This is a genomic window from Lawsonibacter celer (assembly GCF_014281125.1).
Lineage (GTDB): Bacteria > Bacillota > Clostridia > Oscillospirales > Oscillospiraceae > Lawsonibacter_B > Lawsonibacter_B celer.
In genome coordinates this window covers 113,307-156,520 of the sequence record NZ_JACOEA010000006.1, presented here as the reverse complement: position 1 = coordinate 156,520, position 43,214 = coordinate 113,307, and the positions used below count along the sequence as shown (strand labels likewise).

The following is a 43,214-nucleotide window of genomic DNA, read 5'->3' as shown; positions in this document are numbered from 1 at the left end:
GATTTTTCATCCCTTCAAACGTAAATTAGATCTCCGGAGTATGCTTACAGCCGGTCCAGAGCCTTAGCCACCTTGATGAGCTGAATGTTTAGGTCCCTGACCTCTTCATCCATTTCCTTCTGGGTGCGGTCCACGAAGCCGTGCCCGCCGGTCTTGAAGCCCAGGTGTCCCTCCTGGATATGCTTCATCAGCAGGGGCTGCGCCTCATGGGTATCCTCGATGTAGGGGAAGAGGTAGGAGTGGATGTTATAGGTCAGGTCCAGGCCGCCCATGTCCATAACCTCAAAGGGGGCGGAAATACCTACACGCATGCCGAAGCCGTACTTAATCGCCTCATCCACGTCCCGGGGGTCGGCGATGCCGTTCTCCACAATGGAAATGGCCTCTCGGAACAGGGCGTGCTGCAGGCGGTTGGCCAGAAAGCCGGGCACATCTTTTTTCACCAGCACGGGGTGCTTGCCGCCGTCGTTGAGGATCTGGAACGTCTTGTCCACGGTGGCGTCGGAAACCTCCTTGGTGCGGATAACCTCCACCAGCGGGATGAGGTAGGGGGGGTTCCAGTAGTGGGTGCCGATGATGCGCTCCTTATGCTGGCACTTGGAGGCGATCTCGGTGATGCTGATGGCCGAAGTGTTGGAGGCCAGAACGGTATTCTCCCCGCAGATAGCGTCCAGCCGGCAGAAATAATCCTGTTTGACCTCCAACTTCTCAATGACGCACTCAAAGACGATATCGGCGTCAGCCACGGCGTTGAGGTCCTCGCTGTAGGACACCCGGGACATAATGGCGCCGATGTCGGAGGGGGCGACCACATCATATTCAGCCAGGAAGTTGAGGCTCTCCTCCATCCGCTTGGCAGAGTCGTTGCGCTCCTTGTCGTTGCCCACATAAATCACCGTGACGGAGTATCCCTTGGTGGCAAACAGCTGGGCGATGCCCACCCCCATCTTGCCGCCGCCAATGACGCCGATTTTCCAATTACTCATCATCATAACCGCCTTTCCTTCGCCTCTTTTTGAGGAGGCAAAATTGCATTATTTGACCAAAATTTTTTCGCAAGTATAGTTGTAAAACAGTGAAAAACGTCATATAATAACTTAATATCAATGTGTGAAGGGGGAGTTTTATGGAGCATTCGCTTCGCCAGCTTCAGCGCAGAGCCAGAGAACTGCGGGAAGCGGACCGGGCCAAAAGGCTTCCCTCGGAGGTGCTGGCCCTGCTGCAGGACCTGGAAACGCTCAAAGAACCCGAGATCGACTTCAAGGAGATCGTAGACAGCATCGACGAGAGCATCTTTATCGCGGACAAGGACGGCTATGTGCTCTATGTCAATCCGTCCTATTCCAAAAATACAGATGTGCCGGAGTGCGATGTGCTGCACCGCAACGTCCGGGACATTATCGCCGACGGGGTCTTTACCGGCGGCGCTACCGTCCCGGTGCTCCAGAGCAGGAAGAAGGTCTACCGCCTATCCACCACCTACCGCTCCGACCCGCCGCGGATGGGCTACACGGTGGGTGTGCCCATTTTCGATGAGGTCGGGGACCTGAAGCAAGTGGTGGTGAGCTCCCGGCCCATCCGGACCCTGGCCCAGCTGGATGGATACTCCCAGTTCCTGTCGGAGGCCAAAAGCTACGCTGAGGACAAGGTGAAGATTATCCCCGACGCGGATTTCGGCGCCCAGCGACGCCTGCTCTGGAACTCCAGGGAGATGAAGCAGGTGCATGAGTTGATCATCCGGGCGGCCCCCACCAACGCCACCGTACTCCTTACCGGGGAGTCCGGCGTGGGCAAGGAGGTGGTAGCCGACGAGCTCTACCGGCTCAGCGACCGGGCGGACAAGGCCTTTGTCAAGGTCAACTGCGCCGCTATCCCGGCTTCCCTGCTGGAAAGTGAGCTGTTCGGCTATGAAAAGGGGGCTTTCTCCGGTGCCGACACCAAGGGGAAAAAGGGCCTTTTAGAGATTGCCAACCAGGGAACCCTGCTGCTGGACGAGATCGGCGAAATGTCCATGGACCTGCAGGCCAAGCTGCTGCGGGTCCTGCAGGACAAGCGCATCCGCCGGGTGGGCGGGACCACTGATATCCCCTTGGACATCCGTTATATTGCCGCCACCAACCGCAATTTGAAGCAGTGTGTGGCCGAGGGGACTTTCCGGCAGGACCTGTATTACAGGCTCCGAGTCATCCCGGTCAACATCCCGCCTCTGCGGGAGCGGCGAGCCGACATCGTCCCCCTGTGCCAGCACTTTATCCAGTGTAACAATGAGCGCTACCGTACCGACTGCCGGCTGACCGAGAGCCAACTGGCCCTGCTGGAGGATTACTCCTGGCCCGGCAACGTGCGGGAGCTGGAAAACGTCATGGAGTATTTCATCATCTGCCATACTGGCACTGAGAAAGCGGACGACCATATGCTCCGCAGCCTGCTGGATGCCGACACCGAGGGGAGTACTCAGCTTGGGGATACGGGTATGTACAGTGCTCTGGAAAACCTGGAAAAGCACCTAATTGAAGACGCCCTGAGCAAGTCTAGGAGCCTCCAGGAGGCCGGGCGGCTGCTCAAGGTCAGCGCCCCTACCCTCTCCCGGAAGATCAAGCAGTACAACATCAGCTATCCCCGGAGCAAATAGCTCCTTCAGCCGTTTTCCGACACATTTTCCACCAGACAGGCCATGCCTTGGCCGCCACCGATACACAGGGTGGCGATGCCATAGCGGGCCTGTCTGCGCTTCATCTCATAGATAAGGGTGGTCAGGATACGGGTGCCGCTGTTGCCCAGGGCATGGCCCAGTGCCACGGCGCCGCCGTTGACGTTGACCCGCTCGTACATAGGGGTGCCCATGCCCATGCCCAGCTCCTTTAGGCAGCCCAGGGACTGGGCTGCAAATGCCTCATTGAGCTCGAACAGGTCGATGTCCTCCAGCTTCATACCGGTCTTTTTCAGCACCTTCTCAATGGCGTAGACCGGTCCCAGCCCCATCAGTGCCGGGTCGCAGCCGGCGCTGGACATGGCCCTGATGCGCACCAGGGGCTGGATGCCCAACTCCTTAGCCTTGCGGGCGGACATTACGATCACGGCGGAGGCGCCGTCGTTCATCCCCGAGGCGTTGCCGGCGGTGACGGTGCCGCCTTCTTTCTTAAAGGCGGGCTTCAGCTTGGCCAGGGACTCCATGGTGGTGTCCGGCTTGGGGTGTTCATCGGTATCAAAGAGGAAGGACCCCTTCCGGTCCTTGACCTCAAAGGGGAGTATCTCGTCCTTGAAGCGGCCCTCCTCCATGGCCTTCTTGGCCTTGCGCTGGCTGTCCAGGGCGAAGGCGTCCTGCTCCTGACGGGTGATGTGGTATTTCTCCGCCACATTTTCGGCGGTAAGCCCCATGTTCAGTCCGGGATAGAGGGCCTTGGGCTGAACAATGGTCACGCCGTGGGCGAAGGTGTCGTAAAGGGGCTTGTCGCCGGCCCGCAGAGGGGCATACCGGGCGGAGGGGTCTAGATAATAGGTCATCCGGGACATGGTCTCCACGCCGCCGGCGCAGATGATGTCGGCCTCCCCGGACATGACCTCGCACATGGCGCTCATCACCGCCTGCATGGCAGAGGCACACTGACGGTCCACGGAATATGCGGGGACCGCCTCGGGCACGCCGGCCAGGAGCGCGGCGCAGCGGGCCACGTTGGGGGTGTAGCCGTACACGTCTCCCAGAATCACCTGATCCAGCTGGTCTGCGGAGATCCCGGAGCGTCGCACAGCTTCCTTGATAACCGCAGCGGCCAGGTCCTGTGCCTCCACTGTCTTCAGGCTGCCCAGATAGGCGCCCACTGCGGTGCGCACAGCGCTGGTAATAACAATATCTTCCATTGTATTGGTAACCTTCTTTGCTGTTTTTGCGAAGGGCTTTCCGAACCTATTCGGAAAGCCCTTCGCTTTTATAAAGAGAAGAGAGGAGCTCTTAGAATATCGCGGGGAAAATCATCAACCCGGCGCAGGTGAAGACCAGCCAGAACACACATACGAAGGCCATGAATCCCCACACGTCCTTGAGCTTGGTATTGGTCATAGCCAGAGCGGGGATGATGTACAGGGGCTGGATCAGATTGGTAACCTGGTCGCCGTAGACAAAGCCGTTGATAACCGTGACCATATTGGCATTCAGAGTCCGGGCGGCATCCAGCAGCAGGGGGCCCTGAATAATGAACTGACCGCCCTGAGAGGGGATGAACAGGTTGACCACGGCGGCGGACAGATAGGCCACCACAGGCAGGGTAGTAGCGGTGGAGATCTTGACCAGGCCAGCCACCACCATGGCAGCCAGGCCGGAGGAGGACATGATGCCGGAGATGCCTCCATAGAAGGGGAACTGGAACATAACCTCGGTGGCCAGAGGCATAGCCGCCTTGTGGGCGCCGATGAAGGAGGAGGGGCTGCTGTACAGGAAGCAGTTGCAGGTCAGGAAGAAGGTGATGATAAAGTTCAGGCTCAGGGCGCCCAGAAAGCCCTTGGTGGCGAACTCATGGACGATGACAATAATACCGCAGATGCCAATAAGCCACATGATGATGCGGCTGCCGTTCAGCTTGCCGGCGAAGGTGGAGCGGTCAATCTTCATCCACTCAGCTTCCTTTTCCATAGCGGCATCATCGGCGGCGAAGGAGATGCCGGCGGAGACTGGAGGACGGGTAAGTACGGCCAGCACCATGGTGAGGATGGCTAGCGTCAGGAACATGGCGATGTTGGCAGGATTATACACGGTCTCAGCCTGGGAGAGGGTACGGCCGAAGAACTCGAACACGTTGTTGCCCTCGGTGGCCAGTTGGCCGTAGACGGCGCAGGTGGGACTCAGAGTCTGGCCCAAGCAGGAGGTGCAGTAGCCGGCCACGATCATCATGGGGAAGTGGATACCTTTAATGCGCTTGCACATGGCTACGGCCAGCACAGTGCAGGACATGGTGCAGAAAGCCCAGTTGATAAAGGAGGCCACATAGCCCCAGACCATCAATACGCACATGGCCACGGCAGGGCTGTTAATGTAACTGGCCAGCTTGTTCATGGCAAAGGTGACCTGGCGGGAGTTTGCGGTGGCGGCGCAGACCACCACCATCAGGGACATCTGCATGGCAAAGGCCAACTGGGTCCACATACCGTCGAACCACTGCATCGCCAGCTCCACGGGGCCAGTCTTGGTAAAGATCAGGGCGGCGAGGTAAACGATGATCGTCAGGATCAGACAGAATACCATGGATTCGGGGATAATTTTGTCGGCGGCAAATTGGAACTTCTGGCTAAACCGCCAGAGGAAGTTTCCTTTTTCTTCCTTAACTCCAGACATGGAATATTCCTCCCATTATTTTTCTATGTTGCTCTCGGTGTATAAACAGTAAGGTTATTTCAGGCTGAGGATCTCCCGGGCCTCTTCAGGGGTGGCGGCCTGGCAGCCGTACTCCTCGATCACCCGCTTGGCGCGCAGGACAAACTGCTCGTTGCTGTCCGCCAGCACGCCCTTTGTATACATCACGTTATCCTCCATGCCCACGCGGATGCCGCCGCCCAGGGCCACGGCGCCGTAGAGCATCTCCAGGGCGGTGTGCCCCACGCCAAAGCAGCTCCAGGTGGAACCGGGGCACAGCTGCTCCATAGTCTCCTTCATAAAAATCAGATTCTTCATCGAGCCGGGGATGCCATTGGCGCAGCCCATACAGAACTGAAAGTGGAGGGGGGCCTTCAACACACCCTTCTTCAGATAATAGGCGGCGTTGGCGATCATACCGGGGTCAAAAGCTTCAATCTCAGGTTTGATACCGTTGTCCTGCATAATGCCGCCCAGTTTCTCCAGGAAAGCGGGGGGATTGAGGAACAGGCCGGTATTCAGCCAGTTCATGGAGCCGCAGTCATAGGAGGCCAGTTCAGGTTTGAGCTCAATGATGTGCTCATAGCGGGCCTCTTCCCGAGGGAAGCTGGCGGCGCCGGAGGTGGTCATATTGATGATGATGTCGCAGTCGGGGTGGTTGGTCCGCAGCAGTTTCATGGTCTCACGGAACTTGTTGATGTCCATGGTGCCGTTGCCCTCATCGTCCCGCATATGGAGGTGGGCCATGGCGGCGCCGGCCTTCCAGCAGGCGTACACATCCTCGGCAATCTCCGCCGGAGTCATGGGGACATTGGGATTGTCCCTCTTCTTGGGCCACGCGCCGGTGGTGGCCACGGTGATAATCCGCTTGTTCTTCAGATTGAACATAAGCATTCTCTCCTTTCCTTTGTGTGCAATCCAAGCACTGCACCTGTTGAATTGCTGTTGCAAAATTAGTGCCAATGGGAATTCCCCCATCTCTCCACCGCACAAATTTCGTATTTATTTCAATTGTTTTTATTATAAACCAAAATAAAAATCAAAAAATTCGAACAATAATTTTTGTTTTGGAAACAGCCGGCTCCTTAGTCACTACCGTTTGATTTCCTCAATTTCGTTTCAGATGTAAAACATCTCGTTTTACATCTGAAAAATTGCACAAGGCTGTCACCAGTGCCGACAAGTATCCTTACACGCAGCCCATACCATTTACACGGTAGGCCAAGCAGCCATCCGCAAGACTGCTGGATAGAGCGGTGGGCGAGACATAAAAAACTTTCCCTTGTTTTAGCCCACAAGGGCTAAAACAAGGGAAAGCAGAGTATTGTTCATTTTGAGCCTGGTAAAAGTCCAGCAATATCAAAGGAATTCAGAGGGTCAGCACATTATCCGGCCATTGATAGCCCCGCAGGCACTCCAGCGCGTCCTCCAAACTTCCGTTTTTCTCAGACTGTATGCAATACGCCTCCTCAAGCAGCAGGCTGTTCCTCTGCCTGAGGCGCTTACCTATGCATCGGTGGATTTCCCCACAAATTTGTGGGCCTCGTTGACGGCCCGCTCCACGGCGTTGAGGATGTTCTGGTAGCCCGTGCAGCGGCACAGATGGCCGGAGATGAGCTTGCGCAGCTCCTCCCGGGTGTACTGCTGGCCCGAACCCACAATCTCCACCGCGGACATGATAATGCCCGGTGTGCAGAAGCCGCACTGGACGGCGGCCTCCTCCACGAAGGCCCTCTGAATGGGGTTGAGCTCCCCGTTCTCGTTCTGAAGCCCCTCCACGGTGAGGATCGTCTTTCCCTGGGCCCAAACGGCCAGGTAGATGCACGAGTCAATGGCTGTTCCGTCCACCAGAACGGTGCAGGCGCCGCACTCCCCCACCTCGCAGCCCTTCTTTACGCTGGTGAGCCCCAGCCGCTCCCGCAGGGTGTCCGCCAGGGACTCCCGGGGATCGACGCCCACCTCAACGGGCTTGCCGTTAACGGTGCAGGACAAAATCTCCATCATATTGCCGCGCCTCCTCTTCTTGCCGCCTCGGCCAGGGCGCGGCCGGACAGCTCCTCTACCAGCTGGATGCGGAATTCCTTGGACGCCCGCCAGCTGGTGCGGGGATTCACATCCTCCAAGGCAGCCTTCCCGATGGCGGTGACCGCCTGCTCCACCGGCAGGCCGCGGACGGCGGCCTCGGCCGAGGTGGCGCGCATGGGCACCGGTCCAGCCACGCCGAAGGCCAGGGCCGCGTCCTCCACCACCTTTTTGTCCCCGCTGAGCTTTACCAGGCAGCTCACCCCCAGGGTGGCGATGTCCATGGCGCTGCGCTGGGCGTATTTGATGTAGTGGCCGGCATATCCCTCGTAGTTGTCCCGGGGAATGACGATCTTCACCAGCAGCTCATAGGGGGCCAGGTCCACCTTCCCCACCCCCTTGTACCACTGGGAAATGGGCACCTCCCGCTCTCCCCGGGGGCCACGCACCCGCAGCACCGCATCCAGGGCCATGAGGGTGGAAGCCGAGTCGGCAGAGGTGATGCCGTTGCACACGTTGCCGCCGATGGTGCCCGCGGCCCGAAGCTGGGGCCCGCCCGCCTGGTCTGTGGCCTCCCCCAGCACGGGGATGTTGCCGCGGATGATCTTGCTGAAGGTCACGCCGCGGAAGGTGGTCAGGGGCCCGATCTCAATGTCCCCGTTGGGGGCCTGGGTCACGCCGGAGAGCTCCTCCCCCAGCTCATGGATGGACACCAGCCGGCACCCGGCCAGCTTGCCCTCCCGGATCTTGATCAGCACGTCGGTGCCGCCGGCGATCACCAGGGCGGAGGGGTCCGCCTCCAGGGCCCGGATGGCGTCGGCCACGCTGACGGCCTGATAAATGGACGCAATATCGTACATCAGATCAGCCCTCCTTTTTGGAACGCCTCTACCAGGCGCTGGGGGTTCATGGGCAGCTCATTGACCGCCACGCCGGTGGCGTGGAGCACAGCGTTGCGGATGGCCGGCGCCACCGGAATGGCTGGCGGCTCCCCCAGGGCTTTGTTGCCGAAGGGGCCGGAGGGATCGTCCGTCTCCACAAAGAGGGCGGTCAGCTCCGGGTGATCCATGGCGGTGGGCAGCTTATAGTCCAGCAGGTTGCCGTTGAGGAGCCGTCCGGTCTTGGGATCCAGCTTCATCTCCTCGCTCAGGGCGTAGCCGATACCCATGCTCATGCCCCCGTGGACCTGTGCCTCGGCCAGCTTGGGGTTGATGAGCCTGCCCGAGTCGTGGACGTTGACGATGCGCAGCACCTTCACCTTGCCCACCGGAATATCCACCTCCACCTCGGCAAAGCAGCAGCCGAAGGAGAAGGTGTTGTTCTTCACATGGCTGGTGGCCTCGGCGGTGATGTGTACACTGTGCTCCAGAGAGTAGAAGGCAGTCATGGCCAGCTGGCTCAGGGGGAGCAGGGCCTCGCCGGTGTCGGCGTCCACAATGTCCCGGCCCCGCAGGTCCAGGGCCCCCGCCTCGGGGAGCATCTCCCGGGCATAGGAGAGGATGCGCCCCCGCAGCTGCTCCCCGGCCTGCTTGATGGCGTGGCCGGTGACGTAGGTCTGGCGGGAGGCGTAGGCCCCTGTGTCAAAGGGGGCCACATCGGTGTCCTGGGTGGAGACGATATGTACGTCCTCCGTGGGGATACCCACCGCCTGAGCGGCCATCTGGGAGAACACAGTGTCCCCCCCCTGGCCGATCTCGGTGGCCCCCAGCTGGAGCTGCACCGTGCCGTCCTGGTTGAGGATCAGCCGGGCGGAGGCGGTCTCCAGGGAGATGGGGTACACGCCTGTCTTGTAGGAGAACACGGCCATGCCCACACCCCGGCGCACCGGGCCGGTCTGGTCCTGATAGCGGGCCCGCAGCTCGTCCCAGCGGATGAATTCCCGCCCCTTGGCCACGCACTCGGCCAAGCCGGTGGACTGGCATGTAATGCCGTTGAAGGGGTCGACATAGCCCAGGGGCATGGCGTTCTGAAGCCGGAATTCAATGGGGTCCAGCCCCATCTCCCGGGCAATGTCCTCCATCATGCACTCCAGGGCAAAATTGGCCTGGGGGATGCCGTACCCCCGCATGGCGCCGGGGGATGGGATGTTGGTGTAGACGGTAAAGGCCTCCGAATGGTGGCCGATCCGGTCCAGATAGAGCTGCCGGAAGCCGGTGATGGCGTTGGCCACGATGGCGTTGCCGTGGGAGGCGTAGCCCCCCTGGTTGGACACCGCCCGGCAGGAGCGGGCCATGAGGAAGCCGTCCCCATCCACCGCGGCCTCCACGTCGAAGGCGATGGGGTGGCGGGAGCGGGTGTTCTGGAAGGTCTCCTCCCGGGAAATATCCAGCTTCACGCAGCGGCCCCCCACCTGAGTGGTGAGCCAGGCGTTGAGGGGCTCGTAGAGCACCTCCTGCTTGTTGCCGAAGCCGCCGCCGATATAGGGCTTGATCACCCGGATCTGCCCCCAGCCGATGCCCAGGGCCTGGCCGATGACCCGGCGGACGATATGAGGAATCTGGGTGGAGGTGACCACCGTGATGCGCCCGCCCTCCATGTAGGCGTAGGAGATGGGGTTTTCCAGGTGGCAGTGCTGCACCTGCTGAGTGGCGTAGCGCCCCTGGAAGCGGTGGTACGCCGGACAGGCCAGCACGTCCTCCACGGACTGGAAATCCGACTCCGGCATGGGGGTGCGCAGGTCCATGTGGGCCAGGATGTTGTCCGGGTGCTCGGTATGGATAGGCTCCGTCCCGGGGGCCATGGCCGCCTCCGGCGTGAGCACCGGCGGATATTCCTCATACTCCACCCGGATCCGCTCCAGCGCCCGCTGGGCTGTGATGGGGTCCTCCGCCACAACGGCGGCGATGTCGTCCCCATAGATGCGCACCCGCCGGTTGAGCAGCTTGCGGTCGCACACGTCCTGATGGGCCTTTTCCACCGACCAGGGGTGGCCGGGGGTGGGGTACTGGATATCCGGCACGTCAAAGCAGGTGAGCACCTTTACCACGCCGGGCATCGCCTGGGCCGCGGACGTGTCTATGCGCTTTACCCAGCCGTTTGCAATGGTGCTGTGCAGAATCTTTGCGCTCAGCATGGGGCCATCTCGAATATCATCGGTGTATTTTGCCCGGCCGGTCACCTTGTCCACGGCGTCCACCCGGAACAGCTCTCTGCCGACTTCCATATAGACACACCTCCCTATACCCACAGTATACCGCAGAATCCGTGAAAAAGAAAGGAAAAAGCATGCCGCCTGAAAATTTGTCAGTTCCCCTGAAACGTTTTTGATTTTTCTTGATTTCTGCCCTCCGTGTGGTATGATGAGTTCATGGTATTCCGTAGTTTTTAAGGAGGCTTCCGCCATGATTGATTTCACCCTCAACCAGGAGCAGCTGGCCCACAACATCGCCAAGGCCAGGGAAAACGGCATTCTCATTCCCACCATTGCCCAGATGCAGCACCCGCAGACCATTCCCGGCAAGGTCCAGGACCGGCTGAAGGGCGTGGGCCTCTGGGATGTGAATCCCCTGAACCTGTTCCGCATTACCTGGAAAAACCAGCCGGTGGAGGCCGGCGGCCTGTTCCAGGAGGTCCCCAATTACATTGAGTTCCCCTCCGCCCTCACCGGCGTGCCCTGCCGCATTGTGGCCATGGTTGGCAAGTGGTTCCCCACCGGCTGCCACAAGGTGGGGGCCTCTTTCGGATGTCTGGCCCCCCGGCTGGTCACCGGCCAGTTTGACGTGAGCAGGCATAAGGCCGTCTGGCCCTCCACGGGCAACTACTGCCGGGGCGGCGCCTTCAACTCCCGCCTGCTGGGCGCCCAGGGCGTGGCCATCCTGCCCGCGGAGATGAGTCAGGAGCGCTTCGATTGGCTCCACGAGATCGGCGCGGAGGTAATCGCCACCCCGGGCTGTGAGTCCAACGTGAAGGAGATCTTTGACAAGACCAACGAGCTCAAGGCCGATCCCCAGTACATGATCTTCAACCAGTTTGAGGAGATGGGCAACCCCCTGTGGCACTACAACGTCACCGGAAACGCCCTGGCCGACGTGTTTGAGGCGGTCAAGCGCCCCGGCGACCGCTTTTCCGGTGCGTGCTTTACCTCCGGCTCGGCGGGCACCCTGTCCACCGGCGACCGGCTCAAGGAGCTCTACCCCCGCCTGAAGCTGGGCGTGGGCGAGGCCCTCCAGTGCCCCACCATTCTCAATAATGGCTTCGGCGGCCACCGGATCGAGGGCATCGGCGACAAGCACATCCCCTGGATCCACAACGTAAAGAACACCGACATGGTCATCGACATTGACGACGAGGACTCCCAGCGCCTGCTGCGGCTGTTCAACACCCCCGAGGGTCAGGCCTATCTGAAAGACGATCTGGGTCTGGACGACGGGCTGATCAGGCAGCTGACCTGGCTGGGCATCAGCGGCATCGCCAACCTGCTGTGCTGCATCAAGATGGCCAAGTACTATGAGTTTACCGAGCAAGACATAGTGGGCACCGTGCTCACCGACTCCGCCGTGATGTACGGCAGCCGCATCGCCGAGCTCAACGAGATGCACGGCCCCTACAGCGTGCGGGAGGCGGTGCTGGACCACAACCTGCACATGCTCGCCCTCAAGACCGACAGCATGATGGAGCTGACCTACGCCGACCGCAAGCGGGTGCACAACCTGAAGTACTATACCTGGGTGGAACAGCAGGGCAAGACCGCCGAGGAGCTCAACGCCCTGTGGTACGACACCGAGGGCACCTGGGACGCGGTCCACGCCCAGGCCAGGGAGCTGGATGAGCTGATCGACGCCTTCAACGAGGCTACCGGCGTGCTCAAGCGCCTGTAATTGCGGCTCCCCCGCCGAAGCCAAGCACCGAGGTGATTGTTATGAAATACGTTCTGGGCGCCAAGTGCGTCAAATGCGGCAGGGAATACACCCTGACCCCCAATACCACCACCTGCTCCTGCGGCGGCATTCTGGATGTACAGTACGACTACGCCGCCATCCGGCGGGACTTCTCCCCCGCTGATCTGGGACGCAGCCGGGACTGGTCCATGTGGCGCTACCGCCCCTTCCTGCCGGTGGAGGAGACCTCCGCCCCCACTCCCCTGCGGGTGGGCTGGTCCCCCCTGTACAAGGCCGACCGGCTGGCCAAAGAGCTGGGCTTAAAGACCCTATACGTCAAGGACGACGGGCAGAACCCTACCGCCTCCCTGAAGGACCGGGCTTCCGCCATGGCAGTGGTCAAGGCCCGGGAAGCCGGGGCGGACACCATCGCCTGCTCCTCCACCGGCAACGCCGCCTCCAGCCTGGCGGGCAATGCCGCGGCGGCGGGCTTTCAGACCTATATCTTCGTCCCCGCCCGCGCCCCCAAGGGCAAGGTGGCCCAGCTGCGCATCTTCGGCGCCACCGTCATCAGCGTGGACGGCTCCTATGAGGACACCTTTGAGCTGTCCAAGGCCGCCATTGAAAAGTGGGGCTGGTACAACCGCAACGCGGCCATCAACCCCTACCTGTCCGAGGGCAAAAAGACGGTCTCCCTGGAGATCGCCGAGCAGCTGGGCTGGCAGATGCCCGACTACGTGGCGCTCTCAGTGGGGGACGGCTGTACCATCGCCGGGGTGTGGAAGGGCTTCCAGGACCTATACGCCGCCGGGTTTATCGACCGGCTGCCCCGGCTGATCTCCGTCCAGGCGGAGGGCTGCTGCCCCCTGAACCGGGCCATCCAGACGGGCAGGCCCTGGACACCCATGGAGGAGAACACCCTGGCCGACTCCATCGCCGTGGGGGTGCCCCGCAACCCGGACAAGGCCCTGAACGCTATCCGCTCGTCCAACGGCGTGGTGGTCAACGTCTCAGACGAGGAGATCCTGGCCGCCATGCGTCTGCTGGGCCGTACCCAGGGGGTGTTTGGGGAGCCCGCCGGGGTGACCGGCACCGCTGGAGTGAAGAAGGCCCTGGAGCTGGGGCTCATCTCCCCGGACAGCACGGTGGTGAGCATTGTCACCGGCAACGGTCTGAAGGATGTGGCCAACGGCATCAAGGCCGCCGGGGAGCCCATGCTGGTCAAGCCGGATATGGACGCTCTGCTTGCCGCCTTTGCCCAGCGCCGCATTACGCCGTAACACAAAGACAAGGACGGGGTCACGCCCCGTCCTCGTCTTTATCCGCGCATTTCCAATACTCACACACCTCGTCGGGCATGCGGCGCTTGCTGCGCGGTGCGGTGCAGTGCCCGTACCAGAGGGGGTAGGGCCGCCCCCGCTCCGCCAGGACATAGTGCTGATGGTAATGGAGGCAGGTGCCGCAGCACTCCCGCTCCACCACCACATAGCGGATCTGCTTCATTTTTATCACCTCATTTGCATTATACTCAATATATTGGTCATAGTCAATATTTTGAGTGTGGTATGTTATGTGCAGAGGTGAAAAAATTGATTCGCTATACGCCATTTTACCGTACTCTGTGCAAAAAGGACATAACGGAATATCAATTGATCTTTAAGCACGGCATTTCCGCAAATATTCTGCATCGGATGAAGCATGGTCAGAATATCACTATGAAAACTTTGGATACGCTTTGCTTCGTTCTGGACTGTAACGTCAGCGATATTATTGAATATGTAAAGGACGACGAATAACGCTCTTGATAAGGCAAAAGGAGGTTTTCTTATGTCCATCCTTATTCAAAACGGCACGCTCATCTGTCCCCAGGGGCCGGTACAGGCCGACCTGCGGGTGGAAGGGGACAAAATTGTTCAGCTCGGCCCCAACCTCCCCGTGGGGGACAGCCGGGTGCTCAACGCCGCGGGCAAGCTGGTGTTCCCCGGCTTTATCGACACCCACACCCACTTCGAGATGAACAAGGGCACCGTGCGGGAGACGGCCGATAACTGGGCCACCGGCACCCGGGCCGCCCTGGCCGGGGGCACCACCTGCGTGCTGGACTTTGCCGAGCCGGGGCGGGGCTGCTCCCTCCAGTCCGCCCTGGATGAGTGGCACCGCCGGGCCGATGGCCACGCCAGCTGCCACTACGGCTTCCACATGACCATCAAGGACTGGGATCCCCGCATTCTGGACGAGCTCCCCCGGATGACGGCCCAGGGGGTGACCTCCTACAAGGTCTACCTGGCCTACGCCAACATCCGGGTCAGCGACGGCGTGGCCTACGAGGCCCTCAAGGCTGTGGGCGCGGAGGGGGGCGTCATCGGCTGCCACTGTGAGAACGGCGACCTCATTGACCGGGCCATCGCCGAGCTGAGGGATGCGGGGCGGCTCTCCCCCGCCAGCCACCCCCTCTCCCACACCCCAGCGATGGAGGCCGAGGCGGTCACCCGCTGGCTGGCCCTGGCGGAGCAGGCTGGGGCGCCGGTAAATGTGGTCCACCTGTCCACCGCAAGGGGGCTGGAGGCCGCCCGGGCCGCCCGGGCCCGGGGCCAGAAGGTCTACCTGGAGACCTGTCCCCAGTATCTGACCCTCACCGAGGAAAACTATCAGCTGCCCGGCTTTGAGGGGGCCAAGTACGTCTGCGCGCCCCCCCTGCGGCCCCGGAGCGATGTGGACGCCCTGTGGGCGGCGGTGGAGCGGGGCGAGATCGACACCGTCGGCACCGACCACTGTTCCTTCAACTTCCACCCCACCAAGGAGCTGGGCAGAGACGACTTCTCCGCCATCCCCGGCGGCATCCCGGGCACCGAGCACCGCAGCGCCCTGATGTACACCTATGGCGTGAAGTCTGGCCGTATCACCCCCCACCAGATGATGCGCCTGCTGGCCGAGCAGCCCGCCAGGCTCTTTGGCATGTTCCCCCAAAAGGGGGCGCTGGCCGTGGGGAGCGATGCAGATATTGTAATCTTTGACCCCGATTCTACATGGCGTATTACCGCGGAGACCCAATACCAGAACGTGGACTACACCCCCTATGAGGGCATGGAGATGGCGGGCCGGGCAGACACGGTCCTCCTCTCCGGTGAGACGGCGGTGGAAAGCGGCCGGGTGGTGCTGGAGAACCGGGGCCGCTACGTCTCCCGGGGCCCCGCCCAGTTCTGGCGATGAGGGTTGGCGCGGTGTTGTTGGCCTCAGGCGCGGGGCGGCGTTTTGGGGGCAACAAGCTGCTGGCACAGGTGGACGGCGTGCCGCTGATCCGCCGGGCCATGGCGGCCGTCCCCCCCGTCCTCTTTGCCCGGGCCGCGGTGTGCTCCCCCTATCCGCAGATCCTCGCCCTAGCGGAGGCCGGGGGCTATCTGGCCCTGCGCAACGGCCGGGCGCAGGAGGGCATCTCCGCCTCCGTGCGGCTGGGCCTGGCCGCCATGGAGGATTTGGACGGGGTCCTCTTCGCCGTGTGTGACCAGCCCTTTTTGACCACAGAAAGTATAAAACGCCTCTTAAATGCCTTCAAGGAATCGAAAAATGCCATCTGTGCCCTGTCCTGGCAGGGGCGGCGGGGCAATCCGGCGGTGTTTCCCGCCGACCTGTTTCCCGAACTGGCCGCCCTCACCGGGGACGTGGGAGGCGGCGCGGTGATCCGTCGCCTCCCCGAACGATTGATCTTAGTGGAGGCCGCGTCCCCCAGAGAGCTGGCCGACGTGGATACGTCAGAGGACTTGGAGCAATAAGCAAAGGGGAGCTAGCGCCGTTGGCGCTAGCTCCCCTTTGCCTGCGGCGGGTCGACAGAGTCCCTTGCCCCAGGGAGACCATCTCCCTGGGGTAAGGGGCTCTCCAAAGACCCAGACGTCATAAGAGTTCTCCCCGCCGGATCCCCCATTGGGGGTGGGGGCGACTTGGCTGCCGTCCCGGAGGGTGACCTGGAGGCTGGGGTGGCCCTGCCCGCCGTCGGCCCTCCTCCAAGTGAGGGCGGCGCGTACCGCCTGGCCAGCTCCCCAGGCTCATTCCACGGCTGGTTCATTTCCCTCCCTTCTGCCCCTTATACGCGGCAGGGCCTGAAATGGTTTCATTCCCTCCAAAAAAAGATTGCGCCGGAGTTTCCGGCGCAATCTTTTTCCCGTTCAGGCCTGGACCGTCTCGCCCGCGGCGGCGCGGAACACCTTTTCCACGTCCTCCCGCTCGGCATGGCCCTCATGAAGCTTCTGCCCATCCACAAAGTAGCAGGGCACATACCAGTAGTCAAAGGTATCCGCATAGGCGGCCTGGGCCTGCTCGTCCACCAGCTCCAGCGGGATGTCCCGCCACTGGGGGTGCTCCTCCAGAAGCTCCTCCTGCAGGCGCAGCGCAAGCGCGCAGTGAGGGCAGCCCCTTTGGATAAACAGCTGTATTTGTTTCATCTCAGAACCTCCTTACGGTAAATTCCACTTGTATCCGCCCACCGCACACCATGCCCAGCTCAGCGGCTGCGTGGGACAGATCATAGTCTTTCCGCGTCTCCCCGCTCTCATTCTGCCAAAAAGCCAGAGCGTCCAGCGTGGCCTGGTGCTCCACCGCACCGCCGCCGATGGTGCCCGCGCAGGTCCCATCCGGCCGCACGTGCATCCACGCCCCCACGCCCCTGGGGGCGGAGCCGCTCTTTTTGACAATGGTACACAGCACCCCCGGCTCCTCCGGGGGCAGGACGGCGCCGGGGCCCCTCCGCGCCCGCTCCTGCACCAGCTGGGCGCAGATGGACACGGCGATCTCCGCCGGGGTCTGCCCCCCGATGGGCAGGCCGATGGGGGCGTGCACCCGGTCCAGGGTTTCCCGGGAAACGCCCGCCTCCTCCAGGGCCCTGCGCACGGCGGCCACCTTGGTTTTACTGCCGATCATCCCCACATAGGCATAGCTTCCCTCCAGCACCTTGGCCAGGCACTCCCGGTCAAAGGCGTGCCCCCGGGTGAGGATGACGTAGTAATCGCTCTCCCGGCTGCCCAGGGCCTCCAGCGCCTCCAGGAAGGGCATGCACAGCACCTGGTCAGCCATGGGAAAGCGCGCCGCATTGGCGAACTCCGCCCGGTCGTCCAGGACGATCACTTCAAATTCCAGCCGGGCGGCCATATGGGCCACCTCCAGGGATACATGGCCGCCCCCGCACAGAATCAGCCGTTCCACAGGCTCTTCCCCCTTCCGAAGTATAGCAGGCCCTCCAGCACACCGCCGCCCACGGCCCGCGCCTTGTCCGAGATGGTAAAGCAATGGCGCGCCTCACACCTGGGGTCGATGTCTCCGGCCTTCATGCCGCGGCGGACAGGCAGCCCGGCCTGGAGCATCCCCCGCACCACGCCGGTCAGCTGGGCGCGCGCCACCGCGTCCCCCACCCGGGCCACCGCCTCGCCCTGGGTCACCCGCCGGCCAATCTCCACCAGGGGGGTAAACACCCCGTCCGCCGGGGCGCGGATGATGCGCTCCACCGTGTAGCCCCCAACGTCGCCGGGCACCCCGGTGTTGGGAATGGCCGCGCCCTGGGTGATGAGCCGCCCCAGGTCGTGGCCTCGCTTGGTCTCAACCACTCCGTGGCAGTCTATGCCGGCGGTAAAGCCGGGGCCCAGGGCCAGCACCACGGGGGCGTCGGTGAGGCTTGTCCCGGTGTTGCGCTTGGCCAGGATGGCGTCCACCACCGCGTCAAAGGCCCGCATCCTTCCAATGTCCGCCGCCGGGTCGGCCAGGACGGGAACCTCCCCGGCGGCCAGGATCCGGTCTGCCTGCTCCGGCCCGTCCGCCCGGCGGGCCGTAATGCCCTCCACCTGAGTCGCCCCGTCGTAAATACACTGGGAGAAGGCCACGCTCCGCCGCACCGCGGTGGGCTGGGGCAGATCGGTCATCACCACCCGGAAGCCCGCCCGGTACAGCCGCGCCGCCACGCCGGTGGCCAGATCCCCGGCACCCTTGATCAAAACCAGCATTGTCCGCCCTGCTCCTCTTCTGTAAAATAAGTGGCTGCCGCCCATATGCCCCGACGGGCCAGCAGTGTCCCAATCTCCCCGGCCCAGGCGGCCCGCTCCGGCGTATCCGCCTTGTTAAGGGCGCAGCGGAAGGCCCGCCCCTCCCCCACGCCCTTGCGGCCCCCCTGGGGGTGGGCCAGCAATGCCGCCACGTCCGCAGGCGTCACCCGGTCCCCCGGATCCTTGTCCAACAAGGCGCACACCCGTTCGGGCCGGTGGCACACCGCTTCAATGGGCCGGCCCACGCAGTCCATTCCGGCCACGGCAATAACCCCGTTGGCACAGGGCGGAATCACCGGCTCATGCTCCGCCGGGGCCTTCAGGGGATGCAGCCGGGCCCCGTCCGCCTCCGCCAGCACCACATCCGCCAGGGCCAGACACGCCGCCAGATCTCCGGCGCCGGTGAGCTTGTCCGGCCGGTCAAAGCGCCCCAGGGTGGCAATGCCCTCAACCGCCAGAATATGTGCCAGCTCGTCCACATTCCCGGCGAGAAACAGGCCCGGATGGGGCATAATGTGGGTGGTGGTGGTGACCACCACGGTGCGCCCCGCGTCCCAGGCCTGCCGGGCCAGGGCATACATCAGGGTGGTCTTGCCGCCGCCGCCCACCAGGGCTAGGCAGCGGTGGCGGCCCATATCCACCCCCAGCTTCTCCCAGATATCCATTCTCTATCCCGCCAGGTGCTCCGCCAGGATCTTGACGCCGATGAGCACCAGCACCAGACCGCCCACCAGCTCCGCCCGGCGCTGGAACAGGCAGCCCAACCTCCGCCCCAGCAGCCCGCCCACGACGGAGAGCCCGAAGGCCACTACTCCGATAACCGCAGCGGAGAACAGAATGTCCACCCGCATAAAGGCCATGGACACACCCACGGCCAGGGCGTCGATGCTGGTGGCCACAGCCAGCACCGCCAGCCGCCGGGCAGAGAGATCGGCCGGCGCGGCCTCTCCCTCCCCGCAGCCCTTCCGCAGGGAGCCCCAGATCATCCGTCCCCCGATCAGTGCCAGCAGGCCAAAGGCCACCCAGTGGTCCACTGCCTCAATATACTGGCTGACGCTGCTGCCCAAAAGCCAGCCGATGAGGGGCATGGCAAACTGGAACAGGCCGAAATACAGGCCCATTCGAACCGCCTGGCGCCAGCCGAAGCCGGGCACCGAAATGCCGCTGGAGACCGATACCGCAAAGGCATCCAGGGCCAGGCTCACCGCAATGAGAAGGATCTCTACCATAAAGAAGTCACCTGCACAGGCAAATTTTTGGATGGTTTAAGAATCAGTATAGCACAGGAGTTTTGTTTATGCTATGATGTCTGTGCAAGTTCTAGTACGTTTTTTCAAAGGGGGCGGTGGAATTGACCCATGAGGACTGGATGGCCCGGGCCATTGAGCTGGCCCGCCAGGCGATGGCCGAGGGCGAGGTGCCGGTGGGCTGCGTCATTGTGTGGGAGGATCGGATCATCGGCGAGGGCCGAAACCGCAGGGAACATGCGCGCACCGCCCTGGGCCACGCGGAGGTGGAGGCCATTGCCCAGGCCTGCCGCCGCATGGGCGGCTGGCGGCTGCACAAGGCCAGCCTGTACGTCACGCTGGAGCCCTGTCCCATGTGCGCCGGAGCCATCATTAACGCCCGCATACCGGTGGTTTGCTACGGGGCCAGGGATGACAAGGCCGGCTGCTGCGGATCGGTGCTCAATCTGTTTGAGGAGCGCTTTAACCACCACCCTCGCATCTACGGCGGGGTAAGGGAGGCGGAGTGCGGCGCACTTTTACAGGCTTTCTTCGGGTCTCTGCGGCAGCCGGAGGGACCTTTCTAGCGGATTTCATACTCTTTTAACAACTGTCTCTACCTTTTGTAACAAACGCTTGGTAGGATTCTTTTTGTAAGAGACGTGATTTTCTTTTCATTCTATCCTCCATTCAAAGGGAACGGCAGCGGGAAAGCCGCTGCCGTTCCCTTTCTTACCAGGTCTTTACTCAAAAAAAGCAAGATTTAAAATTTGCGTAACAAGTCCCGGTTTTTTTCTTAACAAGTTCCGGCTATCATAAGACTTGCAAGAGACAGTTTCTTTTCATTTCATTGTATCCTCTTTCCTTACAGCAGGGGCCGGACGTCAGGAGCAGGCGTCCGGCCCCTGCTGCAGGCTGGGGGCGGCTCCGCGCCCACCCCAGCACCCAAAAACAGCCCCCGCACCGGTCCCGAGGGGTGGACCGGTGCGGGGGCTGTTTCTTCCATTTTTCCTGTTGTTTTCTCTTACCGCTCCTCCCGGAAGTAGGGCAGCCCCAGGTGGGCCGGGGGCTGATTCTCCCGCTTCTTCCTGGTGCTCATGACTACCAGGACCACAATGGTCACCACGTAGGGGATGACCTTGAACAGCTCCTGGCTGGAGCGGCTCAGGCCGGGGATATAGAAGTACAGCCAAGTTAGGAAGCCGAACAGATAGGCGCCCCAGATGGCGTGGACGCTCTTCCACACGGCGAAGATGACCAGCGCCACCGCCAGCCAGCCCAGGGCTTCAATGGTGCCCTCGCTGGCCCAGGTGCCCTTGACGTAATCCATGGTGTAGTACAGCCCGCCTAAGCCGGAGATCCCCGCGCCGACGCAGGTGGCCAGGTACTTGTAGCGGGTGACGGGAATGCCCGCCGCGTCGGCCGTAGCCGGATTTTCTCCTACGGCCCGCAGATTGAGCCCCACCCGGGTGCGCCCCAGGAACATCAGCATGACCACCGCTACCGCGATGGCCAGATAGACCATAAAGCCATAGCTGAACACCAGCGGGCCCGCCACCGGAATGCCCGACAGCCCGGGGATGGATACCCGGTAGACCGCCGAGGTGGCGGCCACGGAGATCTGCCCCACGCCGCCGGCCATGGTGTTGAGCGCCCCACCGAAAAAGTTGGCCACGCCGCCGCCGAAAATGGTAAGGGTCAGACCTGTAACATTCTGGTTGGCCCGCAGCGTAATGGTAAGAAAGCTGTAAATGAGCCCGCCTGCTGCAGCGGCCGCAAAGGCGCATACAAAGGAGATGATGAGACACAGGGCGGGCACCGGGTTAGGGGTGGACAGCTCATAGAAGAAGGCCCCGGCCAGGCCGGCGATGCCGCCCAGGTACATAATGCCCGGCACGCCCAGGTTCAGGTTGCCGGACTTCTCCGTGAGAATTTCCCCCAGTGCCCCGTAGAGGATGACCGTGCCGAATACAATGGCGGCCTGGAACAGTGCGATAAACTGCGTCATGCCTTGCCGGCCTCCTTTCTGCCGCGGAAGATCAGGCGGTACTGAATAAAGAACTCGCTTCCGATAATACAGAACAGGATGATGCCGGTAATGACCTCGGAAGCAAAGTCGTTGAGCTTGAACTGGGTGGCGATCTGGACGGCCCCCTTCTGCAGAAACACCAGCAGGAAGGAAATAAGCACCATGACAAAGGTGTTGAATTTGGCCAGCCACGCCACGATAATGGCGGTAAAGCCGCGGCCGCCGGCGGTGGAGGTGGAGATGGTGTGGCTGGCGCCGGCCACGGCGATAAAGCCCGCCAGGCCGCAGATGGCGCCCGAGATGGCCATGGTGCGAATAAAGACCTTGGAGAGCTTGATCCCCGCATACCGGGCGGTGTTCTCGCTCTCCCCCACCACGGCGATCTCATAGCCCTGCTTGGTGTACCTCAGGTAGAGGAACATCCCCACCGTGAGTACCGCCACAATGAGCACGTTCAGGCCATAGTCCTGGCCGAAGAGCTCCGGGAACCAGCCCGCCTTGGTCTTCTGATTGATGACGCCCACCGTGTTGGACCCCACGGGGTTTTCCCACAGGGCCACACAGTAGGAGGTGATCTGAATGGCCACATAGTTCATCATCAGGGTAAAAAGGGTCTCATTGGTGCCCCAGCGGGCCTTGAAGATGGCGGGCACAATCCCCCATACCGCGCCGGCAATGAGGCTGACCGCAGCCATGAGAAGCAAAAGCACGGGTGTGGGGAGCTTACCGCCGAAGTAGATCATAAAGCCCGCGGTGGCGCAGCCGCCCACCAGGATCTGCCCCTCGGCGCCGATGTTCCAGAAGCGCATCTTAAACGCGGGGGCCAGACCGATCCCAATGCACAGGAGCATCATCGCGTCCCGGATGGTAACCCAGGAGCGGCGCTCACTGCCGAACGCCCCCTGTGCCATGGCCTTATAGACCTCCACCGGGTTCAGCCCGGTAATGGCGTAAATAAACGCACCGCTGAGCAGCAGCGCCAGCACCACGGAGAGAATGCGGATCAGCCACGCCTTCCAGGCGGGGATGGAGGCCCGCTTTGCGATGCGCAGCAGGGGCTCCTTATGGGATACATGGACGCTCATGCCTGCTCACCCTCCTTCTTCAGCCTGGTCATCAGCAGCCCCACCTCTTCCTTCGTGGCCGTGCGGGCGTCCACCACGCCGTTGACATGGCCGGCGCACAGCACCAGAATTCGGTCGCACAGCTCCAGCAGCACATCCAGGTCCTCGCCTACAAAAATGACCGCCGCCCCCTGCTTCTTCTGCTCGTTGAGCAGGCGGTAAATGGTGTAGGAGGTGTTGATATCCAGCCCTCGCACCGCGTAGGCGGTCATCAGCAGCGTGGGGCTGGAGGCCAGCTCCCGACCTACCAGCACCTTCTGCACATTGCCGCCGGAGAGCCGGCGCACCGGGGTGGACAGACTGGGCGTGACCACCTCCAGCTCCTCCTTCACCTTCTGCGCCAGCGCCCGGGACGGCCTGCGGTCCGCCAGGGGGCCGTGCCCGGCGCGGTAGCTTTTCAGCATCATATTGTCCGGCATGCCCATAGACCCCACCAGGCCCATGCCCAGCCGGTCCTCCGGCACAAAAGCCATGGATACGCCGATTCTGCGGATCTGCAGCGGGTCCTTGCCCACCAGCTCCTCCCCCGCCCGGTCCACAGGCACATGCCGCCCGGCCACGGGTTCGTCCGGCGCGGGGGGGTGGTAGATGATATGCGCCCCGGGCAGCGCGCTCTGGAGCCCGGCAATGGCCTCCAGAAGCTCCTTCTGGCCGCTGCCGGAAATGCCCGCCACGCCCAGGATCTCGCCGCCGTACGCCTGGAAGGTCACATTGTCCAGGGCCAGGACCCCTTCCGCCGTGCGCACGGACAGGTCCTTTACCTCCAGGCGCAGGTTGCGCGTCTCCACCAGCGGGCGCTCAATGTTCAGGGAAACCGCACGGCCCACCATCATATCCGTGAGGGCCTGGGGACTGGTTTCGCTGGTAGCCACATCGCCGATGTACTCGCCCTTGCGCAGCACCGCTACACGGTCGGAGATCTCCATGACCTCGTGGAGCTTATGGGTGATGATGACCACGGCCTTGCCGTCCGCCTTCATGTTGCGCAGCACGTCAAAAAGCTTCTCCGTCTCCTGGGGCGTCAGCACAGCGGTAGGTTCGTCCAGGATCAGAATGTCCGCCCCCCGGTAGAGGACCTTTACGATCTCCACCGTCTGCTTTTGAGAGACCGACATGTCGTAGACCTTCTGCTCCGGGTCCACCTGAAAACCGTACCGGCCGCAGATCTCCCGGATCCGGGCCGCGGCCGCCTTCAGGTTAAGGCCCCCCGGCTCCCGCAGCCCCAGAACGATATTTTCCGCCGCCGTCAGCACGTCCACCAGCTTAAAATGCTGGTGAATCATGCCGATTTTCAGGTCAAAGGCATCCTTGGGGGAGCGGATGGCCACGCTCTGGCCCCCCACCAGAATCTCTCCCTCATCCGGGAAGTAGATGCCCGAGAGCATATTCATCAGCGTGGTTTTCCCGCTTCCGTTTTCCCCCAGCAGAGAGAGAATTTCTCCCCGGCGGATTTCCAGATCTACTTTGTGGTTGGCCACGATGGGGCCGAAGGTCTTGGTGATGCCGCGCATTTGGACGGCACTTTCAGCTGCCAAGCAAATCACCCTTTCTCCGTGGCCCCGCTGCGCCGCAAGGCCATGGGCTTACTGTGTCCGTTTTCATTGTACCAAAATGGAGGGCTTGCTGCCAAGCCCTCCATTGCGGTTTTTCCAGATATTTGCGGTCCTCAGGCGTTGTTCAGCTCGGTGATACCATCGATACGCAGGTCGAAGTAGGGAGCGGAACGGATAACGGATTCGTGGAACACGCCGTCGGTGATGGTCTCGGCGCCGTTCATGCCGTAGCTATCGGTGTAGGAACTCAGGGTCTCGCCGCCCACAGTGAAGTTGGCGGTGTCGAAGATGTTCAGGGAGCCATCCTTCAGACCGGCCCAGACCTCGTCCACCTTGTCCTGAGTGCCCTCGGCGCAGCTCTCGCCCAGGGCGGAGATGGTCTGCGCCCCTTCGGCGTAACCGCAGGCGTAGTCGGCCGGGATCTCCTCCCCGTTGATGAACTTCTCCAGAGTAGCCTTATACAGCACGGACCATACGTTCTGCGCGGAGGTCAGGGCCGCGGTGGGGGCCACGGAGAGCATATCCACATTGTAGCCCACGGAGTAGGCCACCTTGCCGCTGTCCAGGGCCTTCTGCACCGCGGAGGGGGCGCCGGTGGAGTCGGCGTGCTGGCCGATGATGACGCAGCCCTTGCTCATCAGGGCGTTGGCGGCCTCGCCCTCCTTGGTCAGATCATACCAGGAGTTGGTGTACTGCACGTCCATGTGGGCCTCGGGCACGATGGAGCGGATGCCCAGGAAGAAGGCGGTGTAGCCGGAGACCACCTCGGCATAGGGGTAGGCGCCCACATAGCCGACATAGGGGTCCGTGACCTGGCCTGCGTCCATGAGCTCCTTGAGCTTCATTCCGGCCACCACGCCGGAGACATAGCGGGACTCATAGGTATAGGGGAAGATGTTCTTGAAGTTGGCCAGGCCGGAGGCGGCGGCCAGGTCGCCGGTGCAGGAGACAAAAATAATGTCCTCATACTCCTCGGCGGCCTGCTGCATATAGGTCTGATGGCCATAGGAGTCGGAGAAAATGATGTCGCAGCCCTCTTCCGCCAGATCCACGGCGGCATCGTAGCAGCTCTCGTCCTCGGGAATGTTGTACTTTATGACCAGCTGGGAGGCGACATCCAGGCCCAGCTCCTCGCAGGCAGTGGTGATGCCCTCAATGTGGGCCATGTCGTAGCCGGAGTTCTCGTCATGGAGCATGATGGCGCCCACCTTCACATCGCCGGACGCTGCGGGGGTATCGGTGGCAGGCGCGGGAGAGTCGGACCCGCCGGCAGGCGTCTGGGCAGTTCCGCCCTGGGTACCGCCGCAGGCGGCCAGGGCAAAGACCATGGCGCCGGCCAGGAGCAGGGAAATCAGCTTTTTCTTCATTGTTTTTCCTCCTTACAATATGGTGGATGCGTACAAGAGAAGTCTTCTATCAGCATTCCCGGGAAGAAAAGTTCCGCCCGGGCAGACTGCGAGCCAGGCTGCCCGGGCGGAAGTTGCTTCCATCCTTGGAATCCGCTCATCACAGGGCCGTGCCCTGCCTGCGGCAGCAAAGGGATTGTAAAACAGAATATATGTCTCCCCGTGGGGAGACGAAAACGGGCCGCGGCCCGTTTTCCATCTGCGCTTATGCCTCGCCAGTCGGCGGGGCCATAAGCTCAGCAGAACTCCACGCCATCCTCGACGCTCATACTCTTGATCCGGGCCAGAGATTCCACCCGCACACCCATGGAGCGAATCAGGTCGCCACCGGGCTGGAAAGCCTTCTCCACGCAGATCCCTGCGCCCACCAGCGTGGCCCCCGCGTCCTCCACCAGCTTAATCAGGCCCTGAAGAGCGCTGCCGTTGGCCAGAAAATCGTCGATAATCAGCACCCGGTCCTCGGGACGCAGAAATTCCCTGGAGACAATAATGTCATACACCTTGCCGTGGGTAAAGGACTCCACCTTGGATGTGTACACATCGCCCGCGATGTTCTTGGTCTTGTTTTTCTTGGCAAAAATCACGGGTACGCCGAAGTGCCTAGCCGCAATGCAGGCAATGCCAATGCCGGACGCCTCAATCGTCAGGATCTTGGTCACGCCGTCCCCGCTGAAGAGGCGGTAAAACTCCTTGCCGATCTCGTCAAACAGCGCAATATCCATCTGGTGGTTGAGAAAGCTATCCACCTTCAGCACGTCGCCATTTCTGATCTTTCCGTCCTTGCGGATCCGGTCTTCCAGCAGCTTCATTGCCTCTCTCCGTTCTCTCTATAAAATTGGGAATGAAAAATCACTTCTATTGTACAAAATTCCGACCCCAACTTCAACTGCACATATTCTATCAAAAAACCCGTCTGCTGTCACCCCTTTTTGGAGATTTTGTGTATTCTCCATTCTTCCACATTTTCTAAGTTTTTTCCCTGCCCCATTGAGCTGCGCACCGCTTCCTGCTACAATAGGGGCGAATGTGTTTTTCCACGGTTTTAAGGAGGTCCTCTTTATGAAACGACAGCTTCTCGCGGCACTTCTGGCCGCCGCCCTGGTTCTGGGCGCCGCCCCCCTCTTCCCTGCCGCCCGGGCCTATTCGGACACGGCGGGCAGTTGGGCGGAGCCGGTCATCGAGCAGGCCAGGGAATATGGTCTGCTCAACGGCTATCCCGACGGCAGCTTCGGCGTGGGCCGCAGCATCTCCCGCGGTGAATTTGTCACCGTGCTCTGCCGCATGTTTTCCTGGGCGGAGGTGACGCCGGACGTCCCCTCCTATTCCGACTGTCCCCTTACTTACTGGTGCTGGGCCCAGGTGGAGACCGCGCTGGCCCACGGGGTCATGGACGCCGGCGCCGCCTTCCGCCCGACGGACCCGATCACCCGGGAGGAGATGGCGGTTATGCTGGTACGCGCCCTGGGGTATGGCACACTGGCCCAGGGCCTGGCCGATGCCGCGCTCCCCTTTTCCGACGTGACCGCCAACCGTGGTTATATCCACGTTGCCTATCAGATCGGCATGACCACGGGGGTGGAGCAGGGCGGCCAGCTGAAGTTTCTGCCCGCCGCCACAGCCACCCGGGAGGAAGCCGCGGCCATGCTGGTGCGGGTCTATGAACGCTTTGCCTCCAGGACTGAGTGGCTTCACGGCTTTTACGCCTTTTCCTCTTACAGCCAGATCGGCCTCACCGCCCAGATGGACGCGGTAAGCGTGGGCTGGGCCAGAATGGAATATGACCCCCAGGATGGTCCCCGGCTCAACTCCACCTCTGCCAACGGAAACGACTGGGTGCGCCCGGCCGATCCCGCTCCGGCCACGGACGCCTTTGAACAGCAGGGACTGCCCTACAATTTAAATGTATATGCCTCCGCAGCCGACCGCATCACCCTGGCGGACGGGAGCATCTCCTCCACCGTCTCGGCCCTGGTCTCCACACCCGAGGCCCGCGCGGCCGCCGTTGCCGCTCTGACCGAGTCGGCGGCGAATTACAGCGGCCTGACCATGGACTTTGAAGGGCTCAAGGGCCAGGCCCTCAAGGCCGATTATCTGACCTTTATGACCGCCCTGCGCGCCGCGCTTCCATCCGGCAAGACCCTTTACGTCTGTGTCCAGCCGGACACCTGGTACGACGGCTTTGACTATCACGGGCTGGGAGAGGTCTGCGACAAAGTGATTCTCATGGCACACGACTACCAGTGGACCTCTGTGCCTGAAAGCTATGTGGGCACTGCCAACACCGACTCTCCGGTAACCCCCTTTTCCCGTATTTACGAAGCACTGTGCGCCATTACGGACCCCCAGACGGGCGTGGCGAACCGCTCCAAGCTGGCCTTGGCCATCTCCTTCGGCACCGCCGGCTTCCGGATTGACCAGGAGGGCCGGCTGCTGGAGACCACGATCTACCACCCAGCCCAGGCCACACTGGCAAAGCGGCTGGCCCAGCCGGGCACACAGGTCACTTACAGCGAGCGCTACCGCAACCCTGCGGCGGTCTACACCACGGAGGACGGCAGCCGCTACCGGGTGTGGTATGAGGACGCCCGAAGCGTGACGGACAAGCTGGCTCTGGCCCGGATGTTCGGCATCACCGGCGTGTCTCTCTGGCGTCTGGGCAATATCCCCGCCTGTGATGGCTATGATGTGTGGAGCGCGGTATGCGCCACACGGTGAGGAGGAACCCGTTTTATGAGCTGGAAGCATCGCCTTTCTGATTTTGCCCTGATGACCCTGGGCGCGGCGCTGGTCGCTGTGGGCGTGTATTTCTTCAAATTTCCCAACCATTTCTCCACCGGCGGGGTGTCCGGTCTGTCCCTGCTGCTGGGCGAGCTGGTCTCCTCCTCCTGGCTGACCCCCGCGACCTTTAACAGCATCATCAATGTCTTTTTTCTGATCCTGGGCTTTTTTGCGCTGAATAAAGGCTTCGGCTTCCGAACCGTCTATTGTTCTCTGCTTTATTCCGCCCTGGTTCAGATCTTCGAGTGGGTCTGCCCCCTCTCCGCGCCCCTGACGGACCAAAAGCTCCTGGAGCTCTTTTTTGCGGTAATCCTGCCCGCGGTGGGCTCCGCCATTTTGTTCAACATCAACGCCTCCACCGGCGGCACGGATATTGCCGCCATGGTCCTGAAAAAATGCTCCGGTATGAATGTGGGCCGCGCCCTGCTGTGCACCGACGTGGTTATCTCCGCCGCCACTCTCTTTGTCTTTGATATTGAATCCGGTCTGTGCTCCCTGCTGGGCCTGGCCCTGAAATCCGTCCTGGTGGACAGCGTCATTGAGTCCCTCAACCGCCACAAAGCCTTTTTTGTGGTCACCACGGAGCCAGAGCCGGTGTGTCAATATATTACCCACACCCTTGCCCGAAGCGCTACCGTATGGGATGCCCAGGGGGCTTATACCCACACCGAGCACTGGGTGGTGCTCACCGTGCTCTCCCGGGGGCAGGCCGTCCTGCTGCGCCGGCACTTGAAGGCCTCGGACCCCCACGCCTTTATGATCGTGGCCAACTCCAGCGAGATCTTTGGGAAGGGCTTTCTCCGGGCCTGAGCGCAGGTTCGGGGGCTGGCATGGACCGACCCCCGGCCGCCGCTGGAAAAAATATTTCCCAGGCGACAAAATCCGTTCTGTTTTGCGTCCGTTTATGGTAAAATATGGTTAGTCGAGTGATTTTTACCATAAAGGAGGGCGTAAAATGGTACGCAATCACAAAAGAGGACTTTTTGAGAGTACGCGAGTTTTGTTTCTTCCCATCTCGGTCATCTCTCCAAACCCCGACCAGCCCCGTAGAAACTTTTCCCGGGAGGGCCTGGAGGAGCTGGCCGCCAGTATTCAGGAGGTGGGCGTCCTGCAGCCCCTTTCGGTCCGGAAATCAGCCGCAGGCTATGAGCTGATCTCCGGTGAGCGCCGTCTGCGTGCCGCCCGAATGGCCGGTCTGCGGGAGGTCCCCTGCATTCTGGTGAGTGTGGACAGCGAGGGCTCCTCCCTGCTGGCGCTGGTTGAAAATCTGCAGCGCAGGGATTTGGATTTTGTGGAGGAGGCCGCCGCTCTGGCCAAGCTGATCCGAACCTATCACCTCTCCCAGGAGGAGGCGGCCCGCAAAATTGGGAAATCGCAGTCCGCGGTGGCCAACAAGCTCCGTCTGCTGCGCCTCCCTCCCGACGCCCTTGCTCTGCTGCGGGAACACGGCTTTACCGAGCGCCATGCTCGGGCGCTGCTCCGCCTGGAGGAGCCGGAGCAGCAGGTGCTGGCCGCCCGCCACATTGTGGACGAGGGGCTGACTGTGGCGAAAACGGAGCAGTATGTGGAGCGGCTGCTCCACCAGACGGAGCAGCCTGCTAAGCGGCCTACCTTTGTCATTAAGGACGTCCGCCTCTTCCTGAACACCATTACCCGTGGTCTCTCCATGATGAAAAATGCCGGGGTGAGCGCGGACTGCAAGCGGCAGGAGACATCGGATTCCATTCTTTTAACCATTCGGATTCCCAAACAGGCACGGGCCTGATTTTCTGCCTTTTTAATCCCGGGCGTGTTTCACGTGAAACACGCCCGGGATTTTTTCTGTCTGTTTCACGTGAAACATGCGAAAACCCATTGAATTACCGATTCACTTTGATTATAATAGGGCTTGTCCCTATTGTCTGTACAAAGGCAGGTGTGATATGGCAAAAACCATCGCAATTGTGAATCAAAAGGGCGGAGTGGGCAAGACTACCACATGTGTGAACTTGGCCGCCGCCCTAAAAAATTTAGGATGCAGGGTGTTGGTGTGCGACTTTGATCCTCAGGCCAACACCACCTCTGGCTTTGGGGTGGACAAGACCGCCTCCCCTAACATCTATGATGTGCTCATCAACGGGGCCGACCCGGTCAAGGCGGTGGTGAGCACCCCCTACAGCGACGTGCTCCCTTCCCACAAATCCTTAGCGGGCGCCGGAATTGAGATGATCGCTCTGGCAGAGCGGGAGTATCTGCTGAAAAACGCGCTGACACAGGTGACTTCCCATTACGACTACATCCTGATCGACTGCCCCCCCTCCCTGGAGCTGCTGACTTTAAACGCCCTCTGTGCGGCGGATACGGTCCTGGTTCCGGTCCAATGTGAGTATTACGCGCTGGAGGGACTCAGCGATCTGCTCTCCACCATCCGCATTGTAAAGCGCTCTCTCAATCCGCAAATCGCGCTGGAGGGCGTGGTACTTACCATGTATGACGGCCGCACCAACCTGTCCATGCAGGTAGCCGAGGAGGTCAAGCGCCATTTTCCCGGTCAGGTGTACGCCACGGTCATTCCCCGCAACGTCCGGCTTTCCGAAGCCCCCAGCCACGGAAAGCCGGTTTCCGCTTACGACAGCTATTCCCGGGGCTCGGAGGCCTACGACGCGCTGGCTCACGAGGTTCAGGAGCACAATAGAAAGGACGGATAAGCGCATGGCATCAGAACGCGGCCTGGGCAAGGGCCTGGGCGCACTTTTGGGCGACGCCGCCCTGCAGACACAGGAGGGCGGCTCCCTTTCTCTCCCCATTTCACAGGTGGAGCCGGGGCTGAAGCAGCCCCGCAAGCGCTTTGACGACGAGGCGCTGGCCGATCTGGCCGACTCCATCCGCACCCACGGGGTCATTCAGCCCCTGACAGTGCGCCGCCTCTCCTCCGGCTATTATCAGATCATTGCCGGGGAGCGCCGCTGGCGGGCCGCCAAACTGGCGGGGCTGACCGAGGTACCCGCCGTCATTATCGAGGCGGACGACCGCAAGGTCATGGAACTGGGTCTGATTGAAAACCTCCAGCGGGAGGACCTGAATCCAGTGGAGGAAGCCAACGGATATAAGGTGCTTATGAGCGAGTACGGCATGACCCAGGAGGAGGTCTCCCAGCGGGTGGGCAAATCCCGGCCTACCGTCGCCAACGCGCTGCGGCTGCTGGCCCTTCCGGACGCAGTGCATCTGATGCTGGAGGAGGGCAAGCTGTCCGCCGGCCACGCACGAGCCATTCTCTCCGTGCCCAGCGGCGACCTGCAGAAGAAGCTGGCACAAAAGGTGGTGGCCGAGGATCTGTCGGTCCGGCAGACCGAGGCGCTGGCCAAGCGCCTGGCCGCCGGGGAAAAGGAGCCTGCCGCGCCCGCCTCCCCCTCCGCCCTTGACCTCACCCTTTATTTAAAGGAGGCGGAAAAAAGCCTGGCTGCCCGATTGGGACGAAAAGTGAACATTATTTCCGGCAGGCGCAAAGGCAAGGTGGAGCTGGAATTCTACAACACCGACGACCTGACCGCTCTGCTGGATCTGCTGGAGCAGATATCTCCGAAACAGGAAGGAGGGTCTGCCCTGTGAGCAGCGAACCCGAACGGCAGGATTGGGCCGCCCGCCGCCGCGAGAGCAAGCGTGCCCGGAAAAAGAACGCCGTCCTCAAATATCTGGTGATTCTCTTCGCCGTGGCCTTTCTATTGCTGCTGTATTCCTACTTTGCCCAGCAGCGCAGCAACCGCGAGGCCATTGATAATCTGCAGCAGACTTCAAACTCCGCGGCCCAAACGCTCCAGAACATTATTGATGAACGGGACAGTCTGAAGGAGGAAAACACCGCGCTGAACGCGCAGATCGGCCAGCTGGAGCACGACCGGGACAGCGCCCAGCACACCGCCCAGGAGGCCGAGGAATCCCTGACCGATACCCAAGCACAGGTCAAAGCCCTGAATCAGCTCAATCAGCTGCGCACCCTTTATAACAAAGGGCGCTACAGCCAGGCGCGCACCCTCCTGGAGGAGTGGGAGTCCGCGGCTCCGGGGGCCATGGAGGCCGCCCTAACCACAGCAAGCGAGGCCCTGACTGAAGAGGAGCGGGCCCTCTACGACCCGCTGGCTGCCTATCAAAACCTGGTGGATTGGCTGGTCTGATTTGTTTCACGTGAAACGTGACCGGGACACATCACTTCGCCAGGCTTCCTTAGCAGCCCACCCAATCCTATTAACATCAATTTATGAGGTGAAACCCATGCTCGACATGAAATTTATCCGTGAAAACCCCGAAGCGGTCAAAGAAAACATCAAGAAGAAGTTCCAGGATGAAAAGCTGCCCCTGGTGGATCAAGTCCTGGCGCTGGACCTGGAAAACCGCAACACCATTCAGGAGGCCCAGGACCTGCGTACTGCCCGCAACGCCCTGTCCAAAAAGGTAGGCATGCTCATGGGCCAGGCCAAAAAGGACCCCTCCAAGCTGGAGGAGGCCGAGGCCGTCAAGGCCCAGGTCAAGGCGGATGCGGACCGGCTGGCCGAGCTGGAGGCCAGGGAGGACCATCTGGCGGAGGAGATCCGGAGGATTATGCTGGTGATCCCCAATATCATCGACCCCTCTGTGCCCATCGGCCCCGACGACTCCTGCAATGTGGAGGTCCAGCGTTTCGGCGAACCCCTGGTGCCCGACTACCCCATTCCCTACCACACCGAAATCATGGAGTCCTTTGACGGCATCGACATGGACGCCGCCGGCCGGGTGTCCGGCTCCGGCTTCTACTACCTGCTGGGCGACATTGCCAGGCTGCACGAGGCCGTGCTGGCCTACGGCCGGGACTTTATGATCGACAAGGGCTTTACCTACTGTATTCCCCCCTTTATGATCCACGGCAATGTGGTGGAGGGAGTCATGAGCCAGACGGACATGGACGCCATGATGTACAAAATCGAGGGGGAGGATCTCTACCTCATCGGCACCTCTGAGCACTCCATGATCGGCCGCTTTATCGACCAGATTATCCCCAGTGAAAAGCTGCCCCAAACCCTTACCTCCTATTCCCCCTGTTTCCGCAAGGAAAAGGGCTCCCACGGCATTGAGGAGCGGGGCGTGTACCGCATCCACCAGTTTGAAAAGCAGGAAATGATCGTGGTCTGTAAGCCGGAGGACTCCAAGGCCTGGTATGAGAAGCTCTGGCAGTATTCTGTGGAGCTCTTCCGCAACTTTGATATCCCGGTGCGCCAGCTGGAGTGCTGCTCCGGCGACCTGGCGGACCTGAAGGTCAAGTCCTGCGATATTGAGGCCTGGTCCCCCCGCCAGCAAAAGTATTTTGAGGTCTGCTCCTGCTCCAACCTGGGCGACGCCCAGGCCCGCCGCCTGAAGATCCGCTACCGGGGTGAGGACGGCAAAAACTATTTGGCCCACACCCTCAACAATACCTGTGTGGCGCCCCCCCGCATGCTGATCGCCCTGCTGGAAAACAACCTTCAGGCCGACGGCAGCGTAAAAATCCCCAAGGTCCTGCAGCCCTATATGGGCGGCAAAGAGATACTGATCCCCAAGCGGTGACTCCCCTCTCTTCGTCAAAGGGGCTATCTGTTTTTTGGAATTTATTTACAATTATTAAATTTTGTAGATTTATGATTCCACTGGCGTCTGACGCCTGAAACAGCCGCCCCCTTTTCAGCCCCAAAAGTGCGCGCCCATTTGTGTCTTCCGCATACCCTGAACTAGAAAAAGGAGGTTGTTTTTATGTCTGCAAAGGAAAAGGGAAAAGGCTTCATTGGCGAATTCAAGCAGTTTATTGCCAGAGGCAATGTAGTCGACATGGCGGTCGGTGTCATTATCGGCGGCGCCTTCGGCAAAATTTCCACCTCTCTGGTCAACGACATCATCATGCCCCTGGTCTCCATGCTTGTGGGCGGCGTGGACTTCAGCGCGTGGAAATTGGTGATGAAACAGGCTGTGCTGGACGCCGCGGGGGCGGAGATTACCCCGGCGGTTTCCATTAACTTCGGCATCTTCCTGTCCACCATTTTGGACTTCATTATTATCGCCTTCGCGGTGTTCTGCATGGTAAAGGCCATCAACTCCTTCCACCGCAAAAAGGAGGAGGCCCCTGCCGCACCTCCGGCTCCGCCCGAGCCCTCGGCGGAGGAGCTGCTGCTCACCGAAATCCGTGACCTTCTGAAGGAGAAGCCGTAATGTCAGAGCCCCAAAAGACCCCCGGTGAGGATTGGGAGGAGGAGCAACGCCCTTACATCCCCGCCTCCCCCGCCAAGCGTATCATTGCCTGGACTGCCGTGGTTTACATGGTCATTCTGGTCCTGCTTAATGTCTATCCCTTTTTTCATCAGGGAGAAAATCTCTATGGCGTGTTTCCCCTGATGGTATGCCCCGGCGCGGTTGGCCTGTTTATTTTAGCCGTATATCGTCTGCGGCAGGGTGTGTCGGCCGGGGCCAAGGCCGCCATGGCCGTGCTGGCCGCGGCGTGTGTTATCCTCTTTGTTATGGGGCTTTCCGACGGCCTGCCCGCCCTGATCGCGGGCCTGGGAGGCGGCCACCAATGAGAGAGGCAATTTCCCAAGGCCTGGCGGAGCTGGGGCTGACGCCCCCGGTGGGTGGGGCCGAGGCCTTGGCTGAATATGGCCGTCTGCTGCTGGAGCAGAACCAGGTAATGAACCTGACCGCGATTACCGATCCCTGCCAGGTAGCCCGCCTGCACTTTCTGGACTCCGCGGCGCTGCTGGGCGTGGCTGATTTCCGGTGCAAGCGGGTGATCGACGTGGGCACTGGCGCCGGCTTTCCCGGCCTTCCCCTGCGCATCCTGGAGCCCTCCATCCGCCTGACGCTGCTGGACAGCCTGGGCAAGCGGGTGACCTGGCTGGAGCAGGTGTGCGCGGCCCTTGGCACAGAGGATGTGGCATGCCTCCATGCCCGGGCCGAGGAGCAGTCGCTCCTGCCCGAATTTCGGGACAGCTACGATTTTGCCGTCTCCCGGGCCGTGGCCTCGCTCAGCCTTCTGTGTGAACTGTGCCTGCCCTATGTCAAGGTGGGAGGACAGTTCCTGGCCATGAAGGCGGTGGACAGCGGCGAGGAGCTGTCCCAAGCCATGGACGGGATCCGCCTTCTGGGCGGCCAGGTGCTCCCCGCCTACGACTACCGGATCCCCGGCACCCAAGTGGTCCACCGGGTCATTCCCATTGAAAAATGCGCTCCCACCCCCAAGGGATATCCCCGGCGGTGGGCAAAAATCCAGAAGGCACCCCTATGACAAGGATTTTTCTGCTGTTTTGCACAAAAAACAATTGATTCAATTGTCAATTTGTGATATGCTCAAAGAGAGAAGACAGGAGGGAGAAGATGTCAACCGCAATTGTGGTCACGTCCGGCAAGGGCGGGACCGGAAAAACCTCTCTCACTGCCGCCGTATCCTCATGTCTGGCCGCCCTGGGCAGCCGGGTGCTGTGCATTGATATGGACGTGGGCCTGCGCAATCTGGACCTGGCCCTGGGTCTGTCCGACCGGGCGCTGATGGATTTTACCGACGTGCTGGCCGGACGCTGTACCCTGGAGCGGGCGGCGGTCCCCCACCCCGTAGTGGAGAACCTCTCCCTGCTCACGGCCCCGGTTACCTTTCCCTGCCAGGCCATTACTTTCCCGCAGATGCGCGCGCTGGTGCAGCAGGCCAAAGCCCAGTACGACTATGTTTTGATGGACTCTCCCGCCGGCCTGGGCGCCGGTTTTGAGCTGGCCGTGTGCGCGGCTGACCGGGCCATTGTGGTGTCCACAACCGACGCCTCCGCCCTGCGGGATGCCCAGCGGACCGTCACGCTTCTCCGAAACAGCCTGGAGCGGATCCATCTGGTGGTCAACCGGGTCCAGCCCAAACTGCTTCGCAGACTGCACGCCACCATTGACGACGCCATGGATGAGGCGGGGCTCCCCCTGCTGGGCGTCGTGCCTGAGGACCCCCAGGTGATGCTCTCCGCCAATCAGGAGCAGCTGCTGATCCTGTCCACCAACAAGGGGGCTGCGCTGGCCTACTTAAACATTGCAAGGCGGCTGCTCGGCCAGCGGGTCCCCCTGATGAAACTGCGTTAAGAGAAAAACCACTATTTTGAAACAAGAGAGGGTGTTTATCACGAATATTGCGCTAATGAGCCACGACCGGAAAAAAGAATTGATGGTGCAGTTCTGCATCGCCTACTGTGGCATTTTGTCCAAGCATACCGTCTGTGCCACCAACACCACCGGCCGTCTGGTCGCGGAGGCCACCGGTCTGCCCGTCTCTCTGTTTCTCTCCCATGAGCACGGGGGCAGTCAGCAGATCGGCGCGCGGATTGCCTATAATGAGATCGACATGGTGCTCTTTTTTTCCGACCCCCAGTCCAACGACCTGGACGCGGACCTGAGCTACATTACCCGTCTGTGCGATCAGAACAGCGTGCCCTACGCCACCAATGTGGCCACGGCTGAGATCCTCATCCACGGCCTGGAGCGGGGCGATCTGGACTGGCAGGATATCGTCAATCCCAAAACCAAGCCCTTTACCGCGTAAGCGGCGGCACTTGACTTTTCTGCAGTTTTGCGATAGTATCTCAACGCACCGCAATGACGGGGCAGGTACCGCCCACACCGCCGGACAGAGAAAGGCGCCATTGGCTGGAAGCGCCTGACGGCAAGGAGGACGGGAGACGGTTCCACCAGCGGGCCCGGAGACGGGCGCGGTCCCCTTCCCGCACCAGAAGGCCTGAGGGCGGAGCGACGCTCCGCTGAACATGGGTGGCACCACGAAAGCCTTGCGCTCTCGTCCCGTGAGTACGGGATGAGAGTGTTTTTTCGTCCTCCTCCAGAGGGAGATCGGCCTGCCCGCCGGACCCCCGGGAATTCCATTCAGACAGACCGGGCGCAAACCGGCCCTGTTCCAACTCTCTGCTGCGCAAACCGCCTGGCGCCGCGCCTGGCGCCGCGCCTGCGGCGGCGGGCAGCAGCCTCTATTTTTATCAGACAAAGGAGCGTCACTATGGCCCAGATCAAGCCCCGCACCCTCTCCGGATTCATGGAGCTGTTGCCCGCCAGGCAGGTGCAGTTCGACCGGATGGTGGAAATTCTGCGCAAATCCTATTCCCTCTATGGCTTTACCCCCCTGGACACCCCGCTGATTGAGGCCTCCGAGGTACTGCTGGCCAAAGGCGGCGGCGAGACCGAGAAGCAGATCTACCGCTTCACCAAGGGGGACACCGACCTGTCACTGCGCTTTGACCTGACCGTCCCTCTGGCCAAATACGTGGCCCTGCACCACAATGAGCTGGTCTTTCCCTTCCGCCGGTTTCAGATCGGCAAGGTCTACCGGGGAGAGCGGGCCCAGCGGGGCCGCTTCCGGGAATTCTACCAGGCGGACATCGACATCATCGGCGACGGCAGCCTGGACATCACCAACGAGGCAGAGATTCCCTCCATTATCTACAAAACCTTCACGGCCCTGGGGCTGCGCCGCTTCAAGATCCGACTGAACAACCGCAAGGTGCTCAACGGCCTGTTTGCCATTCTGGGCCTGGAGGCGCAGGCGGGAGACGTAATGCGCACCATTGACAAGCTGGAGAAGATCGGCCCGGAAAAGGTGAAGGCCATTTTGACGGACGACTTTGCGGTCCCCGCCGGGGCGGCCGACCAGCTGCTGACGCTGCTGGCCACCGCTGACCCCCTGGAAGCCCTGGAGGCCCTGAAGGGTCAAAACGCCCTCTTCGACCAGGGGGTGGAGGAGCTGCACACGGTGGTCCGGTATATGTCCGCCTTCGGCGTGCCCGCCGACCATTTTATGGTGGACCTGACCATCGCCAGAGGCCTGGACTATTACACCGGTACAGTGTACGAGACCGTGATGCTGGACCATCCGGAGATCGGTTCCATCTGCTCCGGCGGCCGATACGATAACCTAGCGGAATATTACACTGATAAACAACTCCCCGGAGTTGGCATTTCCATCGGCCTGACCCGGCTGTTCTTCGTCCTGGAGGACCAGGGCTACCTGAACGACGCTCTGATCACCGCCCCGGCGGACGTGCTGGTGATCCCCATGGAGGAGGACCTGACCTTTGCCATTGAGGTGGCCACCCTTCTGCGGCAGAGCGGCATCCGCACCCAGCTGTACACGGAGCCGAAGAAATTCAAAGCCCGGCTGCAGTACGCCAACCGGCTGAATATCCCCATCACCATCTGTATCGGTGACAAGGAGCGGGAGAGCCGCAGCATCTGCCCCAAAAACATGCGTTCCGGCCGCATGCTGGCCATGATCGAGGGCCAGAGCAACCTGGATTCCGCCCTGCAGTTCATCCGGGACGAGCTGGCCGGCCTGACCGACGGCGCGCCCATCCAGGAGCCGGAGGCCTGAATGGAACTTTCCCCCTTTCCCGCCGTCTAAAGATGCGACGAATTTTTGTGTCAGGAGGAAATTTCATGATGAAAAAGCTGATTGCTCTGACCCTCTCGGCCGCCCTGCTGCTGGGCTCCGCCGCCGCCCTTACCCCGGAGGAGGCCTTTCCCGATAAAAACGCCTATCCCGGCTATGGGGACGTGCAGGCGGGCGACTGGTTCGCCTCCGCCGCACAGGTCTGCTATGAGGTGGGCCTCATGACCGGCACCAACGCCGGTTTCTCCCCCGACAAGATCCTCACCGTGGGTGAGGTGGCTGCCATCGCCGCCCGTATGAATGAGGCCATCACTGGGGAGGCCATCCCCGCGCCCATCCCCAATCCCTACATCCCCTGGTATCAGCACTATGTGGACTACCTGACCAAACGGGGCGTGAACGTCTCCGACCCGGAAAAGAACGCCACCCGGCAGGAATTTATGTCCATGCTCTCCGCCGTGACGCCGGAGGACATGCTCTCCCCCATCAACGCCGTCACCGCCCTGCCCGACACCGCTGACGCCGCTGTGCTGGCCTTCTACAACGCGGGCATTCTGACCGGCGTGGACCGGTGGGGCACCTTCGCTGGGGACAAGACCCTCACCCGGGCGGAAACCGCCGCCATGGCGGCCCGCATTGCCAGGCCCGCCCTGCGGCAGAGCTTTGTGCCCGCCGACTACGCACCCTTTGCCGCCGCGGGCCTGAAACCCGCCGACGTGCTCTTCACCAACGGCGTGACCGCCCAGCAGTACCTCCCCGTGGTGATGGAGCGGATCGGGGAGCTGGAGGCCGCCTGTGCCGCTGAAGGCGTGGAGTTCAATTGGTTCCACACCTATGGGGAGCAGACCTTCCTGGACTATGTGAAGAAGAGCGCTCTCTCCTCCCTGGGGGTCACCCGTGCCATGGGCACCCAGCTGTATCAGAATTTTGACGTACAGGTGTTCTACAGCCGGCTGATCGACCTGCAGGCCCCAGCGATTTTGTAATATTTTATTTTAATTATACTAATTGGAGTTGATTTTATGGCGAATGAGAACACGCTCTACCGCACCCACACCTGTGGGGAGCTGCGCATGGAGCATGTGGGGCAGACCGTCACCCTGGCGGGCTTTCTGGAGAATATCCGGGAGGTGTCCGGCTCCCTGGCTTTTGTGATCCTGCGGGACTTTTACGGCACCACCCAGGTGGTGTGCGAGAGCGAGGCGCAGGTGCGCAGCTTCAAGGCCCTCAACCGGGAGTCCACGGTCCAGGTCACCGGCGTGGTGCGGGAGCGGGACTCCAAGAACCCCAAGCTGCCCACCGGCGACATTGAGGTGGTCCCCTCCGCCGTGGAGGTGTTGGGCCACTGCCGCCACAATGAGCTGCCCTTCCAGATCAACCGCAGCCGGGAGGCGGACGAGTCCGTCCGGCTGAAGCACCGCTACCTGGACCTGCGCAACCCGGAGCTGAAGAAGAACATCGTCCTGCGCTGCAACGTCATCGCCGCCCTGCGCCGGTCCATGATCGAGCACGGCTTCCTGGACATTACCACCCCCATCCTCACCGCCTCCTCCCCCGAGGGGGCCCGGGACTACCTGGTGCCCAGCCGCAAGCATCCGGGCAAGTTCTATGCCCTGCCCCAGGCCCCCCAGCAGTTCAAGCAGCTGCTGATGGCCTCCGGCTTTGACAAGTACTTCCAGATCGCCCCCTGTTTCCGGGATGAGGACGCCCGGGGCGACCGCTCCCCCGGCGAGTTCTATCAGCTGGACATGGAGATGGCCTTTGCCGGTCAGGACGACGTGTTCGCCGTCATTGAGGACGTGTTCCCCCCCATTTTTGCCCAGTACGGCCTGTACCATACCGCCTCCACCGCCCCCTTCCGGCGCATCCCCTACCTGGAAGCCATGGACAAGTACGGCTCGGACAAGCCCGACCTGCGTATTGACCTGACCCTTACCGACGCCACCGAGCTGCTGGGCGGCTGCGGCTTCGGCCCCTTTGAGGGCAATGTGGTCAAAGCCGTGGTGGTCTCCGGCTTTGAGGGCACCCGCAAGCAGATTGACAAGCTGTGTGCCGAGGTGGAGGTCCAGACCGGGGAAAAGGCCTACTGGTTCCGCCTGGACGAGAACGGCGAGCTGGTGGGCGGCATCTCCAAGTTTGTCCAGCCCATCAAGGAGCAGGTGATCGCCGCCCTGGGCCTGCAGCCCAACACCTTTGTGGGCCTCGCCGCGGGCAGGCTGCTCACCGCCCAAAAGACCGCGGGCGTGCTGCGCGCCAAGCTGGGCGCCTTCTGCCCCCACCATATGGACAGGGAGCGCTACGAGTTCTGCTGGATTGTGGACTTCCCCATGTACGAGATCGGGGAGGAGTCCGGCAAGCTGGAGTTCTGTCACAACCCCTTCTCCATGCCCGCCGGCGGGCTGGAGGTGCTCAAGCAGGCCGCCGCGGGCCAGGTGGACCCCCTCACCATCACCGCCGACCAGTACGACCTGGTGTGCAACGGCGTGGAGCTCTCCTCCGGCGCGGTGCGCAACCACGACCCGGAGATCATGGTGGAGGCCTTCCAGCTGGTGGGCCTGGGCGAGGACGACGTGAGGGCCAAGTTCCCGGCCATGTATAACGCCTTCACCTACGGCGCGCCCCCTCACGCGGGCATCGCCCCCGGCGTGGACCGCATGGTCATGCTCCTGGCCGGGGAGGAGTCCATCCGGGAGATTATCCCCTTCCCCATGAACAAGAACGCCCAGGATCTGATGATGGGCGCGCCGTCCTTCGTCACCCAGGCCCAGCTGGACGAGCTGAACATCCAGGTCACCGCCAGGGAAGAGGAGTAAGCTCGGACCCCCGCTCTTTTGCAGACAAAACCCGCGGAGCTATTGCTCCGCGGGTTCTTTCTCTTTGGGGGGCCGGATCAGTTCAAACAGGCGCTCGGCCTTGGGCGGCGCGCCCCCGGCGGCCTGCCACCCGGCGGAAAAGGCCAGCCGGACCATTAAAAAGAGGTAATTCTCCGCCTCGTCGTACTCGTGCCGCTCCAGAAAGCTGGAGAAGGCCTCCTCAAATTCGTTGGTATACATACTCCCACCTCAGTAGGATTTTATCCTACTTAAGGCGATTCATTAATATTCCGTCCTACAAAATGGTATATTGACTTGGGGTGAGGTAAATGAAACCGCTCAAAGTAAAAGTCAGTATTACGTTGGATGAGCCAACGCTCGAGCGAATCCGACAGCTGGCTGAGCAGGATGATCGACCTCTCTCCAGTTATATCAATCAAGTTCTCAAAGCCCATCTGGAACAGCTGGACCAAGAGAAACGCTAAAGACCGCCGGCGGCCCCGCTTAGGGCCGCTCCGGCGGTCTTTCCTGTTCTTCCTTGATGATGATCCCCAGCCGCTTGGCCAGCTGGGCCGCCTGGGCCAGACCCACCACCGCGCCCCGCAGCTCATCCCCACGCTCTGAGAGGATCAGCCCCTCCAGCTGACAGGAGGACAGGTCCAGCCCGCCCAGGCTGGTGCGGAAGAGGTTGGCCCCGGTCAGGCGGCAGCGCTCCAGGGACAGCCCCTTCCAGCGGCACCCGCTGAGCACCGCCGCCGACAGGTCGCAGTCCGTCACCCTCGCCCATCTCAGGCCGGCGCCGGAAAAATTTGCGTACCCCAGGGCGCTGTCCGCAAAGCGCACATGCCACAGCCCGGCCCCCTGGAAGGAGGCGCCCACCGCCTTGCCGCCCTGAAAGACGCAGCGGCTCCACCGGCATTCATCCAGGCGGCTGCCGGAAAAATCGCACTCCTCCAACAGCACGTCCTCAAACTGACACCGGCGCAGGTCGCACTCCACCAAGCGGCACCGGCGCAGAATGCAGCCCCGCAGGGCTGCGGCGTACAGGTCCCCACCGGTGAGCACGGCTCCTTCAAACAGGGTTCCCCGCACCTCGTCCTCCTCTTCCCGGGCGGCGCGCAGGCAGGTCAGAAGATCTGCGCCCCCCGCCGGGACAGTGGGGAGCACGGGGTCCTGCAATTTCACGGCTTAAAACGCGATCCTCTCCGTAAGCCAGGCCTTTACCTGGTCAATGGGCACGCGCACCTGCTCCATGGTGTCCCGGTCGCGGATGGTGACACAGTGGTCGGCCTCCTCGCTCTCGCTGCCCACGGTCTGGAAGTCCACGGTGATGCAGAAGGGGGTTCCGATCTCGTCCTGGCGGCGGTAGCGCTTGCCGATGCTGCCCGCGTCGTCATAGTCCACCATAAAGTCCCTGGCCAGGGCGTCGCGCAGCTCCAGGGCCTTGCCGCCCAGCTTCTTGGACAGGGGGAGCACCGCGCACTTGAAGGGGGCCAGAGCGGGGTGGAAGCGCATGACGGTGCGCACGTCGTTCTTCTCCGCGTCCACTACCTCCTCGTCATAGGCCTCCACCAGGAAGGCCAGGGTCACCCGGTCCGCGCCCAGGGAGGGCTCGATGACATAGGGGATATAGTGCTCGTTCTTCTCCTGGTCAAAATAGGTCAGGTCCTTGCCCGAGTGCTC

The 43,214-nt window shown here is 61.7% G+C and carries 43 protein-coding genes (1 of these 43 only partly in view); 22 read left to right on the top strand and 21 right to left on the bottom strand.

Translation table 11 applies throughout. The features are described 5' to 3' along the window. Positions 1-44 precede the first annotated feature (44 nt). Positions 45-992, bottom strand: coding sequence for a 3-hydroxyacyl-CoA dehydrogenase family protein (locus H9Q75_RS10650; protein ID WP_243200796.1), 948 nt, complete (start codon positions 990-992; stop codon positions 45-47). A 134-nt stretch (positions 993-1,126) separates the two neighbouring features. Here H9Q75_RS10650 and H9Q75_RS10645 point away from each other — a divergent pair, with 134 nt between their 5' ends. Then, the gene (locus H9Q75_RS10645; protein WP_186566907.1) at positions 1,127-2,632 is read left to right on the top strand and encodes a sigma-54 interaction domain-containing protein; all 1,506 of its coding nucleotides are present in this window, start codon (positions 1,127-1,129) and stop codon (positions 2,630-2,632) included. Positions 2,633-2,637: 5 nt separating this feature from the next. On the opposite strand, the gene H9Q75_RS10640 is transcribed toward H9Q75_RS10645, so the two are convergent. The 6 genes from H9Q75_RS10640 to xdhA form a co-directional block, all read right to left on the bottom strand. After that, positions 2,638-3,858 carry a thiolase family protein gene (locus tag H9Q75_RS10640; RefSeq protein WP_186566905.1) on the bottom strand — a complete coding sequence of 407 codons (1,221 nt, stop codon included), beginning with the start codon at positions 3,856-3,858 and terminating at the stop codon, positions 2,638-2,640. Between the two features lie 91 nt (positions 3,859-3,949). Continuing rightward, positions 3,950-5,326 carry a TIGR00366 family protein gene (locus tag H9Q75_RS10635; RefSeq protein WP_186566903.1) on the bottom strand — a complete coding sequence of 459 codons (1,377 nt, stop codon included), beginning with the start codon at positions 5,324-5,326 and terminating at the stop codon, positions 3,950-3,952. 54 nt (positions 5,327-5,380) lie between these two features. Further along, entirely contained in the window at positions 5,381-6,232 is an 852-nt protein-coding gene (locus H9Q75_RS10630) for a beta-keto acid cleavage family enzyme (protein ID WP_341480938.1), read from the bottom strand. 618 nt (positions 6,233-6,850) lie between these two features. Beyond that, positions 6,851-7,348, bottom strand: coding sequence for a xanthine dehydrogenase subunit XdhC (xdhC, locus tag H9Q75_RS10625; protein WP_186566901.1), 498 nt, complete (start codon positions 7,346-7,348; stop codon positions 6,851-6,853). Then, positions 7,345-8,226 (bottom strand): xanthine dehydrogenase subunit XdhB, encoded by an 882-nt coding sequence (gene xdhB / locus H9Q75_RS10620; RefSeq protein WP_186566899.1) that lies wholly within the window; start codon positions 8,224-8,226, stop codon positions 7,345-7,347. Before xdhB ends, xdhC begins: the two co-directional genes overlap by 4 nt. Then, the gene (xdhA, locus tag H9Q75_RS10615; protein ID WP_186566898.1) at positions 8,226-10,529 is read right to left on the bottom strand and encodes a xanthine dehydrogenase subunit XdhA; all 2,304 of its coding nucleotides are present in this window, start codon (positions 10,527-10,529) and stop codon (positions 8,226-8,228) included. The genes xdhB and xdhA overlap by 1 nt, the downstream gene beginning before the upstream one ends. A gap of 178 nt (positions 10,530-10,707) precedes the next feature. Between xdhA and H9Q75_RS10610 the strand changes: the two genes are divergently transcribed. Then, positions 10,708-12,183 (top strand): pyridoxal-phosphate dependent enzyme, encoded by a 1,476-nt coding sequence (locus H9Q75_RS10610; RefSeq protein WP_186566896.1) that lies wholly within the window; start codon positions 10,708-10,710, stop codon positions 12,181-12,183. A gap of 41 nt (positions 12,184-12,224) precedes the next feature. Continuing rightward, the gene (locus H9Q75_RS10605; protein WP_186566894.1) at positions 12,225-13,463 is read left to right on the top strand and encodes a threonine synthase; all 1,239 of its coding nucleotides are present in this window, start codon (positions 12,225-12,227) and stop codon (positions 13,461-13,463) included. A 19-nt stretch (positions 13,464-13,482) separates the two neighbouring features. Here the strand turns inward: H9Q75_RS10605 and H9Q75_RS10600 are convergent, their stop codons facing one another. Beyond that, the gene (locus H9Q75_RS10600) at positions 13,483-13,686 is read right to left on the bottom strand and encodes a hypothetical protein (protein ID WP_186566892.1); all 204 of its coding nucleotides are present in this window, start codon (positions 13,684-13,686) and stop codon (positions 13,483-13,485) included. Between the two features lie 62 nt (positions 13,687-13,748). Between H9Q75_RS10600 and H9Q75_RS10595 the strand changes: the two genes are divergently transcribed. Genes H9Q75_RS10595 through H9Q75_RS10585 form a run of 3 tightly spaced genes read left to right on the top strand, consistent with a single transcriptional unit; the run spans position 13,749 to position 15,953 of the window. Further along, the gene (locus tag H9Q75_RS10595; RefSeq protein ID WP_243200795.1) at positions 13,749-13,979 is read left to right on the top strand and encodes a helix-turn-helix domain-containing protein; all 231 of its coding nucleotides are present in this window, start codon (positions 13,749-13,751) and stop codon (positions 13,977-13,979) included. A 31-nt stretch (positions 13,980-14,010) separates the two neighbouring features. Beyond that, positions 14,011-15,393 (top strand): dihydropyrimidinase, encoded by a 1,383-nt coding sequence (gene hydA, locus H9Q75_RS10590; RefSeq protein ID WP_186566887.1) that lies wholly within the window; start codon positions 14,011-14,013, stop codon positions 15,391-15,393. Between the two features lie 11 nt (positions 15,394-15,404). After that, on the top strand, positions 15,405-15,953 hold the full coding sequence (locus tag H9Q75_RS10585) for a nucleotidyltransferase family protein (RefSeq protein WP_341480937.1): 549 nt from the start codon (positions 15,405-15,407) through the stop codon (positions 15,951-15,953). 390 nt (positions 15,954-16,343) lie between these two features. Here H9Q75_RS10585 and H9Q75_RS10580 read toward each other — a convergent pair whose 3' ends face one another. From H9Q75_RS10580 to H9Q75_RS10560, 5 genes are read right to left on the bottom strand one after another with little or no spacing between them, the layout of a single operon-like run. After that, positions 16,344-16,619 (bottom strand): thioredoxin, encoded by a 276-nt coding sequence (locus H9Q75_RS10580; RefSeq protein ID WP_186566885.1) that lies wholly within the window; start codon positions 16,617-16,619, stop codon positions 16,344-16,346. A gap of 1 nt (position 16,620) precedes the next feature. Continuing rightward, a complete protein-coding gene (locus H9Q75_RS10575; protein WP_186566883.1) occupies positions 16,621-17,376 on the bottom strand; it encodes an XdhC family protein in 756 nt (251 codons plus the stop codon). Continuing rightward, positions 17,364-18,167 (bottom strand): selenium-dependent molybdenum cofactor biosynthesis protein YqeB, encoded by an 804-nt coding sequence (gene yqeB / locus H9Q75_RS10570; protein ID WP_186566881.1) that lies wholly within the window; start codon positions 18,165-18,167, stop codon positions 17,364-17,366. Before yqeB ends, H9Q75_RS10575 begins: the two co-directional genes overlap by 13 nt. After that, positions 18,155-18,871 (bottom strand): selenium cofactor biosynthesis protein YqeC, encoded by a 717-nt coding sequence (gene yqeC / locus H9Q75_RS10565; RefSeq protein WP_186566879.1) that lies wholly within the window; start codon positions 18,869-18,871, stop codon positions 18,155-18,157. Before yqeC ends, yqeB begins: the two co-directional genes overlap by 13 nt. A gap of 3 nt (positions 18,872-18,874) precedes the next feature. Further along, the gene (locus H9Q75_RS10560) at positions 18,875-19,435 is read right to left on the bottom strand and encodes a manganese efflux pump MntP (protein WP_186566877.1); all 561 of its coding nucleotides are present in this window, start codon (positions 19,433-19,435) and stop codon (positions 18,875-18,877) included. A gap of 122 nt (positions 19,436-19,557) precedes the next feature. Between H9Q75_RS10560 and H9Q75_RS10555 the strand changes: the two genes are divergently transcribed. After that, complete coding sequence (locus tag H9Q75_RS10555; RefSeq protein WP_186566875.1) at positions 19,558-20,019, top strand: nucleoside deaminase; 462 nt, start codon at positions 19,558-19,560, stop codon at positions 20,017-20,019. Between the two features lie 437 nt (positions 20,020-20,456). Here H9Q75_RS10555 and H9Q75_RS10550 read toward each other — a convergent pair whose 3' ends face one another. From H9Q75_RS10550 to H9Q75_RS10530, 5 genes are all read right to left on the bottom strand, one after another. Then, complete coding sequence (locus H9Q75_RS10550; RefSeq protein WP_186566873.1) at positions 20,457-21,440, bottom strand: ABC transporter permease; 984 nt, start codon at positions 21,438-21,440, stop codon at positions 20,457-20,459. Next, positions 21,437-22,546: an ABC transporter permease gene (locus H9Q75_RS10545; RefSeq protein WP_186566871.1), complete on the bottom strand. Its 1,110-nt coding sequence runs from the start codon at positions 22,544-22,546 to the stop codon at positions 21,437-21,439. Before H9Q75_RS10545 ends, H9Q75_RS10550 begins: the two co-directional genes overlap by 4 nt. Next, positions 22,543-24,096 carry an ABC transporter ATP-binding protein gene (locus H9Q75_RS10540; RefSeq protein ID WP_423788649.1) on the bottom strand — a complete coding sequence of 518 codons (1,554 nt, stop codon included), beginning with the start codon at positions 24,094-24,096 and terminating at the stop codon, positions 22,543-22,545. The genes H9Q75_RS10545 and H9Q75_RS10540 overlap by 4 nt, the downstream gene beginning before the upstream one ends. A gap of 155 nt (positions 24,097-24,251) precedes the next feature. Further along, positions 24,252-25,505: a BMP family ABC transporter substrate-binding protein gene (locus H9Q75_RS10535; RefSeq protein ID WP_186566867.1), complete on the bottom strand. Its 1,254-nt coding sequence runs from the start codon at positions 25,503-25,505 to the stop codon at positions 24,252-24,254. 275 nt (positions 25,506-25,780) lie between these two features. Next, entirely contained in the window at positions 25,781-26,353 is a 573-nt protein-coding gene (locus H9Q75_RS10530; RefSeq protein WP_186566865.1) for a xanthine phosphoribosyltransferase, read from the bottom strand. 250 nt (positions 26,354-26,603) lie between these two features. Here H9Q75_RS10530 and H9Q75_RS10525 point away from each other — a divergent pair, with 250 nt between their 5' ends. The 15 genes from H9Q75_RS10525 (at position 26,604) to aspS (ending at position 41,531) form a co-directional block, all read left to right on the top strand. Further along, the gene (locus H9Q75_RS10525) at positions 26,604-28,259 is read left to right on the top strand and encodes an S-layer homology domain-containing protein (protein ID WP_186566863.1); all 1,656 of its coding nucleotides are present in this window, start codon (positions 26,604-26,606) and stop codon (positions 28,257-28,259) included. Positions 28,260-28,274: 15 nt separating this feature from the next. Beyond that, positions 28,275-29,132, top strand: a complete 858-nt coding sequence (locus tag H9Q75_RS10520; RefSeq protein ID WP_186566861.1) for a YitT family protein — start codon at positions 28,275-28,277, stop codon at positions 29,130-29,132. A gap of 145 nt (positions 29,133-29,277) precedes the next feature. Next, positions 29,278-30,087, top strand: coding sequence for a ParB/RepB/Spo0J family partition protein (locus H9Q75_RS10515; protein ID WP_186566859.1), 810 nt, complete (start codon positions 29,278-29,280; stop codon positions 30,085-30,087). A 157-nt stretch (positions 30,088-30,244) separates the two neighbouring features. Next, the gene (locus tag H9Q75_RS10510; protein WP_186566857.1) at positions 30,245-31,009 is read left to right on the top strand and encodes a ParA family protein; all 765 of its coding nucleotides are present in this window, start codon (positions 30,245-30,247) and stop codon (positions 31,007-31,009) included. A 4-nt stretch (positions 31,010-31,013) separates the two neighbouring features. Continuing rightward, entirely contained in the window at positions 31,014-31,910 is an 897-nt protein-coding gene (locus H9Q75_RS10505) for a ParB/RepB/Spo0J family partition protein (RefSeq protein WP_186566855.1), read from the top strand. Further along, positions 31,907-32,473, top strand: coding sequence for a hypothetical protein (locus tag H9Q75_RS10500; protein WP_186566853.1), 567 nt, complete (start codon positions 31,907-31,909; stop codon positions 32,471-32,473). Before H9Q75_RS10505 ends, H9Q75_RS10500 begins: the two co-directional genes overlap by 4 nt. A 97-nt stretch (positions 32,474-32,570) precedes the next feature. Then, on the top strand, positions 32,571-33,875 hold the full coding sequence (serS, locus tag H9Q75_RS10495; protein WP_186566851.1) for a serine--tRNA ligase: 1,305 nt from the start codon (positions 32,571-32,573) through the stop codon (positions 33,873-33,875). A 183-nt stretch (positions 33,876-34,058) separates the two neighbouring features. After that, positions 34,059-34,511, top strand: a complete 453-nt coding sequence (gene mscL / locus H9Q75_RS10490; RefSeq protein ID WP_186566849.1) for a large-conductance mechanosensitive channel protein MscL — start codon at positions 34,059-34,061, stop codon at positions 34,509-34,511. Then, positions 34,511-34,876 (top strand): hypothetical protein, encoded by a 366-nt coding sequence (locus tag H9Q75_RS10485; RefSeq protein WP_186566847.1) that lies wholly within the window; start codon positions 34,511-34,513, stop codon positions 34,874-34,876. Before mscL ends, H9Q75_RS10485 begins: the two co-directional genes overlap by 1 nt. Continuing rightward, complete coding sequence (rsmG, locus tag H9Q75_RS10480) at positions 34,873-35,580, top strand: 16S rRNA (guanine(527)-N(7))-methyltransferase RsmG (protein WP_186566845.1); 708 nt, start codon at positions 34,873-34,875, stop codon at positions 35,578-35,580. Before H9Q75_RS10485 ends, rsmG begins: the two co-directional genes overlap by 4 nt. Before the next feature lie 89 nt (positions 35,581-35,669). After that, the gene (gene minD / locus H9Q75_RS10475) at positions 35,670-36,410 is read left to right on the top strand and encodes a septum site-determining protein MinD (RefSeq protein WP_186566843.1); all 741 of its coding nucleotides are present in this window, start codon (positions 35,670-35,672) and stop codon (positions 36,408-36,410) included. Positions 36,411-36,426: 16 nt separating this feature from the next. After that, positions 36,427-36,867, top strand: coding sequence for a methylglyoxal synthase (locus tag H9Q75_RS10470; protein ID WP_279287670.1), 441 nt, complete (start codon positions 36,427-36,429; stop codon positions 36,865-36,867). A 465-nt stretch (positions 36,868-37,332) separates the two neighbouring features. Continuing rightward, on the top strand, positions 37,333-38,700 hold the full coding sequence (hisS, locus tag H9Q75_RS10465) for a histidine--tRNA ligase (RefSeq protein WP_186566841.1): 1,368 nt from the start codon (positions 37,333-37,335) through the stop codon (positions 38,698-38,700). Between the two features lie 65 nt (positions 38,701-38,765). Beyond that, positions 38,766-39,704, top strand: coding sequence for an S-layer homology domain-containing protein (locus H9Q75_RS10460; RefSeq protein WP_186566839.1), 939 nt, complete (start codon positions 38,766-38,768; stop codon positions 39,702-39,704). A 36-nt stretch (positions 39,705-39,740) separates the two neighbouring features. Beyond that, the gene (gene aspS, locus H9Q75_RS10455) at positions 39,741-41,531 is read left to right on the top strand and encodes an aspartate--tRNA ligase (protein WP_186566837.1); all 1,791 of its coding nucleotides are present in this window, start codon (positions 39,741-39,743) and stop codon (positions 41,529-41,531) included. A gap of 39 nt (positions 41,532-41,570) precedes the next feature. Here aspS and H9Q75_RS10450 read toward each other — a convergent pair whose 3' ends face one another. The 3 genes from H9Q75_RS10450 to H9Q75_RS10435 all read right to left on the bottom strand — a co-directional run. After that, positions 41,571-41,771, bottom strand: coding sequence for a hypothetical protein (locus H9Q75_RS10450; protein ID WP_186566835.1), 201 nt, complete (start codon positions 41,769-41,771; stop codon positions 41,571-41,573). Positions 41,772-42,035: 264 nt separating this feature from the next. After that, positions 42,036-42,716, bottom strand: a complete 681-nt coding sequence (locus tag H9Q75_RS10440; protein WP_186566831.1) for a pentapeptide repeat-containing protein — start codon at positions 42,714-42,716, stop codon at positions 42,036-42,038. 3 nt (positions 42,717-42,719) lie between these two features. After that, positions 42,720-43,214 carry the 3' portion of a glycine--tRNA ligase gene (locus H9Q75_RS10435; protein WP_186566829.1) on the bottom strand. The gene runs 924 nt beyond the window's last position, so only the last 495 of its 1,419 coding nucleotides appear in the window; its start codon lies off the right edge, out of view — the gene reads right to left on this strand; the stop codon is at positions 42,720-42,722.

Excerpts from the sequence above, each read along its gene's own strand:
- H9Q75_RS10650 (WP_243200796.1), bottom strand. The coding sequence starts at position 992 with ATGATGATGAGTAATTGGAAAATCGGCGTCATTGGCGGCGGCAAGATG.
- H9Q75_RS10645 (WP_186566907.1), top strand. The coding sequence starts at position 1,127 with ATGGAGCATTCGCTTCGCCAGCTTCAGCGCAGAGCCAGAGAACTGCGG.
- H9Q75_RS10640 (WP_186566905.1), bottom strand. The coding sequence starts at position 3,858 with ATGGAAGATATTGTTATTACCAGCGCTGTGCGCACCGCAGTGGGCGCC.
- H9Q75_RS10635 (WP_186566903.1), bottom strand. The coding sequence starts at position 5,326 with ATGTCTGGAGTTAAGGAAGAAAAAGGAAACTTCCTCTGGCGGTTTAGC.
- H9Q75_RS10630 (WP_341480938.1), bottom strand. The coding sequence starts at position 6,232 with ATGTTCAATCTGAAGAACAAGCGGATTATCACCGTGGCCACCACCGGC.
- xdhC (WP_186566901.1), bottom strand. The coding sequence starts at position 7,348 with ATGATGGAGATTTTGTCCTGCACCGTTAACGGCAAGCCCGTTGAGGTG.
- xdhB (WP_186566899.1), bottom strand. The coding sequence starts at position 8,226 with ATGTACGATATTGCGTCCATTTATCAGGCCGTCAGCGTGGCCGACGCC.
- xdhA (WP_186566898.1), bottom strand. The coding sequence starts at position 10,529 with ATGGAAGTCGGCAGAGAGCTGTTCCGGGTGGACGCCGTGGACAAGGTG.
- H9Q75_RS10610 (WP_186566896.1), top strand. The coding sequence starts at position 10,708 with ATGATTGATTTCACCCTCAACCAGGAGCAGCTGGCCCACAACATCGCC.
- H9Q75_RS10605 (WP_186566894.1), top strand. The coding sequence starts at position 12,225 with ATGAAATACGTTCTGGGCGCCAAGTGCGTCAAATGCGGCAGGGAATAC.
- H9Q75_RS10600 (WP_186566892.1), bottom strand. The coding sequence starts at position 13,686 with ATGAAGCAGATCCGCTATGTGGTGGTGGAGCGGGAGTGCTGCGGCACC.
- H9Q75_RS10595 (WP_243200795.1), top strand. The coding sequence starts at position 13,749 with ATGTTATGTGCAGAGGTGAAAAAATTGATTCGCTATACGCCATTTTAC.
- hydA (WP_186566887.1), top strand. The coding sequence starts at position 14,011 with ATGTCCATCCTTATTCAAAACGGCACGCTCATCTGTCCCCAGGGGCCG.
- H9Q75_RS10580 (WP_186566885.1), bottom strand. The coding sequence starts at position 16,619 with ATGAAACAAATACAGCTGTTTATCCAAAGGGGCTGCCCTCACTGCGCG.
- yqeB (WP_186566881.1), bottom strand. The coding sequence starts at position 18,167 with ATGCTGGTTTTGATCAAGGGTGCCGGGGATCTGGCCACCGGCGTGGCG.
- yqeC (WP_186566879.1), bottom strand. The coding sequence starts at position 18,871 with ATGGATATCTGGGAGAAGCTGGGGGTGGATATGGGCCGCCACCGCTGC.
- H9Q75_RS10560 (WP_186566877.1), bottom strand. The coding sequence starts at position 19,435 with ATGGTAGAGATCCTTCTCATTGCGGTGAGCCTGGCCCTGGATGCCTTT.
- H9Q75_RS10550 (WP_186566873.1), bottom strand. The coding sequence starts at position 21,440 with ATGACGCAGTTTATCGCACTGTTCCAGGCCGCCATTGTATTCGGCACG.
- H9Q75_RS10545 (WP_186566871.1), bottom strand. The coding sequence starts at position 22,546 with ATGAGCGTCCATGTATCCCATAAGGAGCCCCTGCTGCGCATCGCAAAG.
- H9Q75_RS10540 (WP_423788649.1), bottom strand. The coding sequence starts at position 24,096 with ATGCGCGGCATCACCAAGACCTTCGGCCCCATCGTGGCCAACCACAAA.
- H9Q75_RS10535 (WP_186566867.1), bottom strand. The coding sequence starts at position 25,505 with ATGAAGAAAAAGCTGATTTCCCTGCTCCTGGCCGGCGCCATGGTCTTT.
- H9Q75_RS10530 (WP_186566865.1), bottom strand. The coding sequence starts at position 26,353 with ATGAAGCTGCTGGAAGACCGGATCCGCAAGGACGGAAAGATCAGAAAT.
- H9Q75_RS10525 (WP_186566863.1), top strand. The coding sequence starts at position 26,604 with ATGAAACGACAGCTTCTCGCGGCACTTCTGGCCGCCGCCCTGGTTCTG.
- H9Q75_RS10520 (WP_186566861.1), top strand. The coding sequence starts at position 28,275 with ATGAGCTGGAAGCATCGCCTTTCTGATTTTGCCCTGATGACCCTGGGC.
- H9Q75_RS10515 (WP_186566859.1), top strand. The coding sequence starts at position 29,278 with ATGGTACGCAATCACAAAAGAGGACTTTTTGAGAGTACGCGAGTTTTG.
- H9Q75_RS10510 (WP_186566857.1), top strand. The coding sequence starts at position 30,245 with ATGGCAAAAACCATCGCAATTGTGAATCAAAAGGGCGGAGTGGGCAAG.
- H9Q75_RS10505 (WP_186566855.1), top strand. The coding sequence starts at position 31,014 with ATGGCATCAGAACGCGGCCTGGGCAAGGGCCTGGGCGCACTTTTGGGC.
- serS (WP_186566851.1), top strand. The coding sequence starts at position 32,571 with ATGCTCGACATGAAATTTATCCGTGAAAACCCCGAAGCGGTCAAAGAA.
- mscL (WP_186566849.1), top strand. The coding sequence starts at position 34,059 with ATGTCTGCAAAGGAAAAGGGAAAAGGCTTCATTGGCGAATTCAAGCAG.
- H9Q75_RS10485 (WP_186566847.1), top strand. The coding sequence starts at position 34,511 with ATGTCAGAGCCCCAAAAGACCCCCGGTGAGGATTGGGAGGAGGAGCAA.
- rsmG (WP_186566845.1), top strand. The coding sequence starts at position 34,873 with ATGAGAGAGGCAATTTCCCAAGGCCTGGCGGAGCTGGGGCTGACGCCC.
- minD (WP_186566843.1), top strand. The coding sequence starts at position 35,670 with ATGTCAACCGCAATTGTGGTCACGTCCGGCAAGGGCGGGACCGGAAAA.
- hisS (WP_186566841.1), top strand. The coding sequence starts at position 37,333 with ATGGCCCAGATCAAGCCCCGCACCCTCTCCGGATTCATGGAGCTGTTG.
- H9Q75_RS10460 (WP_186566839.1), top strand. The coding sequence starts at position 38,766 with ATGATGAAAAAGCTGATTGCTCTGACCCTCTCGGCCGCCCTGCTGCTG.
- aspS (WP_186566837.1), top strand. The coding sequence starts at position 39,741 with ATGGCGAATGAGAACACGCTCTACCGCACCCACACCTGTGGGGAGCTG.
- H9Q75_RS10450 (WP_186566835.1), bottom strand. The coding sequence starts at position 41,771 with ATGTATACCAACGAATTTGAGGAGGCCTTCTCCAGCTTTCTGGAGCGG.